Annotated in this window: 51 protein-coding genes and 1 pseudogene (2 of these 52 only partly in view); 23 read left to right on the forward strand and 29 right to left on the reverse strand. The window is 60.4% G+C overall.

All coding sequences use genetic code 11. The features are described from left to right. Window positions 1-462 carry the 3' portion of a helix-turn-helix domain-containing protein gene (locus J3P93_RS11960; RefSeq protein WP_434597610.1) on the forward strand. The gene continues 408 nt to the left of window position 1, outside the view, so 462 of the gene's 870 nt are visible here — the last part of the coding sequence; the start codon falls outside the window, past its left edge; its stop codon occupies window positions 460-462. Between the two features lie 170 nt (window positions 463-632). After that, window positions 633-1,367, forward strand: a complete 735-nt coding sequence (locus tag J3P93_RS11965) for an SDR family oxidoreductase (protein WP_434597612.1) — start codon at window positions 633-635, stop codon at window positions 1,365-1,367. A 101-nt stretch (window positions 1,368-1,468) separates the two neighbouring features. On the opposite strand, the gene J3P93_RS11970 is transcribed toward J3P93_RS11965, so the two are convergent. The 4 genes from J3P93_RS11970 to J3P93_RS11985 form a co-directional block, all read right to left on the reverse strand. Continuing rightward, window positions 1,469-2,821, reverse strand: a complete 1,353-nt coding sequence (locus J3P93_RS11970; protein WP_434597614.1) for a c-type cytochrome — start codon at window positions 2,819-2,821, stop codon at window positions 1,469-1,471. Between the two features lie 17 nt (window positions 2,822-2,838). Further along, window positions 2,839-5,094: a molybdopterin cofactor-binding domain-containing protein gene (locus J3P93_RS11975; RefSeq protein WP_434597616.1), complete on the reverse strand. Its 2,256-nt coding sequence runs from the start codon at window positions 5,092-5,094 to the stop codon at window positions 2,839-2,841. Next, on the reverse strand, window positions 5,094-5,549 hold the full coding sequence (locus J3P93_RS11980) for a (2Fe-2S)-binding protein (protein WP_093101126.1): 456 nt from the start codon (window positions 5,547-5,549) through the stop codon (window positions 5,094-5,096). Before J3P93_RS11980 ends, J3P93_RS11975 begins: the two co-directional genes overlap by 1 nt. 302 nt (window positions 5,550-5,851) lie before the next feature. Then, window positions 5,852-6,511, reverse strand: coding sequence for a glutathione S-transferase (locus J3P93_RS11985; RefSeq protein WP_434598348.1), 660 nt, complete (start codon window positions 6,509-6,511; stop codon window positions 5,852-5,854). 183 nt (window positions 6,512-6,694) lie between these two features. On the opposite strand from J3P93_RS11985, the gene J3P93_RS11990 reads away from it, so the two are divergent. After that, window positions 6,695-7,267: a TetR/AcrR family transcriptional regulator gene (locus J3P93_RS11990; RefSeq protein WP_434597618.1), complete on the forward strand. Its 573-nt coding sequence runs from the start codon at window positions 6,695-6,697 to the stop codon at window positions 7,265-7,267. Between the two features lie 55 nt (window positions 7,268-7,322). On the opposite strand, the gene J3P93_RS11995 is transcribed toward J3P93_RS11990, so the two are convergent. Beyond that, window positions 7,323-8,192, reverse strand: coding sequence for an NmrA/HSCARG family protein (locus J3P93_RS11995; protein ID WP_434597620.1), 870 nt, complete (start codon window positions 8,190-8,192; stop codon window positions 7,323-7,325). A 107-nt stretch (window positions 8,193-8,299) separates the two neighbouring features. Here J3P93_RS11995 and J3P93_RS12000 point away from each other — a divergent pair, with 107 nt between their 5' ends. Beyond that, window positions 8,300-9,175, forward strand: a complete 876-nt coding sequence (locus J3P93_RS12000) for a LysR family transcriptional regulator (RefSeq protein WP_434597622.1) — start codon at window positions 8,300-8,302, stop codon at window positions 9,173-9,175. A gap of 331 nt (window positions 9,176-9,506) precedes the next feature. Then, window positions 9,507-10,865: a DUF4041 domain-containing protein gene (locus J3P93_RS12005; protein WP_434597624.1), complete on the forward strand. Its 1,359-nt coding sequence runs from the start codon at window positions 9,507-9,509 to the stop codon at window positions 10,863-10,865. A 155-nt stretch (window positions 10,866-11,020) separates the two neighbouring features. On the opposite strand, the gene J3P93_RS12010 is transcribed toward J3P93_RS12005, so the two are convergent. The 5 genes from J3P93_RS12010 to J3P93_RS12030 all read right to left on the reverse strand — a co-directional run bounded on the left by J3P93_RS12010 (window position 11,021) and on the right by J3P93_RS12030 (window position 18,189). Continuing rightward, window positions 11,021-11,860 (reverse strand): hypothetical protein, encoded by an 840-nt coding sequence (locus J3P93_RS12010; RefSeq protein WP_434597625.1) that lies wholly within the window; start codon window positions 11,858-11,860, stop codon window positions 11,021-11,023. After that, window positions 11,857-13,167, reverse strand: a complete 1,311-nt coding sequence (locus J3P93_RS12015) for an AAA family ATPase (protein ID WP_434597627.1) — start codon at window positions 13,165-13,167, stop codon at window positions 11,857-11,859. The genes J3P93_RS12010 and J3P93_RS12015 overlap by 4 nt, the downstream gene beginning before the upstream one ends. Window positions 13,168-13,442: 275 nt before the next feature. Beyond that, complete coding sequence (locus J3P93_RS12020) at window positions 13,443-13,805, reverse strand: DUF6124 family protein (RefSeq protein ID WP_434597629.1); 363 nt, start codon at window positions 13,803-13,805, stop codon at window positions 13,443-13,445. A gap of 371 nt (window positions 13,806-14,176) precedes the next feature. After that, window positions 14,177-15,298 carry an SMP-30/gluconolactonase/LRE family protein gene (locus tag J3P93_RS12025; protein ID WP_434597631.1) on the reverse strand — a complete coding sequence of 374 codons (1,122 nt, stop codon included), beginning with the start codon at window positions 15,296-15,298 and terminating at the stop codon, window positions 14,177-14,179. 179 nt (window positions 15,299-15,477) lie between these two features. Further along, on the reverse strand, window positions 15,478-18,189 hold the full coding sequence (locus J3P93_RS12030; RefSeq protein ID WP_434597633.1) for an AAA domain-containing protein: 2,712 nt from the start codon (window positions 18,187-18,189) through the stop codon (window positions 15,478-15,480). Window positions 18,190-18,530: 341 nt separating this feature from the next. Here J3P93_RS12030 and J3P93_RS12035 point away from each other — a divergent pair, with 341 nt between their 5' ends. The 4 genes and pseudogenes from J3P93_RS12035 to J3P93_RS12050 all read left to right on the forward strand — a co-directional run bounded on the left by J3P93_RS12035 (window position 18,531) and on the right by J3P93_RS12050 (window position 22,301). Beyond that, complete coding sequence (locus tag J3P93_RS12035; RefSeq protein ID WP_434597635.1) at window positions 18,531-18,971, forward strand: MerR family transcriptional regulator; 441 nt, start codon at window positions 18,531-18,533, stop codon at window positions 18,969-18,971. A 56-nt stretch (window positions 18,972-19,027) separates the two neighbouring features. Continuing rightward, window positions 19,028-20,260, forward strand: coding sequence for an NADH:flavin oxidoreductase/NADH oxidase family protein (locus J3P93_RS12040; RefSeq protein ID WP_434597637.1), 1,233 nt, complete (start codon window positions 19,028-19,030; stop codon window positions 20,258-20,260). A gap of 130 nt (window positions 20,261-20,390) precedes the next feature. Next, a complete protein-coding gene (locus tag J3P93_RS12045; protein ID WP_434597639.1) occupies window positions 20,391-21,398 on the forward strand; it encodes an NAD(P)-dependent oxidoreductase in 1,008 nt (335 codons plus the stop codon). 97 nt (window positions 21,399-21,495) lie between these two features. Next, window positions 21,496-22,301 (forward strand): annotated as a pseudogene (locus J3P93_RS12050) (transporter). Between the two features lie 99 nt (window positions 22,302-22,400). Here J3P93_RS12050 and J3P93_RS12055 read toward each other — a convergent pair. Then, window positions 22,401-23,567 (reverse strand): MFS transporter, encoded by a 1,167-nt coding sequence (locus J3P93_RS12055; RefSeq protein WP_434597641.1) that lies wholly within the window; start codon window positions 23,565-23,567, stop codon window positions 22,401-22,403. Between the two features lie 95 nt (window positions 23,568-23,662). Here J3P93_RS12055 and J3P93_RS12060 point away from each other — a divergent pair, with 95 nt between their 5' ends. Then, a complete protein-coding gene (locus J3P93_RS12060; RefSeq protein ID WP_434597643.1) occupies window positions 23,663-24,556 on the forward strand; it encodes a LysR family transcriptional regulator in 894 nt (297 codons plus the stop codon). A gap of 32 nt (window positions 24,557-24,588) precedes the next feature. On the opposite strand, the gene J3P93_RS12065 is transcribed toward J3P93_RS12060, so the two are convergent. Then, window positions 24,589-24,819 (reverse strand): hypothetical protein, encoded by a 231-nt coding sequence (locus J3P93_RS12065; protein ID WP_434597645.1) that lies wholly within the window; start codon window positions 24,817-24,819, stop codon window positions 24,589-24,591. Window positions 24,820-25,026: 207 nt separating this feature from the next. Here J3P93_RS12065 and J3P93_RS12070 point away from each other — a divergent pair, with 207 nt between their 5' ends. Then, the gene (locus J3P93_RS12070) at window positions 25,027-25,254 is read left to right on the forward strand and encodes a PLD nuclease N-terminal domain-containing protein (protein ID WP_090283861.1); all 228 of its coding nucleotides are present in this window, start codon (window positions 25,027-25,029) and stop codon (window positions 25,252-25,254) included. A 59-nt stretch (window positions 25,255-25,313) separates the two neighbouring features. On the opposite strand, the gene J3P93_RS12075 is transcribed toward J3P93_RS12070, so the two are convergent. Both J3P93_RS12075 and J3P93_RS12080 read right to left on the reverse strand, forming a co-directional pair. Continuing rightward, the gene (locus J3P93_RS12075; RefSeq protein WP_434597647.1) at window positions 25,314-25,556 is read right to left on the reverse strand and encodes a hypothetical protein; all 243 of its coding nucleotides are present in this window, start codon (window positions 25,554-25,556) and stop codon (window positions 25,314-25,316) included. Continuing rightward, complete coding sequence (locus J3P93_RS12080) at window positions 25,553-25,807, reverse strand: DUF6555 family protein (protein ID WP_394502883.1); 255 nt, start codon at window positions 25,805-25,807, stop codon at window positions 25,553-25,555. Before J3P93_RS12080 ends, J3P93_RS12075 begins: the two co-directional genes overlap by 4 nt. A gap of 377 nt (window positions 25,808-26,184) precedes the next feature. Here J3P93_RS12080 and J3P93_RS12085 point away from each other — a divergent pair, with 377 nt between their 5' ends. The 4 genes from J3P93_RS12085 to J3P93_RS12100 all read left to right on the forward strand — a co-directional run bounded on the left by J3P93_RS12085 (window position 26,185) and on the right by J3P93_RS12100 (window position 30,083). Beyond that, a complete protein-coding gene (locus J3P93_RS12085) occupies window positions 26,185-27,360 on the forward strand; it encodes a zinc-dependent alcohol dehydrogenase (RefSeq protein WP_434597650.1) in 1,176 nt (391 codons plus the stop codon). Between the two features lie 35 nt (window positions 27,361-27,395). After that, window positions 27,396-27,548, forward strand: a complete 153-nt coding sequence (locus tag J3P93_RS12090; RefSeq protein WP_434597652.1) for a hypothetical protein — start codon at window positions 27,396-27,398, stop codon at window positions 27,546-27,548. Between the two features lie 202 nt (window positions 27,549-27,750). Continuing rightward, window positions 27,751-29,124 carry an iron-containing redox enzyme family protein gene (locus tag J3P93_RS12095; protein WP_434597654.1) on the forward strand — a complete coding sequence of 458 codons (1,374 nt, stop codon included), beginning with the start codon at window positions 27,751-27,753 and terminating at the stop codon, window positions 29,122-29,124. Window positions 29,125-29,138: 14 nt separating this feature from the next. Then, window positions 29,139-30,083, forward strand: a complete 945-nt coding sequence (locus J3P93_RS12100) for a methyltransferase (protein WP_434597656.1) — start codon at window positions 29,139-29,141, stop codon at window positions 30,081-30,083. A gap of 35 nt (window positions 30,084-30,118) precedes the next feature. Here J3P93_RS12100 and J3P93_RS12105 read toward each other — a convergent pair whose 3' ends face one another. The 9 genes from J3P93_RS12105 to tspO form a co-directional block, all read right to left on the reverse strand. After that, window positions 30,119-31,444, reverse strand: a complete 1,326-nt coding sequence (locus J3P93_RS12105) for an SDR family oxidoreductase (RefSeq protein ID WP_434597658.1) — start codon at window positions 31,442-31,444, stop codon at window positions 30,119-30,121. Between the two features lie 88 nt (window positions 31,445-31,532). Beyond that, complete coding sequence (locus J3P93_RS12110; protein ID WP_434597660.1) at window positions 31,533-31,922, reverse strand: DUF1850 domain-containing protein; 390 nt, start codon at window positions 31,920-31,922, stop codon at window positions 31,533-31,535. Further along, a complete protein-coding gene (locus tag J3P93_RS12115) occupies window positions 31,919-33,946 on the reverse strand; it encodes a TRAP transporter permease (RefSeq protein ID WP_434597662.1) in 2,028 nt (675 codons plus the stop codon). Before J3P93_RS12115 ends, J3P93_RS12110 begins: the two co-directional genes overlap by 4 nt. Before the next feature lie 71 nt (window positions 33,947-34,017). Beyond that, window positions 34,018-34,968 carry a TAXI family TRAP transporter solute-binding subunit gene (locus tag J3P93_RS12120; RefSeq protein WP_434597664.1) on the reverse strand — a complete coding sequence of 317 codons (951 nt, stop codon included), beginning with the start codon at window positions 34,966-34,968 and terminating at the stop codon, window positions 34,018-34,020. A 69-nt stretch (window positions 34,969-35,037) separates the two neighbouring features. Beyond that, window positions 35,038-36,321 (reverse strand): C4-dicarboxylate TRAP transporter large permease protein DctM, encoded by a 1,284-nt coding sequence (dctM, locus tag J3P93_RS12125; RefSeq protein ID WP_434597666.1) that lies wholly within the window; start codon window positions 36,319-36,321, stop codon window positions 35,038-35,040. Further along, complete coding sequence (locus J3P93_RS12130; protein ID WP_434597668.1) at window positions 36,318-36,950, reverse strand: TRAP transporter small permease; 633 nt, start codon at window positions 36,948-36,950, stop codon at window positions 36,318-36,320. The genes dctM and J3P93_RS12130 overlap by 4 nt, the downstream gene beginning before the upstream one ends. 62 nt (window positions 36,951-37,012) lie before the next feature. After that, window positions 37,013-38,008: a TRAP transporter substrate-binding protein gene (locus J3P93_RS12135; protein WP_434597670.1), complete on the reverse strand. Its 996-nt coding sequence runs from the start codon at window positions 38,006-38,008 to the stop codon at window positions 37,013-37,015. 197 nt (window positions 38,009-38,205) lie between these two features. After that, window positions 38,206-39,162, reverse strand: a complete 957-nt coding sequence (locus J3P93_RS12140; RefSeq protein WP_434597672.1) for an alpha/beta hydrolase — start codon at window positions 39,160-39,162, stop codon at window positions 38,206-38,208. After that, complete coding sequence (tspO, locus tag J3P93_RS12145; RefSeq protein WP_434597674.1) at window positions 39,159-39,602, reverse strand: tryptophan-rich sensory protein TspO; 444 nt, start codon at window positions 39,600-39,602, stop codon at window positions 39,159-39,161. Before tspO ends, J3P93_RS12140 begins: the two co-directional genes overlap by 4 nt. Window positions 39,603-39,757: 155 nt before the next feature. Here tspO and J3P93_RS12150 point away from each other — a divergent pair, with 155 nt between their 5' ends. Together J3P93_RS12150 and J3P93_RS12155 are read left to right on the forward strand one after the other, a co-directional pair. Then, window positions 39,758-39,994, forward strand: coding sequence for a hypothetical protein (locus J3P93_RS12150; RefSeq protein ID WP_434597676.1), 237 nt, complete (start codon window positions 39,758-39,760; stop codon window positions 39,992-39,994). 695 nt (window positions 39,995-40,689) lie between these two features. Further along, window positions 40,690-42,609 (forward strand): tyrosine-protein phosphatase, encoded by a 1,920-nt coding sequence (locus J3P93_RS12155; protein WP_434597678.1) that lies wholly within the window; start codon window positions 40,690-40,692, stop codon window positions 42,607-42,609. A gap of 48 nt (window positions 42,610-42,657) precedes the next feature. On the opposite strand, the gene J3P93_RS12160 is transcribed toward J3P93_RS12155, so the two are convergent. From J3P93_RS12160 to J3P93_RS12170, 3 genes are all read right to left on the reverse strand, one after another. Continuing rightward, window positions 42,658-43,785: a mechanosensitive ion channel family protein gene (locus tag J3P93_RS12160; protein WP_206416281.1), complete on the reverse strand. Its 1,128-nt coding sequence runs from the start codon at window positions 43,783-43,785 to the stop codon at window positions 42,658-42,660. A gap of 188 nt (window positions 43,786-43,973) precedes the next feature. After that, window positions 43,974-44,951, reverse strand: a complete 978-nt coding sequence (locus J3P93_RS12165; protein WP_434597682.1) for an AraC family transcriptional regulator — start codon at window positions 44,949-44,951, stop codon at window positions 43,974-43,976. Window positions 44,952-45,034: 83 nt separating this feature from the next. Continuing rightward, the gene (locus J3P93_RS12170; RefSeq protein ID WP_434598351.1) at window positions 45,035-46,606 is read right to left on the reverse strand and encodes a sensor domain-containing diguanylate cyclase; all 1,572 of its coding nucleotides are present in this window, start codon (window positions 46,604-46,606) and stop codon (window positions 45,035-45,037) included. A gap of 263 nt (window positions 46,607-46,869) precedes the next feature. Here J3P93_RS12170 and J3P93_RS12175 point away from each other — a divergent pair, with 263 nt between their 5' ends. Further along, entirely contained in the window at window positions 46,870-47,304 is a 435-nt protein-coding gene (locus tag J3P93_RS12175; protein WP_434597684.1) for a DNA methylase, read from the forward strand. Window positions 47,305-47,327: 23 nt separating this feature from the next. Here the strand turns inward: J3P93_RS12175 and J3P93_RS12180 are convergent, their stop codons facing one another. Together J3P93_RS12180 and J3P93_RS12185 are read right to left on the reverse strand one after the other, a co-directional pair. Further along, on the reverse strand, window positions 47,328-48,380 hold the full coding sequence (locus J3P93_RS12180) for an alpha/beta hydrolase family protein (RefSeq protein WP_434597686.1): 1,053 nt from the start codon (window positions 48,378-48,380) through the stop codon (window positions 47,328-47,330). A gap of 510 nt (window positions 48,381-48,890) precedes the next feature. Beyond that, complete coding sequence (locus J3P93_RS12185) at window positions 48,891-51,017, reverse strand: TonB-dependent receptor family protein (protein WP_434597688.1); 2,127 nt, start codon at window positions 51,015-51,017, stop codon at window positions 48,891-48,893. A gap of 263 nt (window positions 51,018-51,280) precedes the next feature. On the opposite strand from J3P93_RS12185, the gene J3P93_RS12190 reads away from it, so the two are divergent. From J3P93_RS12190 to cydB, 4 genes are read left to right on the forward strand one after another with little or no spacing between them, the layout of a single operon-like run. Continuing rightward, window positions 51,281-51,496, forward strand: a complete 216-nt coding sequence (locus tag J3P93_RS12190; RefSeq protein WP_434597690.1) for a hypothetical protein — start codon at window positions 51,281-51,283, stop codon at window positions 51,494-51,496. Between the two features lie 22 nt (window positions 51,497-51,518). Beyond that, window positions 51,519-51,908, forward strand: a complete 390-nt coding sequence (locus tag J3P93_RS12195) for a VOC family protein (RefSeq protein WP_434597692.1) — start codon at window positions 51,519-51,521, stop codon at window positions 51,906-51,908. A gap of 8 nt (window positions 51,909-51,916) precedes the next feature. Further along, complete coding sequence (locus J3P93_RS12200; RefSeq protein ID WP_434597694.1) at window positions 51,917-53,293, forward strand: cytochrome ubiquinol oxidase subunit I; 1,377 nt, start codon at window positions 51,917-51,919, stop codon at window positions 53,291-53,293. Window positions 53,294-53,305: 12 nt separating this feature from the next. After that, on the forward strand, window positions 53,306-54,307 hold the full coding sequence (cydB, locus tag J3P93_RS12205; RefSeq protein WP_434597696.1) for a cytochrome d ubiquinol oxidase subunit II: 1,002 nt from the start codon (window positions 53,306-53,308) through the stop codon (window positions 54,305-54,307). 2 nt (window positions 54,308-54,309) lie between these two features. Here the strand turns inward: cydB and J3P93_RS12210 are convergent, their stop codons facing one another. After that, a complete protein-coding gene (locus J3P93_RS12210) occupies window positions 54,310-56,931 on the reverse strand; it encodes a bifunctional diguanylate cyclase/phosphodiesterase (protein ID WP_434597699.1) in 2,622 nt (873 codons plus the stop codon). A 219-nt stretch (window positions 56,932-57,150) separates the two neighbouring features. Between J3P93_RS12210 and J3P93_RS12215 the strand changes: the two genes are divergently transcribed. Continuing rightward, a protein-coding gene (locus J3P93_RS12215) for an OsmC domain/YcaO domain-containing protein (protein WP_434597701.1) crosses the window boundary here: on the forward strand, window positions 57,151-57,289 show its beginning. It continues 2,066 nt past the right edge of the window; only the first 139 of its 2,205 coding nucleotides appear in the window; the start codon lies at window positions 57,151-57,153; the stop codon falls past the right edge of the window.

The raw sequence follows: 57,289 nt of genomic DNA on the forward strand, positions 1-57,289 counted from the left end.
TTTGTCATGCAGCAATTGCGCAGCGAACTGATCGAGCAACGCTCGCCCAGCGCACTGTTCGCCCAGTCGCTGGCCCAGGCGTTGGCCGTGCACCTGCTGCGCAGCTATCCCGCCGAGACTCAGGCGGGGCGTCGGGTCAATGCGTTGCAGGCTTACAAGCTGCGCAAAGTCACCGATGCGATGACCGCGCATCTGGACGACGAATTCAGCCTGGCGAAATTGGCAACGCTCGCCGAGCTCAGCGAATACCACTTCAGCCGCCTGTTCAAACGCGCCACCGGTCTGGCGCCGTCGCAATATTTCATCCGTTTGCGCATGGCCCGCGCGCGGCAATTGCTGCTCGAGTCGCAGCGCAGCGTGATCGACATCGGTCTGGAGGTCGGCTATTCCAGTGCCAGTCACTTTTCGCAGGTGTTTCGTCGTGAGGTGGGCGTCACGCCCAGCGAGTTTCGCGGTGCTTGAAGAGCGCCGATAAACCATCACCGCGCATTCAGACACGAATAGGCAAACCTCACGCAGCTTTCGGCACGCGTCCAGCCAGTCTGTGCGCTTAACCTTTTCGACGTACCCAGCCAACACCCCGCACCCCGCGGCCCGGCTGACTTTCCATGCATTGAGCAGGAGAAACGGATATGTCGAACATCCACAACAAAGTCGTATTGATCACCGGCGCCAGCAGCGGTATCGGCGAAGCGGCCGCGCGACTGATCGCAGCCAAAGGTGCCCACGTAGTACTCGGTGCCCGCCGCACCGAACGCCTGGAAAAACTGGTCGGCGAAATCCGTAGCGACGGCGGCTCGGCCAGCGCCCGCGCACTCGACGTGACCGACATGAACTCGATGCAGGCCTTCGTTGAATTCGCCAAGGCGCAGCACGGCAAGGTCGACGTGATCATCAACAACGCCGGGGTCATGCCGTTGTCGCCACTGGCTGCGCTGAAGGTCGACGAATGGAACCAGATGCTCGACGTCAACGTACGGGGCGTGCTGCACGGCATCGCGGCGGTGCTGCCGGGAATGCAAGCGCAAGGCTTCGGCCAGGTCATCAACATTTCTTCGATTGGCGGCCTCGCGGTGTCACCGACCGCCGCCGTGTATTGCGCCACCAAATTCGCAGTCAGAGCCATCTCTGACGGCCTGCGCCAGGAGACGGACAAGATTCGCGTAACTGTGGTTTGCCCGGGTGTGGTCGAGTCCGAACTGGCGGATTCTATTTCCGATGAGGTCGCGCGTGAGGAAATGCGCGCGTTTCGCAGCGTGGCGCTGGGTGCCGATGCGATTGCGCGAGCGCTGGTTTACGCGATTGATCAGCCTGATGACGTGGATGTCAGTGAAATCGTGGTGCGGCCGGTGGCCAGTCCGCATTGATGGATTGAGACAAGTCGCCGGTTGACGCAAAGCCTGTGACGTTCTCATTGACAGTAAAATGCCGGTCCCACGCGGGACCGGCAACTGCTGTCTCAGCGCTGCTAACGCATCTGCAAAATAATCGGACTGCTGCTCGCCGGATCCGTGTGTTCACGCAATTTGCCGACCGACGCGGCATCGACCGCGCTGGCCTGATTGCCCCAGGTACTGCGCATAAAGGTCAGAACCTCGGCGATCTGCTGGTCCGAGAGCTGCTCGCGGAAGGCCGGCATGCGATAGGCGTCAGGGACGCCCGCCGCGACGACCCGTTGCGAGCCGTTGAGGGTGATGTTGATCGCTGATGCCTGTTCCTTCGCCAGCGCGGAAGTGGCGCCGGCCAGCGGCGGCATCCATTCGGCCTGCCCCTTGCCGTCGACACCGTGGCAAGACGCGCAGCGCGTGACGTACGTATGCGCGCCGGGGCTGTCCAGGCTTGGCGCGGCAGACGCTTGCTGGTATTGCCAGGGCGGACCATCACGTTGCGGGTCGCCGGGCAGCGATTTCAGATAATGGGCGATGGCGCTCAGATCCTCGTCGCTCATGAACTGCGTGGAGTTGTTGAACGCTTCGGTCATCGAGCCGTAAACAACCGCATGGCGGTTGCGCCCCGTTTTGAGAAACTGGACGATTTCCGCCTCGTTCCAGCGGCCCAGTCCGGTGTTGTGATCGTCGCGCAGGCTCGGCGCATACCAGCCGTCGAGCAGTGCACCGGCGAGGTACGGTTGGCCCGATCCATCGAGCGCTTTCTCGTTGAACGCCAAGCCGCGTGGCGTGTGGCAGCTGCCGCAATGCCCGGCGCCCTGGACCAGATAGGCGCCGCGGTTCCACTGTGCATCCTGTGAGGGTTTGCTGGCGTAAGGTTCGGCGTCGACAAACACGCCGTTCCACATCGCAATCGGCCAGCGCAGGTTCAGCGGCCAGGGAATCGAACTCGGCTGGTTGGCCTGCTTGACCGGCGCCAAGCCTTTCATGAAAAACCCGTACAACGCACGCACGTCGTCGTCATTGAGCTTGGCGTACGAGGGATACGGCATCGCCGGGTACAAACGCCGACCGCCCGGCGCCACGCCATGGCGCACCGCACGGTCGAAGTCGGCGAGGCTGTAGCGGCCAATCCCGGTGTCCGCATCCGGGGTGATATTGGTCGCATGGATCACGCCCAGCGGTGTGGCCATTTCCAGGCCACCGGCAAACGGCGCGCCGCCCGGCACGCTGTGGCAAGCCACACAGTCGCTGAGGCGGGCGACGTATTCGCCGCGAGTGACCAGCCCGGGGTCGATGTCGGCCACGCTGAACGGTGGCTTTTCCAGCGGCGAGACAGGCTCGCGGGTGACATACCAGGCCAGCAGACCTGCCGCGATCAGACACGGCACGGCCAGCCAGCCAGCGGTTCTTGCGAATCGGCTGTTGTTCATAAACGCTCCGGCGCTGATCAGGCGAAAGTGTGGCGGCTCATGGGCAGGCTGCGAACTCGCTGCCCGGTCAGTGCGGCCACCGCGTTGGCGACGGCCGGCGCGACCGCGGGCAGTGGCGGTTCACCGATGCCGCCCATTTTTTCCCCGCTTTCAACCACCCGCACATGCACCCTGGCCATGCGCGAAGGCGCCAGGATCGGATACAGGTCGTAATTGCGCGCACGCGGTTTGCCATCGAGCCACACGGCTTCCTCGACCAGCGTCTGCGACAGCCCCAACGCCACGGCGCCGTTGACCTGCGCCTCGACAATCGCCGGGTTGACGATGCTGCCGGGGTCGATCGCCTGCCAGATGTCGTGCACCTTGACCTGGCCGTTTTCGATCGACACCTCGGCAATCACGGCCGTCTCGGTGCCGAACGGCGACGCCATCGCCACACCGCGCGCACGCCGACTGCCATCTCCGGCAGTAAACGGTCCACGCTTCCAGCCGCCCGACAGCTCGGCCACCGCTTGCAATAGGGTGGTCAGCCGAACATTGTCACGCAGCAGATGCAGGCGCAGATCGAATGGGTCCTTACCGCCCTTGTCGGCCAGTTCGTCGAGGAACGATTCGTAGAAAAAGTCGTTCAGCGAATTGCCCACCGAGCGCCAGTAACCGAGCATGGCCGGGCCTTTGACGTAGATCTGCGCGATGCGCTTGTTGGCGATCGCATAGGACTTGCCGGACAAGCCTTCCAGCGCCGTCGGGTCGAGCTTTTCGCCTTGCTTGCCGGCGATGGCTTCGGTGGGGCCTTCGGTGGCGCTGATCGCTTCGATTGCCAACGGCCAGCCGTCGTTGTCCAGCGCCGCGCGAAAGTTGACCGCTGCCACCGGGCGCAGCACGTCACGCAGGAATTCCTCTTCGCGGCTCCAGATCAATTTGACTGGTCGCCCGACTGCCTTAGCCAGCTCAATGGCTTGCGGGTACGGACTGGCCGAGTCGTAGAGAAAATGCCGACCGAAAAAACCGCCCAGCAGCGGCGAGTGCAGGGTGATTTGCCCAAGCTCGAGACCGGTGCGTTTGGCGATGTCGGCGCGATACAGATCCGGTGCCTGATTCGGCAGCCAGACGTCCAGCGAACCATCGGCATTGAAACGCGCCAGCGCCGACGGCGGTTCGAGTTGCGCGTGATTGAGGTACTGGTTGTGATACGTCGCATCGACGCGGGTTTTTGCGTTGGCCAGACTGGCAGTTACGTCACCCTCGTTTTCATCGTCGCGGGCCGGGCCTTTTTCCGCCGCCAGACGCTTGAAATACGCATCGCTGGAAAAATCCGCCGGCATCACCCGGACCGGGCTGTCGGCGCCCGGTTCCTGCCAGTCGACCTGAATCGCCTCGACCGCGCGTTTGGCGTGCCACCAACGCTCGGCGAGCACCGCCACAGCGCCGGGCAGACGGTGCACCGAATGCACGCCTTTCATCGCCTTGACCTGCTCTTCGTTGCGCAGGCTGCCCACGGTCATGCCCAGACGCGGCGCATGCTGAACGGCGGCGTGGAGCATGTCGTCGACCGTCAGATCGATGCAGTAGAGCGCCTTGCCAGTGGACTTGTCGTAAGCGTCGATGCGTTTGACCGGCTTGCCGATCCAGCGGAACTGGCTCGGATCGCGCAGCTTGACACTAGCCGGGTCGGGCACTGGCAGGTCCATTGCGCGTTCGGCCAACTCACCGTAGGTCAGCGAGCGGCCGGATGCGGCGTGCAGCACTTTGCCCGGTTCGGTGCTGAGTTCGCTCACCGGCACGCCGAGCCGTTCGGCGCCCGCTTGCAAGAGCATGGCGCGGGCGAGGGCGCCGAGGCGGCGCATCACCGGATAGCTCATGCGCACCGACATGCTGCCGCCGGTAATGCGCATGCCGTTGTCCATCACCACATACGCCTCGCCGGGCGGTGCGGCTTCGACCAGGAACGTCGCCGGATCGGCGTCGAGTTCTTCGCCGACAATCTGCGCCATCGCTGTGAAAGTGCCTTGGCCACCTTCCATGAACGGGCACATCAGGCGCACGCGGTTGTCCGGGCGGATCTCCAGAAACGCCGGCACTTGCGTACCGCGTTCGCTGGTCGTGGCTGCTGCTGCGGCGGCAAATGCGCGGGGCGCGCCGATTGGCAGACCGAAGCCCAGCACCAGCGCACCGACGGCGGTACCGGTGAGAAAGCGGCGGCGGGAAAGGTTGATCGGCGTCGTCAGGTCAGGCAACGAGGATTGTGCAGTGGTTTCGCTGGAAACATTCATCAGGCGTCCCTCTTGCCAGCCAGCTCATGCACCGCGGCATGAATGGCGTTGTAAGTGCCGCAGCGGCACAGATTGACCATCGCCGCCTCAATCTGCGCATCGCTCGGCGTGGGGTTGTGCTTGAGCAGCGCGGTCGCGGCCATGACCTGCCCGGACTGGCAATAACCGCATTGCGCCACTTGCAGCTCGACCCAGGTCGCGACCACACGCTTGCCCACCTCGTCGGATTCGATGGCTTCAATGGTGGTGATATCGCGGCCAACCACACCGGCCACCGGCGTGACGCACGAACGCACCACATTGCCATCCACCAGCACCGAGCAGGCGCCGCACTGGGCCAGGCCGCAGCCATATTTGGTGCCGGTCATGCCGAGGTCATCGCGCAATACCCAGAGCAAGGGCGTGTCGGCGTCGGCATCGACCTGAACGGTCTTCTGGTTGATTCGTAGTTCCATGGGTTCACCCGCCTGATCATCGGTTGACGTGCATTTTTATAAGCATGGGCCGCAGCGCCAGTAAGCGTGTTTGTCACTGAGGTTGGCGCGCTGTGAAGTCCGCGTCGCATACGCGTGGGCGCGGTTGCGGTTGTTATCGGACTGTATGGCGTCGCGCGCGCGTTGGGTATAAACGGCAGTGCAAGTCCAGAGGATCAGGCAAGCATTCAAGAGGATTGCGCTAGAGCGTAGGCCATCCGCTCGCAGAATGTGGCGGGAGGAGTGAGCGCTGCCGCCCCTGAAGCGGGGCGGCAACTGTGGGTTTATCGGCGTTGTGCGTCTCCTTGCTCAACCATCGCCCGCCATTGCTGCACGCTTGGCCGCGCCTGCATCCGCACATGCCAGGCCTTCAACGCCACACATTCATCTGGCACCGGCAAATCGACCAGCGCCGCGAAAATCATCCCGCCCAGCACGGCAATGTCGGCCATGGAAAAGTCCTCGCCGGCGACATAAGGCTGATCGCGCAGAACGTTATCGAAGTAGTGCATGCCGCGCACGGCCTTGTCGCGCATGCGCAGGCCCCACTCGGCGTTCTGATACAGCTCGACCTTTGGGCCGAGGCCCGGCGTGGCGTGGTGGAAGTACACGCTGACCGCGTCGAGAAATTCGATCTCGGCGCGTTTGGTCATCATGTGGATCAGGCCTTTTTCTACCGGCGTGCGGCCGGTGAGTATCGGGTTGTTATCGAGGCTGTCGAGGTATTGAGTGATCGCCGTGCACTCGGCAATCAGCGTGCCGTCCTGCAGCTCGAGCAACGGCAGCGTGCCCGAGTAGTTCAGGCGCAGGAACTCAGGTTGCTTGTGCTCGCCGGTCCACAGGTTGACCGACACAAAATCGATGCGCGACAGCAGCGATTTTTCTGCCAGCGCAATGCGCACACGGGCCGGGTAAGGGCCGTTGTACCAGTCGTAAATTTTCATCATCGGCAGCGAAGCAGGGTCGATCACAGCATTGGAATCAGTCATTTCGGGTTATCTGCCTGTCAGTTGGTAGGCGAAGATTGCGACCAGTTTTGCAGCGTGTCAACCCCTACCTGCCAATTGGCAGGTGAACATTCTGCGCGTACACTCCACGCCATGATTTAACGCTTTGAGGATCTGGAAATGAGTGTCAACGCGCGTGAAGCGATTCTGGAGGCGGCAAAAACCGCCGCGCAGCTGCATGGCTACAGCGGCATCAATTTCCGCAGCATCGGCGAAGTGGTGGGCATCAAGAACGCCAGTATTTACTACCACTTCCCGAGCAAGGCCGATCTGGGCGCAGCCGTCGCCGAGCGCTATTGGCAGGATGCCGTTCAGGTGCTCGAAGGCATTCGCCAGGCCAATCCCGACGCGCAACGCTGCCTGACGCTGTATCCGTCGATCTTCCGCACCTCGCTGGAAAGCGGTAACCGGCTATGCCTGGCGAGCTTCATGGCCGCCGAATATCAAGACCTGCCAGATGAGGTCAAGGCGCAGGTCAAGCGATTTGCCGAGGCCAATATCGAGTGGCTGACCGAGGTGTTGGTCAGCGCTGGTGAGGCAGACGAAGAACGCTGTAAGGCGCGTGCCCGGGCGATTTACGCGGCGGTGGCCGGTGCGCAATTGATCGCGCGCAGTCGGGGGGATATTGGGTTGTTTGACGAGTTGATTGGCAGTTATGTGGAGGCGGGGTTGATTGCTCTTTTGACCGAGTGAACAGACGCTTCACGTCGGGGCAAGGCTGGTGCCAAACCTGCCCCGTCGTGAATGGTTAAGCCCCGGCAACCGTCTCCCGCACGAAATCTTCATACGTGCGCAACGGGCGGCCGATGATCGACTCCAGTCGGCGTTCAGCGCCTTCGCTCGCCCGCATGCCGAATGCCTGAATCCCCGACATCATCAAGCGCATGTCATACGCCAGCCACGCGGGGCCGTAGGTAGCCAGTTGCGCTTCGAACGCGGCCACATCGTCGCCGCCGTAAGTGATCTGGCGACCCAGCGCCGAACTCCACACCTGCGCTACCGATTCGCCGGTGAGCGGGCGTGGCCCGACCAATTCCAGCGTTATACGCTCCAGCGCCGCGGGTGCCTGATCGCGGCGCAGCAACTCGGCGACGGCGACGTCGGCGATGTCCCGGGCGTCGATCATCGCGACGCCAGCCGAACCGATGGGCATCGGGTAGAGGGCGTAGTTCTCGATGGTTTGCCGCACCATCAGATCGTTCTGCATGAAGTAGGCCGGGCGCAGGATCGTCGCCGACAGGTCGAGGCTTTCGATCATCCGTTCAACGGCCCATTTGCCGGTGAAATGCGGCACGTTGGTGAAGCGGTCGGCATGAATCACCGAGAGATAAACGATGCGCTCGATCCCCGCTTCCCGAGCGAGGTTCAGCGTGACCAGCGCTTGCGTGACCTCATCGGGTGTCACCGCATTCAGCAGAAACAGGGTACGCACCGGTGCCAATGCAGCGCGCATCGACGACACGTCGGTGAGGTCGGCAACTACTTCCGTCACGCCCGCGGGGAACTCGCGCTTGCCCGTCTGGCGCACGAGGGCGTGCACATCGGCGCCGGCCTCAACAAGGCCAGTGGTAACCAATGAACCAATGGTGCCCGTGGCACCGATAACCAGAATGCTCATGTTCAATCTCCTGCGTTAAGAATCTGTCGATGACCAGAAGATAAGGTGTTGCGTCGATAAAGCGCAGATACCAATATGCGAACACTTCGTTTCAAAAGTGGAACACCATGAACCTCAACGCCCTGATCGATTTCATGCTCATTGCCACCAACGAAGGACTCGGCAAGGCGAGCCGGGCGAGCGGCACGTCCAAGGCGACCTTGTCGCGACGCATCGCCGACCTTGAGGAACAGCTCGGCGTCAGGCTCATCGAGCGCAGCGCCCGCGGCCTCAAACTCACCGAGGCCGGCGCACTGCTGATGGGCCGGGCCGAAGGCCCGCTGAGCGAGCTAAGCGAAGCCCTGTCCGCAGTCCGCGAAGGCGTCGCGACACCGCGCGGACGCCTGCGCATCGCCGCCCCCGTGCTGTTCTCGCAACTGGCGATGGGCCGCCTCAGCGCCGAGTTCTGCGCGCTCTATCCAGAGGTGGAAATCGAAGTCATCGCGGACGATCGCCAAGTCGATCTCATCGAAGAACGCTTCGACATCGCCATCCGCGTCAACCCCAAACCCGACAGCAGCCTGGTCGGCCGCTGTTTCGTCAAAGACCGCCTGGTGGTCGTCGCCGCGCCCGATCTGGCGAAACCGGTGCCCGGCACCATCAGCACCGTGCCAGCCGTTGTCACGACGACTTTCCAGCCGACACGCTGGCGCCTCGATGATGGCGTGCTGGAGTTGGAGCCGGTTGTGAAAATGCGCTTTTCCTCGTTATTGATGGTTCGCGATGCGGCCATTGCCGGCGCAGGCGTGGCGCTGATTCCGCAGTCGATTGCCGGGGCGCAACTGGCGCGGGGGGAGTTGGTGCAGTGGGGCGTGGTAACGGGGGTAGAGCCAGAGTTGTGGGTGCTGCACACGTCGAGGCGATTGGCGGCGCCGAAGGTGAGGGCGTTTGTGGATTTTTTGTGTGGGCGGTATGTGGATGGGGCGTTGGTTTTGAAGGGGTAGGGGGGACGCACGCGATTTGGAAAAGTCCTGATCCAACAGGTCCCCTCATTTCGGTGTATTCGATAATTGGAGTCGGTTGGTCTAAGTTGGGAGTCGACCCGGTAACTCGCATTGTTGCAATGCGCATTTCCTAATGGAGGGTTGTCGGCCCCGTACATCAACGATTTGCACGAATCACTGTTTCGGCCCATTCTAGCCAGGGATGGCCAAATAATGGCTAGTCACAAGGAAAGAAGTCCCAACCTTGCTAGGCTTCACGCTTTGCGCTGCAAAGCTGCCTTCGCTGGTTTGGAACTGAACGGCCATTTGGCTCATCACGAGGAAGGAACCCATGTCCTTTAGCGACTATTGGAAAGGCCCCGCCCACCGGCAACGCGCGGATGATTTAGAAGCTCAACTTGCGGATCTCCAAACGCAGTACGCGCAGCTTCAAGCGCTCTCTACGAAGATAGGCGCTATGGACGTCTTGGAGGTCCAGAAACTAATCGAGCAAGAGAAAGAGAAGCTTGCTATCGCCCGGCAAGAAATTCAGCGCGCTGAGTGGGAGGTGGCTGCGCTAGCGCAACGCTCCTCTGATTTGCAAGGGCAAATACTCGTGTGGGAGGAAACGTTACTGCTAGAAAGCTTTGCGCTCTATAAACCCAAGTTCAAACTAACTACCAGCCATGAATACAAATCCCGACTGGAAAGTGTCCGTGAGCGCCAGAAAGCGATGATCAAGGGCGGCGATGCAGCGACCGGAAACATGGACTGGACGGTCAATGACAGCAAGGCTCAAGGTCGGAAGCTCGTTAACGACATGATCAAACTGGTGATTCGTTCCTTCAACAACGAAGCCGATGTCTGTGTGGACAACGTCAAATTTGACAACGTCGAACTGGGCGAGAAACGTATTCTCAAATCTTTCGAAACCTGTAACCGGCTTGGCAAAATCATGAGTGTAGAGATATCGCGCACCTATCTGAGCCTAAAGCTTGATGAGCTGTACCTTGCCCAAGAATTTCAGATCAAGAAGCAAGAGGAAAAGGAAGAAGCGAAGCGCGCCCGAGAAGAGTTGCGGGAACAACAAAAGCTTGAGCAAGAGATTCGCGCGGCGCGGGAGAAGATCGCCAAAGAGCGCAAACACTTTACGACAGCCGTGCGTGATCTCCAGGCCCGCTTGGCAAAAGTAGAATCTGAGGACGAGCGTGCTGCCTTGCTGACGAAGCTAGCAGAAGTTGAAGCGGGCCGAGCCGAGCTAGAGAGCGAAGAAAAGCTGATTGACTATCGCGAACAAAATGCCAAGGCCGGCTATGTGTACGTGATCTCCAACCTAGGGGCGTTCGGGGAAGGAATTTACAAGATTGGTATGACGCGCCGCTTGGAGCCCATGGATCGGGTCGACGAACTGGGTGATGCGTCGGTACCGTTTTGGTTCGATGTGCATGCGATGGTCTTCTCGAATAACGCTCCCGCATTGGAAGCAAAACTGCACGAGCACTTTGCCGTAGGTCGCCTCAACAAGGTTAACGGGCGCAAGGAGTTCTTCCGCGCGGACATTGCTGAGATTGAGTCGGTTATTCGAGAAAACTACGATGCTGTTGTCGAGGTTACCCACGAAGCGCCGGCGGAACAGTATCGCGAAAGCCTGCGCATGGTATTGCCAAAACCTACAATCCAGCAATCGGAACGACTTGCGGCACAGAGCTGAAATTCTGATGCGGGAATGGGGGGCGGGTATCTTAGAAAACAGGCCCGTCCCCTTCGATTCTTTTTATTTTTTGATCCCGATTTCTGCCGCTAGCGAGAGGTTTAGAAAATAGTTGCGGCTTAACACCATAGTTCCCGATAATTTCGAGCCACTCTTTAAATCTGCCGCTTTCGCTTCATCGCCAATAGATCGACATAGCTAAACGTTAAGTGTTGCTTCACGAAACATCGCGCTACAGCTGCAAAAGGCTCTTTGCTGCGGCATTCGTCCATCAAGGCACTCAATGCGTTGTTCTGGGCAAGAACGTTTGCCTGCTTCAAAGCACTTAGGTATTCACGGTACCGTTTGTTTAATTTTGCACCTTTGATTGCTCGCTGTATCTCTAATGATCGGCGATCAAGACCGCATACGTCGATCGTAGCGGCTCCTTGAGGTGTCAGCCCTCGAATTTGTCCCGTTATGGCATCGAATTGAAAGTGACGCTCTGGGTCTACCACGAAGGGGTTAATAAGCAATGCTCTTTCAGCAGACAGCTTTTCGCCACGTCCCGACCTTTTCGCTGCAACTGGAAACTGGTTTCTCTTCCAACTGGAATTGCAGCGGTTGCAGCTCAGTAAGTAGTTGCTCCACTTATATGCCAGCCACCAATAGCCTTCGGTTGCAGGTCCATCATTGCTCCTGCCTGGTGGTTGCCCTCCGTAATCGTCACGGCTTTTCGCGGGACTGAGAGATTGGCAATACGCTTTGGGACGAAAATGCTCTACATCCCCTGGATTGCCGGAAACAATGTGAGTTTCGCAATACGCACATTTTCCGTTGTACTGCGGCCGGATGAAGTGGTGCTTATGCTTGCCCCAATGATTTGGGAAGTCTTCTTCTCGGAATACTGGCACGGCGGTGCTCTTCGCTTGCGTAAGAAGAGCCTTGGCAGGGGCTTCACTCGCTTTCGCCAAGTTTTCCGGTACTTTTGGATGCCGTCCTTTCAAACCAATCATTTCGCTTTCCTCAAGGTTTCCAGACGCTTCCGCGCAGCTTGTTGAATTAGCTTTTTTTCTTGCGCCGGAGTCATTGAGTCGATCTGTGAGCGCTGTCGCATGTCCAGATCTGCTTGCGCTTTATTGTCAAGTTGAGAAGGGAGGAAGGATTTAATGCGTTGACGAACCTTTGGCTCCAATTCCTGCAGCAGTTTCTGATTACCTTGTTGGAAGGCATTGCGATAACGTGTCAGAAGGTTTTCGCTAGTGCTATCCAACGTAGAAGCAAGTCCAAACCACTCGCCAAGAAGAAGCTCATTGGCACCGCGACCGTCTGGCGACGGCAAGGGGTCAGGGATAAGTTCTGCAACTGCGTTGTGCAACCGAGTCGCAAATAGCTCACCGGGTCGTGTATTGACGATCGCCAGTGGTGAATGTGTAGTGGTGATGAATTGAATATTAGGCAAAAGGCGTCGCAACGTGGGCACTAGCGTCCTTTGCCATTTTGGATGCAGGTGTTCGTCCATCTCGTCGAGCAGCACGATACCAGCTAACTTTTGCGGAGAGTTCCAGCGTCCTGCTTTGACACAGTTCCCCATTAGATCCAATAACCAACTGCCGGTGCCCCTGTAGCCATCACCCAACGCGTGGAATGGCATTCCACCCCAAGGACCATGAATTACGACCTGCTCGGCTGAGATGTCTAAAGCATGATTCGGATTGAGGCCCCATAATTTCCAGAGATAGTTTTTCATCTCTTTCATAGGGTCATCCGTGCCCTTTTTTCTCTGGGCAGCCATCAGTGCAAAATCCCGAAGTATCGACTCCGGCTCCAAGAGTCCTGCCCTATCATTGAATAACGTCAGCAGAGAATTTCTTAGCGCATATTGACTGTGCATTCGCCCGCCAATGCCTCGATTGGAGCCGTAACCACAGATGAAGATATCGCTCCATTTGAAAGCGGATTCGCTTACATCTTTACTAATCCGGACCCCACCGTGTTCGTCCAGTTTCAGTTCAGTGGTGATGGTGATGTGCTGTTTCGAATCGTTGTCCCGCAAGGTGACTATGATCTTGCTCGAAGCAGTATAGGATCCCCTTTTGTTCATTCGAATAAATTGGCCGGGTAGCAGCGCCAGTAGTTCACTGGAAGTCACCTCATCGCCCAATCCCAGCGCAATAGCTCGCAATATAGTGGTCTTGCCGTGCCCATTGTCGCCTATCAATATGGTCCATTGTCGGTGCTTTTTTCCCGCATCGAACGACAACGAAAAGTTTTTGAAACCCCGGATGTTGCTGAACTGAAGATGAGAAAGATATAGGGCCACGAAAGCTCCTTATGGCGGCGCAGGGGGAATCGTCACTGACGACATGTCGTGTAGTTTAGTTGACTACCTGTGCAGATGTAATCATCACCTAAGCTCCTCTCGTATCGGCAGATGAAATACAGGCACTCGGCATCGACATTTCCCATTCAATTACCTCTCAGAACCGTGCCTCTTGGCCTCGGTCTTGCGACCGCTTCTGGCCGAAAGCAGACGCATAACTCAATCTGAACCCCTCATGGCAACAGTCCGACCATTGCCACAGAGGGGCTCACTCATCAATCCACCGGCACAACATTATCCAGCGCTTGATTCACCGCCAGCTCCCCCAGCATCACCACCTGCGCAATTCCTTGCAGCGTCTTGCGGGTCGGACCCTCGACTGTGCCGATGACATTAGCCAGCATTACCGAGGCCGAGCCCAATGATTCGGTGGCATTGACCAGCAATTCTTCCGTCGCGGTTTTTGGATTGGTGAGGAACATGGTGCTGGGTTGATAGGTCGTCGCCATGATCCGGTCGGCGGGCTTGAGGTAGTGGTCGAGGGCGCGTTCGGCGGCTTCGTGGAATTTCTTTGAGTCGGGTGATTGGTAGGGCGAGACTGAATCGGTCTCTGGCGGGTTGGGTGTGACCTTGAACATGAAAGACACTCCTGGGAAAAGATTAGGGAGCCATCACGATTCGCTACCAAACGAAAGGTGGCGGCCATGCACAGGTTGGTAGACCGGCCCAGGAGCCCGGCGCGTCCGAGGACGCCCTACGCATGACCACCATGAAGCGAAGATCAAAAAGACGATCTTTGCGAGAGGTGCGCAATGCGCCTGGGGGATGCCGGGCTACCAAACCCGATCACTGTTTTCAGTGACGAGCAAACGATAGAACCCGCGTCCCAGACGCACAAGCCGGCGGATTCTGGCGTAGTCGTAGGCAATGGCGCAAGCCGTTGTAGCCTTGCGCCAGTAACGCGGCGTGTCGCTTAAACAGCGGCGGAAATTATCTAAACGTAGCGTTTTCACACCCCAAACGTAGCCCCGCGCGTATTCACAAAAAGCGAATAAATCGAGTGGCTGCTGGCCATGAACAACCGATTGCCTTCGCGCCCGCCGAAGCACAGGTTCGGGCAGCGCTCGGGTAGCGAGATATGCCCGATGGCCTTGCCCTGCGGATTGAACACGCGCACGCCGTCGAGTTTTTCCAGGTCGGCTTTCGGGTCGCCATTGCCGCCCCAGCCACACCACAGGTTGCCGGCTTCGTCGCACTTGATGCCGTCAATGGCGGCGTAGTCCAGGCCTTCGATGTGCTTGCGGCGTTCGCCCAGGGTGCCGTCGTCCTTCACCGCTATCGCCCAGATCAGGCGATTGGGTTTGGCGCGGCCTTCGACGACGTACAGGGTTTTTTCATCCGGGGAAAAGCACAGGCCGTTGGGCCCGCTGAGATCGTCGATCACCCGGGTGACCTTTTTGCTCTCGCCGTAGATGCGGTACACGGCGTGCGGTTGGGTCGGGGTGATTTTGTGGCCTTCGTAGTTGTTGCCGGTCTGGAAGGGCGGGTCGGTGAACCAGATCGATCCGTCACGTTTGCAGACGACGTCGTTAGGCGAGTTGAAGGGCTTGCCGTCGAAGCTGTCGGCCAGCACGGTGATCGTGCCATTGGCTTCGGTGCGGGTGATGCGCCGGCCTTCGCTGGTGGTGGTCGAGCCTTCGCAGACGATCAGCCGCCCCTGGCGATCACGGCACATGCCGTTGGAGAAGTTCGAGTGGTCGCGGTACACGCTGAAGGTGTCGGTGATTTCGTCCCAGCGCATGATGCGGTTGTTGGGGATGTCGCTGACCAGCAAATAGCGACCATCACCGACCCAGACCGGCCCTTCGGCCCAGCGCATGCCGGTGGCAAGTTTCTCGACGCTGGCGTTGAAAATCCGTAGATCGAGGAAGCTGTCGTCGAGGATGTGAATCAGCGGGTCAGGGTAGCGTTGACTCAACGGTTCGGCGGCATCGGCGAGTCGGCTCAGGGCGCTGCTGCCGACGGCGGCGAGCGTGGCGGAAACCGCCAGGGACTTTTTCAGGAAGCTGCGGCGGGTGTTGCCCAGCGCTGGGTCAAGGCTATCAGGCTGGGCGGACAGGGATGAGTCCATGTAGCGATCTCCGTGGTTTTATTGTTTTTCGGGAGATGCATTAATACCTTCTGGTAGGACATCGTACAAGTTGTCCGTTGCCCGGGCGGCACGCGTGGTTGCGTTCGAAGCATGTGATTTGCATTTCAAAAGTCCGTTTTGCCAAGGATGTATCAGGGCTCACACCTGTGCCCAAGTGTTTACGCGCCATTCGCAGGACTGGCCCACTGCCCGACAAAATCGGCAACCTTGCGCGCAATGTCACTCTCAACCGTCCGCAGCCGCAGAACAGGGATGCCACTTTTGGCCAGGATCTCGTTTTTCATGGCGTCCCGGGCTGCCTGCACCGGGTGATCATGGTAGCCACCGTCGACCTCGATCACGCCTACCGGCTGCTTGCCCACTTTGAAATAAATCACGAAATCGCAACTGGCGCGCCTCATGAACGCTCGCTGGGCTTGCGTCCAGTCGAGGTTGACCGGCGATGCAAGCTTTTCCAGCCGGATTTGCGTGTGGTATTTCAGTGCCCGACACGCCGGGGCTGACAGCGCTTCGCGCAGTAACTGTGCGACGATCTGCTCGGACTTGTAACGTGAATCTTCAGACCGCAAGCGGGCGTTGAGGCGTGCCAGCGATTGGTCATATTCGCGGTACAGCAGGTCAAACGCCGACACCACTGGCGCGCGGATGATTTGCTCGTCTCGCGCGTAATAGCTGATGTAGCGGATCAACGCGGCAATGTGGCCATTATTGTCAGTGAACACCTCGTCACCCGTCACCAGGGTGAAGCGATTTTTAGCCCGTGAAACGGCCACATTGATCATGCGTGGGTCGTCGACGAAATCCAGGCGTCTACGCGCCTGGTTGTAGCGTTTTTTGTCGAGCACAGTGGAGAAGACGATCTCGTCGCATTCGCGACCCTGAAACTTGTGCACGGTGTCCTTGACGAAGTCCGTCGGCAAATGTGTGTCGGACAGGTTGACCTGCGCGCGGAACGGGGCGATGTAACCGCGACCTTCGCCGTCTATGCCCACCGCGTGCTCCTGGTCCTCAAGCACCTTCAGCAGCGAGTCCAGTTCCCGCAGGTTGGTGTTCTGCCTGGCGTGGTTGCCCTTGGCGGTCACCACCAGGCGCAGGGGGGCTTCGCCCTTGTCCTCGGTCATCGGCACCAGTGCATTGTCATAGAATTGCTGGTTGCAGAACTGGATGATTCGCGGATGGCAGCGGTAATGTTCTTTCAGCAAAGTTCTGGGCAGCGCGTCCTGGAACACCGCAATGCAGGATTCCAGCAGGCTGTATCGCTCGCAATCGTAGCCCGCTGCGGGCGCCTCAAGCCCCAGAACCACCGGGATATGCGGCAACTGGCGGTTGTCTCCGACGACTATCAGGTTCTTCGCGCAGCCCAGTGGCAGGATGCCCGGAACGATGTCCTGCAACGAGGCTTCGTCGATGATCACGTAGTCGAGCACTGCTCCCGGCGCGATTGAGTTGACGATGGAGTGCGTCCCGCTGCCAAGGATAGGGAAGCGCTGCACGAAGGCATCGAAATGCTTGCAGTAGGTTTTGACATCGAAGCTGTCAGACGGCGGTACCTGAAGTTGCAGTTGTTGCTTCAGATGATGCATGGACGCTGTTGTCAGTTCTTTCAGCAGGGTGGTGAAATCTGCCCGTGCCAACGATTCACGGCACGCCCGCAGTTGCGCTTCCTTGTCCCGAAGCGATTCGTCGTAGTAGTGCATTTGCAGTGCATGAAAAACGGCCATGCGCGTCTCGCCCTCGGCGAATGGCCTGGTGCGCAGGATCCTGAATTTAAACAGCAGCTCGATGCGATCCTTGAGGTGAATGCGTTGCTCGCCGAGGTAAGCCAGGTAGGCCATGAGGTCGGCAATCTTGCGTGGCGTCAGGCCGTACTTGTTGAGCGAGCCTGTGACCTTCACATCGCTTTCTGCCTGCCACTGCTGCAAGTAACGGCGCTCGATGAGCAGTTCGTCCAGCTCGATCTGCAGTTGTGCCGCCCTGTTGTGATCATGCAAATGCTGCTTCAAGCGAGTCAGCAACGTCTGAATCTCATCCAGGGACGGTGCCGGTTCGGTCGCGCTTGATGGCCACGCAGGCAGATCGGCGAAGAAAGCCTTGCGTTTGTCTTGGTTGCCAAGCTTGGCGACCAAGTGGCCCAGGCCGTATTTCTCCAGCTTTTCGTAGACGTTTTCCACAGCAGCATTGTTGTTGGACAGCACGGCTACCGTCTGCCCACGTAACACGATATTGGCCAGGATATTGAGGATCGTCTGGGTCTTGCCGGTCCCTGGGGGACCTTCGATCACGCTGATTTGCGCGCTGAACGCGTGCTCGACCGCCTGAAGTTGACTCTCGTTGAGCCCGAACGGATAGATGAGCCCCTGACCTGGCGCTAGCGTGCCGATGCGCCCCGAACAATAGGCTTGCAAGGCAGTGCCAGCGATGGACGGCAGTGATTCGAGCTGGCGCAGCACATTGCCAGCAATGTCACGATCCGTCTTCGACTGCGCCTGATCCTGTCGGGCATTCGCCACGGTGGTGAAGTAGCGAAATACCGGCGAGTCCTTCATTGAGGTCAGGGCGGCAAAGCTGATGCCATTCATCTTGAAGACATACGGCTTTTTCCCGCCCAGGTAGTGCACAACCGCGTATCGCTCGCCGTAAATCGTAGCTTTGGCGATGGGCTTGAGAAACCTGCTACCGGCCTTGTGCAGCATCACATTGGTCAACTCCCGAGTGGGAGAGACCTGGCAATCGCTGAGTGGGTGGCTGGATTTTTCCTTCGAGGGGGAACGACAGGTCAGTTCCAGCGCCTGGCATTGGTCGCTCCAGCGAATCGCCCAGTCGCTGATCGAGGCGGTCTTGTCCTCACCCTTTACCTGAATCGAAGCCATCTTCCATATCCCTATGTGCATGACATTCGGCGTCCGCGCCGAATACGACTTTTTGCGTAAAGGCGCATATTGCCATCATTGCAGGCTGGGTCGATAGTCGATTCGTGCGCTGGGTCGACCGCTGTTCGTTAACAACGGCTTCGAATAAAACCGACCAGATCCCGTCGTAAACCGGGTTATTTCGACATCGTCAGTTCCAGCCTTGTACTCGGTCGCCAATCTCCGACAAGTACATTGGTTTACCCAGCAGAGCGACGTTTGCAGCCGTGTTGCCTGGCCGCTTGATTACTTGAGGTTTAGCATCATCTTCAAAGTCAGGAGTTATTACGGGAAAAAATGGCATGAGAATCGGCGAACTGGCGAAAATCAGCGGCTTGGCACCGTCACGCATCCGCTTCTACGAGGCCAGCGGTCTGATCAGATCGGTGGCGCGCAAAGCCAATGGCTATCGCGATTACGCCCCCGATACCGAGTGGGTGCTGGAGATCATCACTGGCGCGCAGGCTGCCGGATTTTCCCTCGACGAAATTCGCCAATTGATGCCGATGAACGCCAATGGCTGGCAGCATGATCAGTTGCTCAGCGGCCTCAAGCAAAAGGTCGCGGAAATCGAAGTTCTGCAACAACGGCTGGCCCGCAACAAGCAGCAACTGTTGCAGGTGATCAAGGGCATCGAAGGCAAACCCGAGGGCATGGCCTGTGCGGACAATGCGCAGCTGCTGATCAATCGTCTGCGCGAGGAGGGCGTGGCGGGTGCTTCTGGTCCTGCAAAAAACCGTTGACCTTCAAGTCGACTTCAATCTTATGGTGGCTTCCTCTCCACTTGAGGACTTGCCCCATGAACGTGTTCGATACGCTGCTCCTGCCCAACGGTTCGACCATCAAGAACCGCATTGCCAAAGCCGCCATGGAAGAAAACATGGCGGACGCCGACCAGGCGCCTTCGGTCGAACTGATGCGTTTGTATCAGGCGTGGGCCGACGGGGGTGCCGGGCTGATCATCACCGGCAACGTCATGGTCGACGGGCGCGCCATGACCGGGCCCGGTGGCGTGGTGTTGCAGGATGATCAGCAACTGGAAAAATTCAGGCGCTGGGCGCACATCGGTCGATCCGGCGGCGCGCAGTTCTGGTTGCAGATCAATCATCCGGGGCGTCAGATGCAGTCCAGCCTAGGGCAAAAAACCTGGGCGCCGTCATCGGTGCCGCTGGATCTGGGCAAGCTGTCCAAGCGTTTCGCTACGCCTCACGCGATGACCCAAAGCGTGATCGAAGAGGTTATTCAGCGCTTCGCCAACACGGCGCGCCTTGGCGAGCAGGCCGGGTTCACCGGCGTGCAAATCCACGCCGCCCATGGCTATCTGTTGAGCCAGTTTTTGTCGCCGCTGACCAATCAGCGGACGGACGAGTGGGGCGGTTCGCTGGAGAATCGTGCACGGCTGCTGATGGCAATCGTCAAGGCTGTGAGGAGCGTGGTTTCGGCGGAATTCGCGGTTGCGGTCAAACTCAACTCCGCCGATTTTCAACGTGGCGGCTTCACCGCCGAGGATGCGAAAAAGGTGGTTGTACTGCTCAACGACTCAGGTGTGGATCTGGTGGAGCTGTCCGGTGGCAGTTACGAAGCGCCGGCCATGCAAGGCGTGGTACGCGATGGCCGGACCCTGGCCCGCGAGGCTTACTTCGTCGAGTTTGCCCGGGACATCCAGACCGTCGCGAACATGCCAGTGATGGTCACCGGTGGCATCCGTCGCCGTGCAGTGGCCGAAAGCGTTGTGCAGAGCGGCGTCGACATGGTCGGTATCGGCACGGCGTTGGCCATCGATCCGCAGCTGCCGCGTGACTGGCTGCAAGGCAAGGACAACGCTCCCCAACTGCCGCCAATCACCTGGAAAAACAAAGCCATCGCCGCCCTGGCGAACATGGCGGTGGTGAAGTTTCAGCTGCGCAAACTCAGCCAGGCGAAAAAGCCTGATCCGAACGTGTCACCTTTGTGTGCGCTGATTTTGCAGCAGATCGGCCTGGCCTTTCGCACCCGGCAATATCGGCGCTGGGTGGAAAAACGTTCGATGTAAGTCTCGCCGGTCGAACGAACGCGCGGCCATGCGTCGGTTCGCCTCGCAACAAACCCAACGCATTGGAACCCTCATGCCCGGGCGCGCACCAACGCTAGGTTGCGACCCATAAAAACGCGGAGGGATTCCAATGTCAGTGCATCCAATTCTGTTCATGGGCGGTTCCGGCGCCATCGGTCACCGCTCGGCCAAAGCCTTGCTCGCGGCCCATCCCGACGTGCCGTTGCTGATCGGCGGACGTGACTTGACCAAGGCACAGCAAGCCGCCGAAGAAATGGGCGGGGCCGAGGGTGTGGTCATTGACCCGGCTGCGGAAGATCTCGGATTGGGCGATCGCCCGGTCAGCGCCGTGGCGGTTTTCTACATGGATCACACGCTGGCGGGGCTGCGGTTTGCGCAGAAGCGCCAGGTGCCGCACCTGAGCATTTCCTCGGGGGTATTCGAAATGGCGCCGCAAATTGCCGGCTACATTCACACCCCGAATGCTGCACCGATCGTGCTGGGTTACGAGTGGATGGTCGGCGCAACGACGGTGGCAACGCTGCACCTCGCGAAGGCGTTTGCGCGGGTGCGCGATATTCGCATCAACGCGTTGGTCGACGAGCAGGACGGCGGCGGGCCGACCGTGGCCGCTGACTTCGAACACCTGAACAGAATGCTCCCCGCCGCGCTGACCCGACGCGAGGGGGCGTATGTCTGGCGTGAGGGCGAGGAGGCGAACGTCAGCTTCCGCGCGCTGGACGGTACGTCGATGCAGGCCAGCGGCTTTTCGTCGATCGACGTCGCAGGTCTCGCCGCCGCCACCGATGCGGCGAATGTGCAGTTCAATCTCGCCAGCGGCGTCAGTTCTTCGCGGCGTGCGGGGCGGCCGATGTCGACCGAGATTCTCATCGAAATGGCCGGCGAAGGGCCCGACGGGCAAGCGTTGCACACCCGGCATGCGCTCGTTCATCCGGCAGGCGCCGCCGCGCTGACCGGGCTGAGTATCGCCATGCTGCTGGAGCGCCTGATCGGGCTCGACGGCTCACCGCCCACTGCGCCAGGTCTGTACTTTCCTTATCAGCTGCTGGATGCCGCAGAGTACCTGCGGCGTTTGGGTGAAGAGGGCGGTGAGTTGCTTGAGTTGAGCCAGAACTAAGGCGGATTCTGCGAGCCTGCGGTTGTCCGAAACCCTGGACAGCCCTTTTGAGATTCCTGACTAAACTTTCATTCCATCAAGCGTAACGGGAGTTCTCATGAAGAGAGCCATAGGTGCTGCGTCTTTGCTTGCGATAGGGATGGTGCCGGGTGCTCAGGCTGAAGACTCGGCGGAGCTGGCCAAAAAGGCGCTCAACCCGGTCGCGGCCATGTACAGCCTGCCGGTGCAGTACAACTGGGACCAGAAGATGGGGCCAACCGGTGATGGCATGCGCAGCACCACCAACATTCAGCCGGTGCTGCCGTTTACCCTCAACGATGACTGGAACCTGATCTCCCGCACGATCCTGCCGGTCATCGATCAGCACGGCCTTGCACCGAACGGCGCGGCGGACAAATCCGGCGTTGGCGATATCACCCAGAGCTTTTTCTTTTCGCCCAGACAACCCACCGAAAGTGGCTGGATACTCGGCGCCGGCCCGGCGATTCTGATCCCTACCGGCAGTGATGAGCTGTTAAGCAGCGAGCAATGGGGAGTCGGCCCGACCGCCGTCGCCCTGAAACAGGAAAACGGCTGGACCCACGGCATCCTCGCCAATCACATCTGGGGGCTGGAGGGCAGCCCGCCGGACGATAAGGACAAGGTCAACCAGACCTTCCTGCAACCGTTCCTTTCCTACACTACCAGCACCTTGACCACTTGGGGGTGAACACCGAATCGACGTACAACTGGCAATCGCGCGAGTGGTCCGTACCGGTCAACCTCACGGTGACGCAACTGCTGAAAATCGGCGGGCAACCGCTGACGGTGCAAGCGGGGCCGCGCTACTGGCTCGACAGCCCGGATGACGGGCCGCAAGGGTGGGGGGTTCGGTTTGCGGTGACGTTGTTGTTTCCGCGCTGAAATTGAGGTGCTGCTCAGGCCGTCATCGCCAGCAGGCTGGCTCCCACAGGGGGTTCGTATTGATCACGAGTCCGATGCGGTAGCCAGTCTGCTGCTTTCTCACGCCACCGCAGCCGCAGCTGCTCTGGCGCGCCAGACAAACCCCAACACCATCAACAACCCCAGCCCTGCCATTGCCGCGCCAGCCAGGGAAATCGCCGGATAGCCCAGCCCTGCGTTGATCACCGCGCCGCCCAGCGCCGCACCGATCGCGTTGCCGAAGTTGAAGGCGCCGATGTTGACTGCCGAGGCGAGGTTGGGGGCGTCTTTGGCGGCTTCCATCACGCGCATTTGCAGCGGTGGCACCAGAGCGAAGCTGGCGATGCCCCAGATCAGGATGGCGACGGCGGCCGGCAGCGGCCAGCGCATCAGCACGGTGAACGCCAGCAGGACCACAATCAGCGCGCTCAGCGAAACGATCAGGGTGCGATCGATCGAGCGGTCCGCAGCCTTGCCGCCCCACATGTTGCCCAAGGTCAGACCGACACCGAACAGCACCAGCATCGCGGTGATGTAAGCGGTGGAGGCGTGGGTTTCGCTGCTGAGGATCGGCGCGATGTAAGTGAACACGGTGAACATGGCGCTCGAACCGACCACGGTCAGGGCCAGCGCGCCGAGCACCGGGCCGCGGCCCAACACGCGAATCTCCGCCAGTGCTCCGGCGCCTTTTGGTGCCGGCAGGTTGGGCAGGGCGAACCACAGCGCGGCCATGGTGATCACGCCGAGGCCGGTAATGCCCCAGAACGCGGTGCGCCAGCCGAACATCTCACCGAACCACGCCGCCAGCGGCACACCGCCGATGGTTGCCAGGGTCAGGCCCATGAACATTGCCGCCACGGCGCCCGCACGTTTCTGCGGAGCGACGACGCTGGCCGCGACGACCGAGCCGACACCGAAGAACGCGCCGTGGTTGAGTGACGTCACCACCCGCGCGGCCATCAGGCTGTAGTAGTCGGTGGCCAGCGCCGACATCAGATTGCCAAGGGTGAAAATCGCCATGAGCCCGATCAGCAAATAGCGTCGCGGGATTCTGCCGGTGGTCAGGGTCATCAGTGGCGCGCCAAGCAGAACGCCCAGCGCATAAGCACTGACGAGCAGCCCGGCGGCCGGAATGGAAACGCCGAGATCGGCCGCGATGCCGGGCAACATGCCCATGGGCGCGAACTCGGTGACGCCGATGCCAAAGGCACCAATGGCGAGTGCAACAAGCGGTGGATTGATACGCATGGAAAATCTCCTCATCTATGCCGCCAATGCTACGATGCGAGCGTTTGCGGCGGTAGACCGCGATTTTGGCAATCACCTTTGCGCAGGAATCACAAATGGACGTCGGTGGTCGATCAGGTGAAATGGACGTGTTCGTCACAGTGGCTCGCGAGGGCAGCTTGTCGGCTGCCGCGCGCGCATTGGGGCTGACGCCCTCGGCGGTCAGCCGGATCATCGCGCGCACCGAGCAGCGTCTGGGCACGCGCCTGCTGTTGCGCACCACTCGGGCGCTCACGTTTACCGCCGAAGGCGAGGCATTTCTGCGGGGCGCCCGGCGTATTCTGGCCGACATGGCCGAGGTCGAAGACGCCATCGCCGATCAAGGCGTGCCGCGCGGCCGCTTGCGGGTCAGCGCCGCCCTCGTTCATGGGCGGCTGGCGATCGTGCCGTTGGTTGCCGCCTTCAGCGCGCGCTACCCGAACATCGTGGTCGACCTCACCCTGGGCGATGAAGTCGTCGACATTCTCGGTGGCCAGGCCGACGTCGCCGTGCGCTTCGGGCATTTGCCGGACAGCCCGTTGACCGCGCGCAGACTCGGCGTCACCGGTCAGGTGGTGGTGGCTTCGCCCGACTATCTTGAGCGCCACGGTACCCCGCAGGAACCGGAAGACTTGCTGCGGCACAACTGCCTGCGCTTCAATTTTCGCCGCGCCGAACCCAACTGGCCGTTCATTCGCGACGGCCAGGTGTTTTCCTTGAAGGTCAGCGGCAGCATCGAATGCAACAGCGGCGAAGCGCTGGCGCAACTCGCGCGGGGCGGCGCCGGCATCGCGCGGATCGGCGAGTTCAGCGTGAAAGAGGATCTGCAGCGTGGCGAGTTGATTTCACTCTTGGAAGACTGGAATCCGGGCGATGACGAGCCGATCCATGCGGTGTTCGTCGGCGGTCCCACGATGCCGGCGCGGGTGCGTTTGTTTGTCGACTTTCTGCTGGAGCATCACCGGATGTGAGCACTGGCGGCGTCAAGGCCCGGATGCGCGATTCAAGCCCATATCGCAGTTTCTGTATTGATCTCGGCGACCAGCGTGGCGTTGAACTGCCGCTGCCGATGCAAGTCATCGCGCATCATGGCGAAGTTGAATCTTTTTGCGCCCAACTCTTTCAGTACCAGGCCGGAAACCCGGTAAATGCCGCAGTCGGAACAGTCGACGAGCTGGCCGCCATGGGGCTCGTCGGTCTTCTGTGCTTCTAGTCCGCATAGGTAGCATTTCATGGCTGTTCTCCCGGTTTTGTGATGTTCAGGAGATCGTCCGGCCAGGACAGAAGTTTCATCAGCAAGCCCCAGACCGGGAATGGATTCGGATCTGCTGCACGGGCCGATTCACCTTGGCAGATCACGGCTATCCACCTTATGCAGGATTTTTTGAACGCTGATTTGATCGCACAGCCCAATGCATACCAGTCATTGGAGGAGTGCGCCATGAACGAGGCAACGAGTTACTTTTCGATAGCGGTCGCCGTGATCATTCTGCTGGTCGACCTGTGGGCGATTGTCAGTGTGTTTCGCAGCGAGAAAAGCGTCGGCACCAAAGCGGCATGGGCCATCGGCCTGATCGTGTTCCCGGTGTTGGGCCTGATCGTCTGGGGCATCGCCGGCCCGCGCGGCGTCAAGGAAGGGCCGTCATCGCCGGAACACAGCAAGGGCTGAGCGGCACACCTGCAACACCCGTCGAATGGCGGGTGTTGTTGTTTCAGCGCTTTCAACGGTCAGCTTCGCGAGCGTCTGCGCAGCTGCATGAAGGCCTGATACGCCTCGGTGCGCTTGGCGTCCGCCACAGCCTTGGCCTGATTGAAATGCTCCCACATCGCCGCGTTGCGACTGCTCTCGTCGAACAGTCGGTAGGCGATTTCCTCGAGGCGGTCCGCTTCGTAGAACAAGGCGTTGATCCGCGCCGGTTCGTCGTCCTCACTCTCACTTAAAAAGCCAGCCGATGACGTCGTTGAAGTCATGATGAAGCCTCCGTCCACACCAAAGCGGTAGTCTCGCGCCATTTCACCTCAGTGATGCCAAACCGTTCTGCCTGCGGTTTTGAAATGGCTTTCAGCGGCGGTTTTCCCGGTTTGGGGATCGGCGCAATACCCGCATCACAACTCGCCCAATGCCACGCATCCGCGTTGCTCATGTTTTTAGCGCGGATGACAAATGACCGGGGCTGACCGTGAAGCAAGTATTCAATGGTGAAAATATCCGTACGACTCATGAGTTCCTCCTTAGGCTCATAGCCAAAGGAGTTGGCGGGCGTGGAAAAAATTCCAACGAGTTTACCGGTGGTCGGTAACAGAAGATCAAGAGCCCCTCATCGGAACGCCGCCCGCCTAGCCCTCTCCCGGAGGGAGAGGGGACTGATCGCGGGGGATGCGAGAGCTACGCCGATGTGCAATACCGAGTCGAATGCAAATTTTGAAACCAACCAAATCGGCTCCCTCTCCAGGGGGAGAGGGCTGGGGTGAGGGGCGGCTCCAACACAAATCCCACGCGGAAAACCCGACCACTAATCAGCCAATCCAAAAAGCTGATGAAACCTTGCCGCCCAACCGCACCTCAACCCATAAACCCACCACCCAACGGGAGAAGACAATGAAAGCCATCGTCTTTCACGGTATCGGCGACATACGCCTGGACGACGTTCCGGACCCGACAATCCAGGACTCCACCGACGCCATCGTCAGACTCACCGCCTCAGCCATCTGCGGCACCGACCTGCATTTCATCCGCGGCAGCGCCCCGGACATGCAACCCGGGACCATCCTCGGCCACGAAGGTGTGGGCATCGTCGAAGCGCTGGGCAGTGACGTGCGCAACCTCAAGGTCGGCGATCGCGTACTGATCCCGTCGACCATCGCCTGCGGCAACTGCGCCTACTGCCGCGCCGGTTATTTCGCCCAGTGCGACGTCGCCAACCCCAACGGCAAAACCGCCGGCACCTCGTTTTTCGGCGGGCCAAAAACCACCGGCCCATTCCACGGCCTGCAAGCCGAAAAGGCGCGTATCCCGTTCGCCAACATCGGCCTGATCAAACTCCCCGATGAGATCAGCGACGACCAGGCCATCGCCATGTCGGATATCTGGCCCACCGCCTGGTTTGGCGCGGAGATGGCCGAGATCAAGGACGGCGATACTGTCGCCGTGTTCGGTTGCGGCCCGGTCGGCCTGTTCGCCATCGTCAGCGCCAAACTGATGGGCGCAGGCCGTGTGTTCGCCATCGATGGCCTCGAAGATCGGCTGACACGCGCACAGGCATTGGGCGCCGAGTGCATCAATTTCGAACAGGAAGACCCGCTCGAAACCATCGCCCGCCTGACCGGCGAGATTGGCGTGGATCGCGCCATCGATGCGGTCGGCATTGACGCCAATCACGCCCACCACGGCGCCCACGAACCGGCGCAATGGCAGCCGGGCGATGAGCCTTCGCAAGCCCTGCAATGGGCGGTGCAGGTGGTGGCCAAGGCCGGCACGGTGTCGATCATCGGCGTGTACCCGGCCGGGTTCGACAGCTTCCCGATCGGCGCGGCGATGAACAAGAACCTGCGCCTGAACATGGGCAACTGTCACCACCGCAAGTACATCCCCAAGCTGATCGAAATGACCTTGGCCGGCCGTGTCGATCCGGCGAAAGTCATCACTCAGGACGAACCGCTGACCGATGCGATATCGGCGTTCAAGGCGTTCGATAAACATCAGCGTGGCTGGATCAAGGTCAAGCTTGAGCCCGGTGCCGGCAGCGCCAGCGCCGTTAAACCGGCGACGGCGTAATCAACCTGTTCCCCAACCCCCGTCAGGAGACACCTATGAAAACCCTCTGCGTATGCCTCAGTTTCTGCTCGATGCTGCTGCTGCAAGGCTGCTTTGAAGGCTCGAACGATGCGCCCAACAAGGAAGGCGACAAGAGCAAGGCTTCGTTGCAGATACAGCAAGGCGAGTCGGCCGAAGAGAAAAAGTAATCGCGTTTTTGCTCACGCGTTTCGCCGCGAAAAAATCAGGAATTGCCTGGGCAGTTTGTGCTGCCCAGGCATTTTCCGCGAGCGAATGACGGCAGTATTGGGGGATGTACCGTTGGCTCCGTCGCTGCGCTGAAAAAAGGAATTATTTTAACCGGTGGCGACTCTCTCGTTTATGAGCATGCATTTGATGAGGGGAGCTGCCATGACGCTGATCGACATCCCGATCAAGAAGTCTTCACACAGGGCCGTGTCGCATCCGGTCTCTTACCACGATCTTTATGATCGGCTGTTGGCGGAAGATTCTGCGGTTGACCGGATTGCCTACGATCTGCTTCGTCAACAACTGAAGCTGGCCGCCGAGCTGCCTCTGGATCTGCCGTCGGAGCCTGAGGCACTGACGCAATGGTCCGAGGCGCACTGTGCCGATGTCGCGGCGCAATACGCAGAATACCTGTCGGCGCGCCAGCAAGGTGCGGACCGGCGCTATTTCCGCAGCAAGTCCCACGCGCTGTATTTCCTTCAGCATGTGGCACCGACCAAAGAAGTCGACGGCGCCTGGCTGGCGGGCATTCCTGCGCACTGGCAGGACCAGCGTTTCGACTACCTGCTCGATACCTATCTCGAGGAACTGGGCGACGGCCTCCCACGGCAGAACCATGTGGTGATCTACCGCAAGTTGCTGGCCGAACACGATTGCGCTGATCTGCAAGGCCTGGCCGATGAATACTTTCTGCAAGGCGCCTTGCAACTGGCGCTGGGACGTTTCGGCGACGAGTTTCTGCCGGAAGTCATTGGCTACAACCTTGGTTATGAACAACCGCCGCTACACTTGTTGATCAGCTCGTACGAACTGGCCGAGCTGGGCATCGACCCGCAGTATTTCCGTCTGCACGTGACCATCGATAACGCCAGCACCGGCCATGCGCGTAAGGCCGTGCAGGCGCTGTTGCGGTTGATCCCGGCGGGCCCGGAGCGCGAAGATTTTTACCGGCGCATGACGATTGGCTATCGCCTCAACGATCTGGGCAAAGGCTCGACGGCGGTCATTCAGGAGTTCGATTTGCAGCGTGCCGTGGTGACGATGCTCGAACGCAAAGCAATCTTCGGCCAGCACATGCACTCCGACTATTGCCGGATCGAAGACCGCACCATCAACCAGTGGCTGGCCGCACCGGGGCAGATGGCCGATTTCCTCGCGGCGCTGGAGCGCAAAAGCTGGATCAAACGTGGCCAGCCGGTTGAGCAAAGTCGTTTTTGGCGCCTGATCGAGGGCAGCGAAGCGGTGATGTTCGGGGTGTTCAACGGTTACGAAAAACAATTGCTCAGCGACTGGATCACCGGTGACTGCCCGGACAATGCTCACCGGCCTTACGTTGCGCGCCGAGGCGCGGCAGCCGATGAGCAAATCGAGATCGCCGATGCCGAGCAGCGCACGCTGGAGAAAAGCCTGGAAAATCTGCCGCCTGTCGAACAGATGCGCAAGCTGCAACCCTGGCTGCAACCGCAGCGGCACTGGCGTCCGGCCGGGCTGTTTGCGACCCGACGTTTTATTCAATTGCGTGACCGTTTGCGTTGACCACAGGAGGCTGCATGTCGCTACAGGAAACTTCGGATCGAACGCTATTCGAATTGGGTAAACGCTTGCAGGACAGCGGTTATCGATTCATCACCCCGACACCGCTGACCCACGAACGGGTCTGTCAACGTTTCGCCAGCCCGCTGGCCAAGGATTTGCGCGATGTATTCGGCTGGTCGATGCCGTTTGCCAGCGAGCTGTTTTCCGCCGATGAACTGGGGAAGCTCGAGCAGGCGGGCATCATCGAGCAGCAAGGTTCACTGTGGCGCAGCAACGTGCGGTGGTCGACGCTCAATGACCGCTTGTTTGTTCATTCGGCTTTTCCCACCACCGCCAACGATGCGGTGTTTTTCGGCCCCGACACCTATCGCTTCGCCCGCGCCATCCAGGCGCAGCTACAGCAACGCTTCGCGCCGATCAAACGCGCGGTGGACATTGGCTGTGGCAGCGGGGCAGGCGCTGTAATCATGGCCCGGGCGCGGCGCGAGGCTGAGGTGCTGGCCGTCGATATCAACCCGCAAGCGTTGCGCATGACGGCGGTCAACGCAGAACTGGCCGGGGCTGACAACGTCTCGGCGTACCACAGTGATCTTTTGGCCAGCGTCGAAGGCGAGTTCGACCTGATCATCGCCAACCCGCCGTACATGAACGATCAGCATCAGCGCGCCTATCGCCATGGTGGCGGGGCGTTGGGCGAGGGGCTGTCGGTGCGCATCGTGCGCGAGGCATTGCCGCGCCTGGCGCTCGGCGGGACGTTGCTGGTCTACACCGGCGTGGCGATTCAGGTTGGGCAAGATCCGTTTCTTGAAGCGATCAAACCGCTGGTGGCCGGCGGCAGGTACGCATGGACTTATGAAGAGCTTGACCCGGACGTGTTCGGTGAAGAACTGGTCAAACCCGAATACGCCCTCGCCGAGCGCATCGCCGTGGTGGCGTTGACGGTGACCCGCGAGCAGTGACGCTGATGGGCGCCACCGCTCGGGGTCTACAGGGGCTAGCGGTGGCGTCCACGGGAACGATTGATCGCCAGCAGGCAACCGCCGACCAGCACCGCCGCACCCGCCACCAATAGCGGTGAAGGTCGCGTCGGCTGACGCCAGCCGCCTTCGACGCGCCGCTCGCCGCTGGGTGGCGTGAACAGATTCCCCGACGAAGTCTCGATGGCCGGGCTGCGCTGGATGCCCCGGCGGGTCAACCAGCCCGACAATTGCGAAAATCCCGGCAGCAGAAAGTGCGCCACGCGGGCCAGCGTTGCCGCACTGCCGACAGTCACCTGTGGTTTTGGCTTGAGGGCGCAACTGACCATCGCGCTTGCCACTCGCTGCGGATCATAAACCGGTGGTGGCGGCTTCAGCGCATGGCCGGTGTAGTTGGCGCCATCGCGAAAACCCGGTGTATCGATGACCGCCGGATAGATGTTGCATACGTGAATATTCGGCTGGCCGACCAGTTCGCCGCGCAGGGCTTCGGTGAGACCGATCAAGCCATATTTGCTCGCCGAATACGCCGCCGCATAGGGCTGCGCGACCCAACTGCCGAGCGACAGCGTGTTGATCAGAATCCCCTGTTGTTGCCGTTTGAAATACGGCCACACCACATACGCGCCGCGCAGATAACCGAGCAGGTCGGTCTGCAGAACCTGTTCATGCACCTTCAACGGCGTCTGCTCGAAATCGCCCACCGCGCCAACCCCGGCATTGTTGATCCAGACATCGATGCGGCCATTGCCGAAATCCGCCGCCTGCTCCGCCAGTTGTTGCATCTGTTCGTTGGAGGTGACATCGGTGCGCACCGCCAACGCTTGTGCACCCCGCGCCGCGCACTCATCGACCACCTCGGCCAGCGCCTCGCCGTCGCGCGCGGCCAGTACCAATCGCGCATGCTCGTCGGCAAACGCATGCGCGGTCGCCCGGCCGATGCCGCTGGAGGCGCCGGTGATGACCACCAGTTTGCCCGCCAGACGAGGGCTTGCCATCGATTGCCTGGGCGCGAGCGGTTCAGGCGACGGGGGAGGTGTGGATGGCGTGACGGTTTCAGTTTCGTAGGGCATCTGCTCGACCGCCAGGCGCAAGCCGTCGGCCATCACCAGCGTCAGCGCCTCGATCCGGCCGACGACCCGGTCGGGGTAGATCGGCTCGCCGTTGGGATCGAGCATGTCATAGACAAACGTCTGGCCCTCGAGCCAACCGACCGCCGTCTGCAGTTCGGGGCCGAGGTAATACCTGCCATCAAGGAAAAAGCCAGGAAACTGCGGCGCGCGCTCGACGCTGTCAATGCGATAGCGCTCACCCGGCCTCATACCGGTTTCAGGGGCGATCATAGGGAATTCCTCCTCCGTTGGTTCTGCGATAGAGAACGGCGGGGAACGCAGGGTTCCATGCAAAAGAGGAGCGGGCGCTGAATGACGATTATCCGGCGGTCTCGCAGCTCCACAGCTCAATGAATGGTTGCGCGCTGGTCGGGGCGCCGACCCATCGACTCATCGATTGGCAGTCGCCCTCGAAGCACAACTGATAATCGCCCGCCTCGGGTGCGCGCCCCAGTTTCAGTGGTTGTTGGGGCGGCAAACGGCGCTGGAAGTGCCAACTGCCGTTGTCCAGTCGTGCGTTATCGGGGATGTCCATTCCGGCACCATTGCCGCGTACCCGCGCTTCGTGCAGCACCAGGCCTTCGGTGCTGACGCGGTAATCCTCTTCCCAGCGAATCTTCTCGATGCTGTGATTCCACGCCAGGGTGAAATGGCTCACCGGCAGTTGTGCCCAGAGGCTGCCGGCCAGCCCCAGGCACAAGCCGATCATGTCGCCGCCAGCCCGGCGCGGCGGGATCGCCAGACGTGTTGGAACAGCACCAGAAGGCCGAGGGCGAAGCCGATCTCATCGGTCAGCGGCAGCGCGACGATCAGCAGAGCCCCCGCAGCGAAACTGAGCAGACGCTCCCAGACCGCCATTTTGCGTTGCAGGAAACCCGTAGACGCGACGCCCCACAGGCCGACCGCCAGCACGGTTTTCAGCAGCATGTAGGCGCTCATCCACAGATTGTCGCCTTGCAACATCAGCGCCGGGTTGTAGACCGCCATGAACGGGATGATGAAACCGGCCAGCGCAATGCGCACCGCCCACAGGCTGATTTTGAAGCCGCTTTCCTTGGCGATCGGCGCGGCGGCAAAGCAGGCGAGGGCCACCGGTGGGGTGAGGTCGGCGAGGATGCCGAAATAAAACACGAACATGTGCGAGACGATCAGCGGCACGCCCAGTTCCAGCAGCGCCGGCGCGGCAATCGAACTGGTGATGATGTAGTTGGGAATGGTCGGAATACCCATGCCCAGGACCAGGCAGGTGATCATTGTCAGGATCAGCGACAGCAGCAGGTTGTCGCGGCCGATGGCCAGAATGTAGCCGGCAAACGTCGACGCGACGCCGGTGAGCGAAACGATGCCGATGATCACCCCGACCAGCGCGCAGGCGATGCCCACCGGCACCGCGTGGCGTGCGCCTTCGACCAATGCGTGCAGGCAGATCAGCAGGGTCTCGCGACCGCCCTTGATCAATGCGCAGACCAGCACCAGCAGCGCCACGACGGCGAAAATCACCGCGATTCCCAGCTGAAAAAAGCCTGTGCACAGCACGCCCAGCGCAATCCAGAACGCACAGCGCAGACCGAAGCTGTGCACCCGGAAAATGATCGCCGAACCGAGGATCACGATCGCCGTCAATGCCAGGCCGACCATGCCGGAAAACAGCGGTGTACGCCCAGAGAACAACAGGTAGACCAGTACCAGCAGAGGAATCAGCAGATACCAACGCTCCTTGACCGCGCCGAGTGCGCTGGGGCACTGGTCTTTGGGCAAGCCCTGCAAGTTGGAGCGCTTGGCTTCCAGATGGACCATCCAGAACACCGAACCGAAATACAGGATGGCCGGGATCAACGCGGCCTTGGCGATTTCCACGAACGGCACATTGATGGTTTCCGCCATGATGAACGCCACCGCGCCCATCACCGGCGGCATGATCTGGCTGCCCATGCTGGAAGTGGCTTCGACGCCGCCGGCGAACGCGGCCCGATAGCCGAAGCGTTTCATCAGCGGAATGGTGAATTGCCCGGTGGTCACCACGTTGGCAATCCCCGAGCCGGTGATGGTCCCCATCAACGCCGACGAGGCCACGGCGACCTTGGCCGGCCCGCCCAGCTTGTGGCCGAACAGGCCCATGGCGAAATCGGTGAACAGCTTGATCATCCCGGCCTGTTCGAGGAACGCGCCAAACAGGATGAACAGGAAAATGTAGGTGGCCGACACGTAGGTCGGCGTGCCGTACAACCCTTCGGTGCCGAACGACAATTGATTGATGATCTGGTCGACGCCGTAGCCGCGGTGGGCCAGTTCGCCGGGCAGGTATTCGCCGAACAGGCCATAGGCGAGGAACAAGCCGCAGATGATCGGCAGCGCAATGCCCATCACCCGCCGCGCGGCTTCGAAGACCAGCGCTATCAGCACCACACCGACGAGCATGTCGGTTGGCGTCAGGTCGCCGGAACGCTGAATCAGATCCGCTTCGAACACCCACTGATACAGGGCAGCGCCGATGGCGGCCAGGCTGAGCAACCAGGCCAGTGGTTGCCAGGGTCGGCTCTGGCCGTAAGCCGGGTAGCTGAGAAACACCACCCACAACAGGAAGCCGACGTGCACCGCGCGCAGCACCTGACTGGAGATCGGCGCGAAGGCTGCGGTGATGATCTGGAATATCGAAAACAGCAGCGCTACGTAAAATAGCGCTTTTGGCCAGTCCCGCGGGTTCGCGGAAATGCCGTGATGCTCATCGCTCATTGGCGGTTGCCTCATGACTACGCTGGAAGAAGCCAGTGGCGACGCTCGAATCGCCACTGGCCGTGGGGCGGTTACAACGCGCCTTTTTCCTGGTAGTAGCGCTCGGCACCGGGGTGCAGATTGATCGGCAGGTTTTTCGCCGCCGTCTCCAGCTTGATGTCCTTGGCGGCCGAATGAGAATTGCCCAGGCGCGGCAGGTTCTCGAACAGCAGTCGGGTCATTTGGTAAACGACCTCGTCGGGCAGGTCGGCGCGGGTCACCAGGATGTTGGTGATTGCCACGGTCGGCACGGCTTCGGCCTGACCGTCATAGGTGTTGGCCGGAATCATCGCGCTCTGATACGCCGGGTTGCCGATTTTGCTGACCACATCAGGCGGGATGGCGATGTAGTTCAGCGGCATCACCGAAGACAGGTCGCGAATCGCCGCCATGCCCAAGCCGGAGGATTGCAGTGTGGCGTCCAGTTGGCGGTTCTTGATCAGCTCCACCGATTCGGCGAAGGGCAGGTATTGCACCTTGCCCATGTCTTCATAGGTCAGGCCGGCCGCTTTGAAAATGGCCCGGGCGTTGAGTTCGGTCCCGGACTTGGGGGCGCCGACCGAGATGGTCTTGCCCTTTAGATCGGCCAGAGACTTGATCCCCGATTCCTGGCTGGCGACGATCTGAATGTAATTGGGGTAGGCACCGCCGAGGGCGCGCAGTTTGGTAAGGGGCGCTTTGAAACCGGCGTCTTCCACGCCGTTTTTTGCGTCCGCCACCGAATCGCCCAAGGCCAGTGCCAACTCGCCACGACCGGCCTGCAACAGATTGAGGTTTTCCACCGAAGCTTTGGTGGCCTGCACCGAGGTCTTCGAACCGGGAATGCCGTCGCTGTAGATCTGCGACAAGCCGACGCCGATGGGGTAATACACCCCGCTGGTGCCTCCGGTCAGGATATTGATGAACACTGGCGCGGCCTGCGCCGCGCTGCTCAATGCCAGGGTGGCGGCGGCCCACAGGGCAAAGCGTGTTTTGACTCGCATGGGAAAGCTCTCCGTCTTGTTATGGTTGTCAGCAGAGTGTTTTAGCGCAGCACGGCACGGGTGCGGGCATCAATTCATCCCCAGCCAAGCCGGCAATACCAGCGAAATCCATGGCACATAGGTAATCAGCACAAGGAACGCCAGCAGGATCGTCAGCCACGGCATCGCCGCACGGATGGTGGCGGGCAAGGACATGCCGGTCACCGCCGAAGTGACAAACAGGTTCAGCCCCACCGGCGGCGTGATCAGACCGATCTCCAGGTTGACCACCATGATGATGCCCAGGTGAATCGGGTCGATGCCCAGTTTCATCGCGATGGGGAACAGAATCGGCGCCAGAATCAGGATGATCGCCGACGGCTCCATGAACGCGCCGGCAATCAGCAACACGATGTTGACCACCAAAAGGAACGTGACCGGAGTCAGGCCGGCGTCGATCACCCAGGCGGTGATCTGCTGCGGCAGTTGTTCGGTGGTCAGCACATGGGCGAAAAGCATGGCGTTGGCGATGATGAACATCAGCATGATGCTCAGCTTGGCCGACTCGAGCAGGACTTTCGGCGTCTCGCGAAACGTCAGGTCCTTGTAGACGAACAGCGCGATGAACGCCGAGTAGACCGCTGCCACGGCCGCCGCCTCGGTGGGCGTGAACATCCCGGAATAGATACCACCGAGGATGATCACCATCAGCAACAGGCCCCAGATGGCATGGCGTGCGGTGGCGAGAAATTCACGCAGCGTGGCGCGGGGCAGGGCGGGGAGGTTTTTCTTCACCGCGACAATGTAGATCGCCACCATCAACGCCGTGCCCAACAGCAGGCCCGGTATCACCCCGGCCATGAACAGCTTGCCGACCGAGGTTTCGGTGGCGGCGGCATACACCACCATCACGATCGACGGCGGAATCAGAATACCCAGGGTCCCGGCGTTGCAGATGATCCCGGCGCCGAAGGCCTGCGGATAACCGGAACGGACCATGCCGGCGATGGCGATCGAACCCACCGCTGCCACGGTCGCCGGGCTGGAACCGGAGAGGGCGGCAAACAGCATGCACGCCAGCACCGCCGCGATGGCCAGGCCGCCGCGAATGTGCCCGACACAGGCATTGGCGAAGTCGATCAGGCGACGGGCAACCCCGCCGGTGGTCATGAACGCGCCGGCGAGGAGGAAAAACGGAATCGCCAGCAGCGTGTAATGCTCCGAGGTCTCGAACAGCTTGATCGCCAGCGAACGCACGGAATCGGGACTGAAAAAAATGATCGTCAGCGACCCGGCCAGACCGAGGGAAATGGCGATGGGCACGCCAATGAACATCAAAGCGAAAAGCGCGACGAACAGGAAGGCGATGGTCATGGCTTGTCACCCTCGTGCTCGGCGAGTTTCAGCGCGTCGGCGGCTTCATCGGCCAGACCCAGTCCGGTCTGGCGGTTGCGCAGTATGCGTACGAGGATTTCGGCAAAACGGATGAAAATCAGCGCGAAACCCAAGGGCACGATCAGCCCGATATGCCATTGCATGATGCCGAAGTGGCCGAGGTCTTCGGCACCGATGCCGGCGTTCATCAAGGTCGCGATCCATTCAAGGCTGGCAATGCACAGCACCCCGGCATAGGCCAGGCAGCACAGGCAGGCGAGGATGCCGATGTATTTCTGCACCGAGCGACGGGCGAGTTTGACCAGCGCATCAACGCCGATGTGCCCGGCCGTACGCACGCCATAGGCCAGCCCGAAAAAGATCAGCCAGCCAAACAGGGCCTTGGTCAGGGCGGTGCTCCAGGTCATCGCCTGAGCCATGCCCATGATGCCGTCGCCGATGGCGAACAGCGGTGAACTTGCCGCGGGCCACTGATCGGCGAGCCAGTAAAACAGGCTGTAGAAGTTGTTGAGGATCACGTAAACGAACGTGACCAGCGTCATCGCAGCCAGGAGGAAGACGATAAAGCCCTCCTCGAAGTGTTCCCAGATTCGCCGAAGCGCTTTCATGGCGGGCATCTCACGTCGAGTCAAGACTGGCAGGCGCGGCCCCGGCAGCACCTGCCATGCGATTACTGAGCCTTGTTGACGGCTTCGGCAGCGGAGATCAGGTCAGGGCCGATATCGGCTTCGAACTTCTTCCACACCGGTTTCATCGCTTCGCGCCACTGCTCGCGTTCTTCAGGCGTGAGGGTAATGATTTCCGTGGTTTTGGCCGCGAGGATGCGCTGCTTGTCACTCTCGTTGAGTTGCTGGGCTTCCTTGTTCACATGGGCGGTGACTTCGACGACGATCTTGTCGAGTTCGCTGCGCACGTCAGGTGGCAAACCGTTCCAGAATTTGGTGTTGGTGATCAGCATGTAATCCAGCACACCGTGGTTGGATTCGGTGATGAATTTCTGTACCTCGTGCATTTTCTGGCTGTAGATGTTCGAGTAGGGGTTTTCCGCACCGTTGACCACGCCGGTCTGCAAGCCCTGGTACACCTCGGCGAAGCTCATCTTGCGCGGGTTGGCGCGCACGGCCTTGAACTGTTCTTCGAGCACGGCAGAAGCCTGCACGCGAAATTTCAGGCCACGGGCGTCGGCAGGCACCCGCAGCGCCTTGTTGGCCGAGAGTTGCTTCATCCCGTTGTGCCAATAGGCCAGGCCGGTGATGTTCTTGCTTTCCATCGACTTGAGCAGCCCCTGACCCTCCGGGCTCAACTGGAAGCGGTCGACGGCGTTGATGTCGTTGAACAGGAAGGGCAGGTCGAACAGTTGCAGGCTTTTGGTGTATTGCTCGAACTTGGCCAATGAAGGCGCAATCATTTGCACATCACCCAGTAGCAGCGCTTCCATTTCCTTGCCGTCGCCAAACAGCGAGGAGTTGGGATAGACGTCGACCTTGACCTTGCCCGGCAGGCGTTCCTCCACCAGTTTCTTGAACAGCAAGGCGCCCTGGCCCTTGGGCGTCTGGTCGGCGACCACGTGGGAAAACTTGATGATCACCGGGTCGGCTGCCATGGCCGGGCCCATTGTGCCTAACGCCAGTGCGCAGGCCAGCGCGGTATACAGGGATCTGAGCATCTACGGATTTCCTCTTGTTTTTGTTTTCGGATGGCTCGATGCGTTGCGCGCATTCGGGTGCCGGAACAAAAGCAAGTCTAGGCAGAAAATCAGCGCTTGGCGGGTGAACACCGGCAAATTCAGGAAAACGGGTATTGCAGGCTGTTTCAAAGGGCATAAGTGATGCCCGAGTACCAACCTTCAGTGAAATCGCGCCATCACGCCTTGTCGCCCTCGACACGCGTCGAAATCCACTGCCGACTGTAAGCCAGTACGCCCTGAGCGATGGCCGTCGGAAAATGAATGAAGCCGTGGGGCGACGCCGGCAGCACATGCAGCTCAACCGGCGCCGAGGGCTGCCAGCGCTCGGCGATCATCAGCGTATCGTCAAGCAGCGGATCGAGTTCACCGGCAAACAGCAGTGCCGGGGGCAGGTCGCTGAAATCGCCATACAGCGGCGACAGTGGGGGGTGACGGCGTTGTGCGTCGCTCAGGTCGGGGGTCAGCAGGCGCAACGCCTCGACCATGCCGGGGCCGTCCAGCACCAGTGTCTCGGCTGGCGCGTTGCGTACGCTCGGTGTACCGGTCAGGTCGTAGACGCCGTAATACAGCAGTGCACCGTGAATGCGCCGAAGCAATTCGGGCGATGCTTTCAATGCGAGCAACGTTGCGACGGCCAGATGGGCGCCGGCCGATTCGCCGACCACCACCACGGGCAATCCGGCGAACTCGGCGTCATTGAGCAACCCGCGAGTAGCGCGCAGGCAGTCATCGAGCAAATCTTCGACTGGGGTAGAAACGGCCAACCGGTAATCGACCGAGACCACCGCCACCTGGCAGTCGTTGACGATGGCGATGTTGAAGTTGTCGTTCATCTGCGCGTTGCCGATGACCCAGCCGCCGCCGTGGAAATCCACAACCACGCCGCGCGGCTGGCCTTTGGGCCGGATGATCCGCACGGGCACGGTGTCGAGAGTTTTTCGCTCGGCGGTCAGGCCATGCTCGCGCAGCTTTTTCGCACCGCCGACCTGACTGACGCGCAGCAGCGCCTGGATCAGGCGCGGCGTCAGACGGTTGCGGATCTTGAAGCGCGGCAGCCAGGCGAGCTTGCGATTGAACGCGCGCACTTGCGCCAGTTCGCGCTCACCTTGCGGCCAAGGCGCAGGGGCGGTCATGTGCGGTTCTTCAGCAGGATGGAGAAGTTCAGTGCCGCGGCGACACACAGCCAGGCCAGATACGGGAACAGGATCAGCCCGGTGATGACATCCAGCTGCAACGCCAGTACGACCATCGCCGCGACGACCAGCCACAGCAGCGTGAGGATGACCATCGCCGCCAACACCTGATGTGCGCCGAAGAACACCGGCGTCCACAGCGTATTCAAGGCAATTTGCGCGGCCCACAGGGCGAGTACGGTCTGGCTGCCGGGGATCAGGCTCAAGCGGTAACCGGCCCAGGCCAGCAGCAGATAAATGATCGTCCAGGCTACCGGAAACGCCCAGTTGGGCGGGGTGAAGCCGGGTTTGTTCAGGCCTTCGTACCACGCGCCGGGTTTGAACATCACGCCGGTGGTGGCCGCTGCTGCGCAGGCCAAGAGGAAGATGAAGAAGGTCATTGCCAGTCCTTAGCTGTGATCAGCTTTTCGGGAAGTGTATGCAAGGGACGTCCGGCGCCGCGGAAAGTTTGCCCGGCAAGCGATGCGGTTGAACCAATAAGCTGACCGGTCGGTCAGGGTATGCAGTTGTTTTGACTTTCTTCGAGGATGAGACGATGGCTGTTTTTGTTTTGGAGTATCGCTTTAATGGTGAGCCACGGCGTTATGAGCTTGAGTTGAAGCAGGGGCAGTTGGCTGAGCATGAGGCGGCGATGCATTTGTTGCAGCTGCATTTGGGGGATGCGGAGAACAGTTTGCTCATGCCGTCGGCGGATTCGACGCCGGAGCAGGTGATCGAGCAGGCTGAGCGGGTAGGGGTGACGGATATTCGGGTGGGTGATCGAGAGGGTTGATCTTCGCGCTGGGTACATATCCATTGCTTCGGGTGCTGCGGCTGGCGGTTTCGCCCTTACGGCGAGGCACTTTTTCCAGACGCCGAAAAAGTACCCAAAAAGGCTTGCTCCTGCGTTCGGCCCTCGCAGGCTCGGGTCCCTTCGCTGCGGGATCGATCCGGGCGCAGCGGCTACGGTTTGCTGCGCTGCACCTCCTTCCGCTGTGTCTGGCTGCGCCAGACGGTCGCTGCGCTCCCACGCCCGGATCAATCCCTCCACTCAGCCTTCCGATGCCGCCGGTGGATCAAGATCAAGAGCACTCGAGCTAACGCTCATTGTTGAGTGGTTAGAAGCGGGTGGTTGGCTTTGGACCTGTGGTGTGGCTGCCCCTCACCCCAGCCCTCTCCCGAGGGAGAGGGGGCCGATCTGCTTTGGCTTTGAAAATCGCGTACGACGCGGTATCCCAGGTCGGCGTATCTCTCACATCCACCGCGATCAGTCCCCTCTCCCTCCGGGAGAGGGCTAGGGTGAGGGGCTTTTGATTTTTTTGGATTGATTTCAAACCATCAACTCACAAAACAACCCAAAAAACAGACCATTCACGCACCCCACGGCCCATTCGCGCAGGCTTTTCCCATCCACTCGAAACTGTCATATTCCGTCCCACTCGCATCGCCATAGTGAAAAGCCCAACGCTTGTTCAATGAGGCTGCACTGTGTTCCAACGTCTTCTGTGTTCGCTGTCCGTTCTGAGCCTGTCCATTGCTGCCGCTCACGCTGCCGAGTCTGTTGCGCTCGACACGCCGCGTCTGCAAGGCATCGACAATTTTCGTGATGTCGCCGGTACCACCAGCGCTTACTCCACCGCCCATGACGGCACGATGCGTGGCGGGGTGTTCTATCGTTCCAATGCGCTGACGCCGTCGGCGGCGGATCTGGCGACGCTCAACGGGCTGGGTATCGGGGCGATTTATGATCTGCGTACGCCCAGCGAAATCGCCGCCACGCCTGACACGATGATCGCGGGCGCGACCTGGCAGAACATCGATATCATCGGCAGCACCACCTCCGGTGCCGATATCACCAACATTTCGTTCAAAAGCGCCGCGGACGCCATCGCGATGATGGAGCAGACCAACCGCGCGTTCGTCAGCGACGCGGGCATGCGCAGTCAGTTCGGTCAGTTGTTCAATGCCCTCGCCAGTGTCGATGCGGCGCAGCTGTTTCACTGCACCGCGGGCAAGGACCGCACCGGCTGGACGGCGGCGGTGTTGCAGAGCATCGCCGGGGTCGATGAGGCGACCATCATGGCCAATTATCTGGCGACCAACGACTACACCGCCGCGCGGGTCGCGGCAACCCTGAAAGCCTTGCCGCCGAGCATGGCCGCGGTCTACGAGCCGTTGCTGGGTGTGCAGGCCAGTTATTTGCAGGCCGGTCTCGATCAGGTCGCCGCCGAGTACGGCAGCATGGACAATTACCTCAAGCAGGGGCTCGGTCTGTCCCAGGAAACCATCTATGTGTTGCGCGGCAAGCTGGTCGAATACAACAGTCTGCCGGGGCAGGCCGGGCTGATCGGTAACGCTGCGGCGGGTGCCGAATTGTTGCGGCAGTTGCAGAACACCGACTTGTCCGGGACGTACAGCGCTTACAACTACTATCTGCAATCGGCGATCGATGCCGGCACCCTCGGTGGGGTTGAGAGTGAGGTCGGTGGTCAGGTGCATGCCGACGCGGCGAGCTATCTGCTGCGCCAGAACGCACTGATTGAGCAAGCCGCGGCACCCTTCGCCAGCGGCAGTGACCTCAAGGTCGGGCAGTACCGCCTCTGGAGCACGGCGCTGGCTAGCTACCTCGGCACCGATGGCTCGGCCCATGCCGACAGCAGCAACGAGCACAGTCAGGGCCTGATGGTCGGTATCACCCAACGCTTCAGCGAACAATTCAGTGCGCGCGGCGGGTTCGGCTACAGCAACGGCAGCGTCGGCGGGGCGGGCGGGGAGGCGGATACCGACTTGACCTTCCTCAATGTCGGCGCGCGCTACGGTTTCAGCAGCCTGGAGCGCGGCCTGTTCGTTGACGCGAATGCCAGCGCCGGTTACGTCGATTACACCAGCAAACGCGAACTCGGCGGTGGCCTCGGCACGGCGAAAGGCGACAGCCATGGCAACCTCACCGGTGCGACGTTGGCGCTGGGTTATCGCGCTCCGGTCAACGGCATGACCTTCGAACCGAGCCTCGGTTTGCGCATCAGTCACCTCGACCTCAACGGCTTCCAGGAGAAGGGCAGCGAACTGGCGCTGGACGTCGACGACAACAGCGCCACCCGCCGCAGCGCGGTTGCCAACCTTAACGTCGCTTTCGCACCATTGGCAGTGGATGCCTGGCAACTGGTGCCGGGCCTTCAGGTTGGCTACGAACGCACTTTGGGCGATAACCAGGTCGACAGCCAGGGTCACTTGCTCGGCCTCGACGTCGAGCAGCGCGCGGCTTTCGACAATCGCGATCAGTTCAGCGGCGGCGTCAACCTGACGGCCAGTCTCGGCGCCCTGAGCCTGGGCGCTGAGGTCGGAGCCAGCGGCGGCGGTGACAGCCACGGCTTCAACGGCGGACTCAAGGCCAGCTACGCGTTCTGAACGAATAGCCGGCCGCCAGTGTAGCTGGCGGCCGGTTGTGCAAAGCGCTCAGGCATGTTCAGTTCGCGAAACATGCTGCGCTCTTGGCGGTAACGCAGCGGCCTCGGGCAATGACGCGATGTGTACGGTCCGCGACGGGAAGGCGAACGCGGCGTCAACATCGGCAACCGCTTCCATGATCTGCAGATTGATCCGCTGCTGCACATCCATGTACACGTTGTAGCTGGCATCCAGGACGATATACACCGTCTCGAATTCCAGTGCGCTCTCGCCAAAACTGCGGAAATGGCAGCGATCGAAGCGTGCCTGTTTTTCATGCTTGATGATCGCTTCGACGCGGCGGGTGATCTCTTTGATCTGCTCGGTCGAGCATTCATAGGTCAGACGAAACTCGAAGACGATCCGCCGTTCCTGCAGCCGCTTGTAGTTCTGAATGGTGCTGCCGATCATGTCGGCGTTGGCCATGACGATCTGTTCGCCGCCCAGACTGCGTATGCGTGTGGTTTTCAAACCGACGTGTTCGACCGTACCGGCCAGCGTGCCGACAACGATGAAATCGCCCACTTCAAACGGCTTGTCGACGGCAATCGACAGCGAGGCGAACACGTCGCCGAGAATGTTCTGTACCGCCAGCGCCACGGCGATACCGCCGACGCCGAGACTGGCTACGAACGCGGTGATGTTGACCCCAAGGTTCGACAGCATCGCCAGCAGAATCACCGCCCACAACAGCACTTTCACGCCCCACAGGCTCAGCGTCGCCAGAGCACTGCCTTGATACGTGCCGGTGGTGCTGTGCCGGGAGAAGTAGCGATGCAGCGCCAGCGCCAACGCACGGTTGACCCACAGGCCGACCTGCAACGCCGCCACCACAAACCACAGGCTGCTGACTCGGCTGAGCCAGCGCTCGGGCAAATCGAGCAAACCGATCCCGATCAGAATCGACGCCAGCAGCAACAGCGTGGTGCTGGTCGCCGACAGCACTTCGCTGGCCATGTAGCTCAAGTGTCCATTACCGGCCGCCGCCCGCGCCTGCACCTTGCGAAACACGAAGCGGATGGCCGTTCGCGCGAGGAAATAGCTCAGCAACGTTGCGCACAGCGCCAGAATCCAGTTTCCCAGTGAGATGCCTAATACCGCGTGATGGATGAAAAATCCTGTGAAGTCCTCAGTCATGCGAAACCCCCTATCAAAGCCTGCGACGACGCATGCGCAGCGGCCGTCGCAGCCAGGTAGACGCCAGTCGATGCGTTGTGGCGATCGAGTGGCCTGTCAGGGGTTAGTCGTTCTGAGCAGGTGGCTGTTCCATCAAATTACGCGGGCGGCGAAAGACGTGCATTTGAACAACCGGCAAGACGCGCGCCTCAAAGCCTCGACTTCAGTTGCGCCGGGCTCACTCCGAACGCGCTCTGAAAGTACTGAGAAAACCGCCCGACATTGCTGAAACCCAAGCGCAACGCCACCTCCGTGACCGACGCCGAATGCCGCTGCGCCAACGCTTCATAAGCACGCTGCAAACGCACCTGACGCTGATACGCCACAATCGACATCCCGACGAAGCGGCGAAAACCTTCCTGCAATGCGCGCTGGCTGACATGGCTCATGCGCGCCAGCTCCACGCCGCTGACCGGTCGCTCTGGATGTGCCTGAATAAACTCCACCGCCAACTTTACGTGCCGCGGCGCCACCAGCGGGGCCGGCCGCCGCAACGCCTCGGAAAAGTTATGCGGCCACGCCTCCAGCACCGCATCGATCAGCATTTCGCGCAGGCGCGAGGGCATCAAGGTGCCGCTGTTGAGCAGGGTGTCGAACTCGGTTCCCGTCGCCAGATCGATCAGCGCCTTGAGGCCCTGAAAGGCTGGCGACTGCAAATCCACGCTGGGCTGAAACACGATCTTCTGCACGATCGGTTTATCCAGTAGCGCCGATAAACGCTCGGTGAGCTGATGACGATTGATCGACATGCCGTGATGGGCATGATCGTCGATGAAATGCATCGAACGGATGTCCGCCTTGTCGATTGCCAGACCGATATGGCTTGCGCCGATGGATTCGCTGGCGTGATTGAACAGGATCTTGCCGGCGGTCGGGATGACGAACGTGATCTCGTCCTGTGGGTCGGGAAAGGCCACGCTGAAGTCGCCGCGATAATGCATGCGGCGAAAACTCACGCCTTCGTGTCGACCGTAGACGCCGCTGATGACGATGTTCGCGGGAATCGGCGGGGAGTCGGCGTAGCGGTTACCGAAAAATCGCGAGAAGAGGGCGCCGAAGTCATCTGAGTGGAGGTTTTCGGAGCGCAGGATGATGGGCTGGCGAAGTGTGGAGTCATTCCATTGCATTTGAAATTGCGCGCCTTGAGCAAGTGATACGTGCCGCAGAGGCTAGCAAATGGCAGTGACCGGATTGTGACGAGCGATGGCGATCACGCTCGCTGCGTGGCACTGCAGTAGCGGTCTCTGCCTTGCTGCTTGGCTGCGTAGAGCATCTTGTCGGCGGAGTTGATCAGCGTAGCGGCGCCAAGGTCATGCACGGCTGGCTTGGCCACCGCGATGCCTGCGCTGGCAGTGACGTGGCCGAGAGGGTGTGCGGTGTGTTCTATGCCCAGCGCTCGAAGGGTCTCGATGATGTGCCGGGCGACCCGTTCTGCCCCATGGAGGTCGGTGTTTGGCAGCAGCACCGCAAACTCTTCACCGCCATACCGGACGGCAAGATCCCCGGGGCGTTTCAGCGCCTGAGAGATCGTCCTTGCGACAGTGGCCAGACATTCGTCACCGGCGGCGTGCCCGTAGGTATCGTTGTAGCGTTTGAAGTAATCGACGTCGATCATGATCAATGCCAGTGACGAGTTCTGCCGCTTGGCCAAGCGAAGCTCGTCGTCCAGCGCAGTGTCCAGTCGACGCCGATTGGCCAGGCCGGTGAGGCTGTCGGTCAAGGCCATATCGCGCATGGCCTGATGGGCAAGCCGCAACTCTTTTTCAATGGCCATGCGCTGGCGAAGCTGATTCAGGACAATCAGACCGAACACCGTAAACGCGCAGATCACCGAGGACAGCACAAATCCGGTCTTGTACAGATCCCAGCGCCAGGGCGCGATGATCGATTCACGGGACAGCCCGGTTTCGACCACCAAGGGGTATGTGGTCAGCGCCCGATAACCATACAGGCGCTCGGTGCCGTCCACGACGGCTTTGACTTCTGCGATGCCGTCGCTGGAGACGGGCAGGTAACGGGTGAAAATTTCACTGCTCGCCAGGCTCTGGCCGATAACGGATTTGATAAACGGTCGACGTACCAGGATTGTTCCATCGCGCAGTGCCAGAACCAATGCGCCTCGGTCGTCGATTTTGAAATCACCGTAATAATCCACGAAATAGCTGACTTTGATGGTCCCAAGGAGAACCCCTGCAAAGGAACCATCAGGGTTGTTCAAGCGACGCGAGATAGGAATGATGAGATCGTCGGTGGATTTGCTTTTCACCACTTTGCCGATACGCACATTACGATCGGTGTGTGAGCGGTGATATTGGAAGTAATCGCGGTCGGCGTTGTTAGCCGGTTCAGGAATGACTTCCTTGTCGGTGACGATCCATTGCCCGTCCGGGCCATAAATGAACAGGCCGTGCAATTGCGGCATCAATCTGGCTTGCTGTACCAACAATTTGTGAATGCGATTCACATTGATGTTTTGCAGTCCGTCACCTTCTACGCGCTCGCCCAGCGCAGCAGTCAGTACATCCACCTGTCGAATGGCATCCTCTGCATGCTGCGCCGTCGCCCTGGCGAGGTTGGTGACAGAGTTGCGTGCTGAATTAAACGCTGAGTGATAGTCGCGCCAGGTCCGCCATCCCTCCACGCCGAGAAACGCCAGAATCACCGTCAGCATGAACGCTACTGTGAGGCGGAAGGCGGCGACAGCGCTGACAGCTTTGATCGGCGCAGCGTCTTCGGTGTCTTGCGCCTTCATATCAGGCCGTTTTCGACCGGGGATCTGCATATTCATGTGCTGCGAGGCTCATAAGGATTCCGTGATACTTCATTTAATCTCCTCCTCAAGCTGACCACGCTGGCTCGCTTGAGATTCAATTTAACGGCCGAGGCCGACATCGTTGAATACAGCGGGACTCGCGACAGGTTCGACGCGTGGTGTTTTTTCGAACCTTCACTTGCTTGCGCCTATCGGAACTGACAAGGCGCGGCTGAAAACCAGCTATTACCCGGTAGCCATGCCGGGCCGAGTGTCTTCATTGAGACCAGACCGTGAGTAAAAACATCAGCGCAAGCGATTTGCAGATCGACCTTCAAGGAGCCAACGAAGCGGGGCTGTTCAAATGGCTGGTTGCCAGTTTCCTGATGGGCAAAAGAATCCAGGGCGCGATTGCCGCGCAGGCGTACCAGATCATCGTCGTGCAGCATCAGAGCGATACCCCGCAAAAACTCGCACAGTGCAGCCGCCGCCAGTTGGTCGGACTACTCGGGCAAGCCCGGTACGTGCGTTACGACGAGAGCACGGCTGCGCGTTTGCTTGCATTGGCCAACAAACTCAACAGCGAATACGCCGGCAAGGTTGGCAACATCGTGGCCGCAAGTGCTGATCGCAAGGCGTTTGAAAAGCGCCTTTGCGAGTTCGATGGAATCGGGCCAAAGACCGTTGAGATTTTTATGCGGGAAGCGGCGGCCGTGCTGTTTTTGTGATCAGGTAACTTTCCACCCAGCACTTAACGTTCTTCCTTGGTGTTCGCCGCTTGCGTCAAAAAATCGGAAATAAGCAAGGTCACCTGCTGCTGAATCTCTGCCCTTGGACGGGCATTGTCGCCATCGCTGCAAATGATCCCGTCCCCCGGCGCGTCTTCCTCCAGCAGTTCCACCGCCCCCGGCTTGCAGGTTGGCAGAAAGCTGAAATGACTGGCGTCGCCGATCTCGACATATTGGCTGGTCGCTTTGGGCAAGCGTTTGGCGAGGTTGGCGGACTCCAGTTCTGTCGGTAAATCCAGCGAAGGGGCGCCGGCTGCGATGACCAGCGTCGGCACCGGCAGAGCTGCAAGACTCTCGTCGGTCATGCCGCGCGATAGTCCCAGGTCCAGTGTCACGACAGCACTGACGCGTGGATCGCGCAGATCGCTCGCCAATGCTGTTTCGAGTGGCGCAGTGCTTGCGGGGTTCATGGTCTGGTAGACCTTGCAACTGGACAGCTGCGGATGGGCTTCACAGTCCCGAGCGAACAGTTGTGGGTCAAAGCGTGCACCGGCGATTTCCAGCGCAGTCCAGCCGCCAAGCGAATGCCCAACGACGGCGATTTGGCGCTCGGTGGTCAAACCGTATTTGTCCGGTTGTGCCAAGACTGCATCAATGGCCCGGCCGAGATCAACGGGCCGCTGCCACAACTCTGCCGCCGCTTGCTCACCGCGATCATGAGTCGTGCTGCCAGGATGGTTGATGGCTGCGACGATGTAGCCCTGATGGGCCAGCGCGCTCGCCAGCCAGATCTGGTTGCTCCAGTTGCCGCGATAGCCGTGAGACAGCACCACCAAGGGATGTTCGCCCGCGACGGGAGGCGCGTTGCGAACGGCGTCGGCGCCGGCAAACACGACATCGTCGGCAATCAGCTCTGGCGCGTCTGTTGTCGGGCTCGGGTACCACACGACCATCTCCAGCGGGCGCTGGTGGTGTGGGTCGGGCAAGTGGATGGACTGGAAGCCGATCTGCTTGACGTCAGCCAAAGCACTGGTTGAAACGCCAATCAAAAGCAGGACGCACAGAGCTTTTTTCAATGTTGTTATCTTCCCTGATGAGTAAGGTGAAGCGGATCTCGTTGCCTGTACGTTTCACAATCCCCCGAAACCGCTAAACCAGGGGAACACAATGCCAGCCTTGTGTCCCTGGTATTTTGCTTGGTCTCTCAGCTGCCTGCGGCAACGCCATCCACTGACCATCGCAGGGACGATTAGCAAGGCGAGCATCCACGGCAGCACAGGGGATGTTCCCACAGTCAGGGCCGTCAGCATGCCAGCAAGCGCCAGGCAAATAATTGCCACGTTATAGCTGAGATGCCGACGCTTGATCGACGCAAAGCTGTCCCAGTCATAAATCAGCCAGTCGTGGGAGAAACCTCCACAGTCGGGGCACTTGTGGGTTGGAGGAATACTGTTCGCAATATAGCCACATTCGGGACATCGACATTTCATCGGACGATCCATCATCAGAGGCGGGTGAAATCACAGTCAGCTTTACGAGACTGATTCTGAGCAACCCGCAGCGCTTGCTTCCAAGGGGGCAAGCGGTCAGAGCAAGCTCCACGAAACCCCGACATACACCCCCATCCCTTCACCCGGCGTCGACCGCGCCGCATCCAGCCCCTTGTCGTCATACCCCGGTGTGACTGTGGCCGCGTAATGCTTGTTGGTCAGGTTGCGCATATCGACCCAGCCCTGCCAGTCACCCTTCGGTGCGTTGTAGCCCAGCGTTGCGCCGAACAGGGCGTACGGGTCAGCGTAGTAGCTGTTGGCATAATCCACGGCCGTTTTCGATACCAGTTGGGTGTTAACGGCGGCAAAGAAACCTTGCGGCCAGTCATAGCGCAACTCGCCCTGGTAATAGTGCATCGGCAAGCCCGGCAGACGGTTGTCACCAAAACGCTGCTCATCACGATAGTGGAAGTCGCTGAAAGTGTAGGCCTGACGCAGGCTCAATTGACGGCCATCCGCCGCCGACCAGAGTTTGCTGTTCAGGCTGGCTTCGACGCCTTGATGCACGGTCGGGCTGGCGTTGAGTTCGTACGGGGTCACCGCCGTGGCGTCAGGCAGTACCGAAAGCAGTTCGTGGCGCACTTGTGCGTAATACCAGGCCAGGCTCCATTCGCCGAAAGCGCTGTCGCCACGGCCACCGAGTTCCAGCGTGGTCGCGGTCTGATTTTGCAGGGTTGTCGGGTCTTTTTGCGTGCCGGTGGCCGCGCCGTTACCAGCCGGGAAGCGCACGTTAGAGCTGTAGATCAACGACCACGGGTGCGGCGCTTCGACCGAGCGGCTGAGGTTGCCGAACACTTGGACATCCGGGGTGATCTGGTAGCGCAGGCCGATCCGCGGTGCGTAGTCCCAATCATTGAGGCTGGTTTTGCCGCCGCCTTGCGGGTAGGTCACGGCACTTTCGCGGCGGGTATAGATAGCGGCGAGGCCGGTGGTCAGCCACAGGTCGTCGGCAATTTCCAGGTCGTTGCCGACATGCAAGACGGTGTCCGAACCCTGATAGGTGAAGTTGCGCATGCGTGTACCCGGCGCGTAACGGGCCGTGTTGCCGCTCGGGACCCGGACGAATTCGCTGGCGCCGTCGTTGGGCAGATGCTTGGTCACGCGCAGGCCGACAGTGCTGCGGCTTTCCATGCCGAACAGGGTGTCGCGGCGCTTGTAGTCGAAGGTGCCGCTGACGTCGGTGTAGGCGACCTTCAAGCGGTTCGGGCCTTCGCGCAGATCCATCGGGTAGTCGTGATAGACGAGGCCGGTCTGAATGCTCGAATCATCGTCGATGTAGAAGGTGGTCTTGTTGCCGATGAAGGTGCTGCCCGGTTGCTTGCGACTATCGTCCCGCGCCACGTAGGACGGGTTGGCGGCCCGCGGGTGATGCTCGATGGAGTGCTTGGTCACGCGGCCGGCGAGGTCGTTGTCGGTTTCGCGGTAGCGGATATAGAAGCGCGTTTCCAGATTCGGGTTGAAGCGATAACCGAAGTTGGCGATCACGCCTCTGCTTTCGCTGGCGGTGTGATCCTGATAGCCGTCGGCATTGGCATCGGTCAGCGACACGTAGTAATCGAAGTCGCCGAGCACTTGCCCGGAACTGACCTGACGTTGCTGATAGCCGTGGCTGCCGGTCGCATAACGCACTTGCAGCTTCGGCGCGGTGTAGCCGGTGTGGCTGACGTAATCGACGGCCCCACCCAGTGCCAGCGCGCCACGATCGAAACCGTTGGCGCCGCGCAGCACTTCAACGTGATCGACCCACAACGGCTCGAGCAATTCATACGGCGTGCCGCCGGGGCCGGTCAGCGGCAAGCCATCGAGCATCGTATACAGCCCCGACGCATGCGCCCCCGGCGCGCGGTTGATGCCTGAACCTCGCACGGAAATCTTCACGCCTTCGTTGCCCGCCGACTGCGCATAGACGCCCGGTTGGTAGGCCAGCACATCCTGATTGCTTGCCACGCGGCCCTGCAACGGCTGGCGCATGTCGACCACATTGGTGCCCCCCGGCACTTGTTCGAGACGGGTCTCGGCTTCTTCGACGCTGGCGTCTGCACCGCTGCGCTCATCCGCCGAAATCAGCACTTGCCCCAGTTCCAGACCTTGGGTCTCGGCCAGCGCCGGGCAGGCAAGGGCCAGGCCGAGCAGGGCGGCGGGCAGGGATTTGGGCGACGGCATCGAAAAACTCCAGCGAACAGGGATGAACAGTGAACAGTGCGACGCAGGAAACCAGCGGGGAAACACATGGCGCGCAGGCTTTTTTCCCGGTCATGGTCCACAACCGGACGGGGAATAAGTTCGCGGATCGGCACTGCACGGTCAATAAACAAATACCGCAACGCCGTTGAGCCATTTCAAACAGACCGTCCATCCGTCGACTGCCCTGAACCTGCGCCGGGCCGATTCTTTCTACCGGGTGAGTCTTTCAGGAGATACCCCCCATGTTCGATCAACAAAAACAGGCATCACTGGCGGCTTGGCGCGAACTGGCGGCGCAAACACAGGACGATCCGGACCCCGAACACCGCTACGACGAACTGCTCAAGGCTGCCGATGCGATGGAGGAACAAGGCCTGATCACCCCTGCAGAATGGCGGCAACTGGTGCGCGAGGCCGGCAACCTGTTCACCCATAACGAAGAACAAACCCACGGTTGAATGGCCAGCGGAGGAACATCCCATGCTCAGTTATCTGTTTATCGGCGCCAATGACGTGGAGCGTTCGGCGGCCTTTTATCACGCGATCCTCACGCCGCTGGGCTATCAGCATGATCGCGAAGAACACGATTGCTTTTACCTTCCCGACGCCGCCGACAAGTCCAATGGACCCGGCAGCGTGCACATCGCCAAACCTTTCAACGGTGAGCCCGCAACCGCGGGTAACGGCATGATGCCGGCGTTTCGTGCCGAATCACGGCAGCAGGTCGACCAGATTCACAAGGCCGGGCTGGAGCATGGCGGCAGCGACGAAGGCGCGCCGGGCACCCGCGAGGCTTACACGCCGGACTTTTATGTGGCGTACCTGCGCGATCCCGAGGGCAACAAGCTTGCGCTGTTCTTCAGCGGCTGAATGCCCGCATGGAGTCCGTTGAATCCGCCCTGATGGCGGCCCGCGCCCAGTTCGCAATCACCATCGGCTTCCACATCGTGCTGGCGGCGTTGAGCATCGGTCTGGCCAACTTTCTGATGGTGCTGGAAGCGTTGTGGTTGAAAACCGGGCGCACGGTTTACCTGGATGTCTATCGCTATTGGTTGAAAGTGTTCGCACTCAATGTCGCGGTGGGCACGGCGTCGGGGTTGATTCTGGAATATCAGTTCGGGCTGAACTGGTCGCGGTTGGCGGTGCAGGCCGGCGACGTCATCGGTCCACTGATGTTCTTTGAAGTGCTGGCGGCGTTTTTCATCGAAGCGGGCTTCCTCGGCATCATGCTGTTCGGCCTGAAGAAGGTCGGCCCGAAACTGCATTTTTTCGCCACCTGTGCAGTGGCGCTGGGCTCATTGATCAGTGCGTTCTGGATTCTCTCCGCCAACTCCTGGATGCAAACGCCGGCAGGTTATTCGATTGCCGCGGACGGCCGGTTCATCGCCGAAGATTGGTGGGCGATCATTTTCAACCCGTCGTTTCCGTATCGTCTGGCGCATATGATCCTCGCCGTGTTCATTGGCAGTGCGACGTTCATTGCCGGCGTCAGCGCCTGGCAATTGCGCAAGGCCGCGCACAATCCCCGCGCCCGCGTGCAGTTTTCCATGGCGTTGTGGCTGATTGTGCTGTTGATGCCGCTGCAGATCGTGGTCGGCGATCTGCATGGCCGGCACAGCTTGCAGGTCCAGCCGCAGAAGGTCGCCGCGATCGAGGGTTCGTGGACCCGACCACCCGCAGGCGCCGGTGAACCGTTGCGCCTGCTGGCCTGGCCGGACATGAACGAGCGACGCAACCTGTGGGAATTGTCGATTCCACGCGCGGGCTCGCTATATTTGCATCACGACTTACACAGCAGCATCGCCGCGCTGGATGAATTCCCGCCGCAAGACATCCCGCCGGTGGCGCCGGTGTTTTATGCCTTTCGCCTGATGGTCGGGTTGGGCCTGTTGATGCTGGCGCAGGGCGTGATCAGCCTGATCCTGCGCCGCCGTCGACGTTTGTACAGCACGCGCTGGTGGCTGAACGGCTGCGTGTGGCTGGCCCCGGCGGGATTTCTGGCGATGCTCAGCGGCTGGGTCGTCACCGAGGTTGGCCGACAACCGTTCACGGTGTACGGGCTGATGCGCACGGCGGACAGCCTGTCGTCGGTCTCGCGGGCGCAAGTGCTCGGTTCGACGTGGTTGATCCTGCTGTTCTATCTATTGATTTTCGCCATCGGCCTGTGGGTGTTACTGCGCTTGCTGCGTAAGCCGCCGCAAGCTGATGAGCCGGGACCGCAACCGACCCTGGCCGACGAAACCGGGCATTCTTGAGGACGCCGCTGCATGGACACTGACTGGCTAACCCTGCTGTGCGCCGCCGCGCTGGCATTCTCAGTGATGAATTACGTGATTCTCGACGGCACCGATCTGGGCGTCGGCATGCTCATGGGCGTGACCGCTTGCAGCCGCGAGCGCCGGGCCATGGCGGTGACGATTTTGCCGGTGTGGGACGCCAACGAGACATGGCTGGTGCTCGGCGGCGGCGGGCTGCTGGCGCTGTTTCCGCTGGCTTATGCGATTTTGCTACCGGCCCTGTATGTGCCGTTTATTGTGATGTTTCTGGCGTTGATCGCGCGCGCGGTGGCGCTGGAGTTTCGTGACCATGCGTCCAATGAACGAAGCAAAAGGGCGATTGACAGGGTGTTGATGGTTGCATCGTTGCTGACCGGGTTCGTCCAGGGGATGGTGCTCGGTACGCTGGTTCAGGGCGTCGCGCATCGCGATGGCCAATACAGCGGCGATGGCCGTGAGTGGCTCAGTGCTTTTGCACTGTTTTGCGGTGTGGTGCTGGTGCTCGGCTTTCTATGGCTGGGCGCCTGCTGGCTTTATTGGCGGACGATGGATCAATTGCAGCAGCGCTCGGCGCGCCAGGCCCGGGTCCTGGCATTGATCGTTGTGCTGTTGTTGCTGGCACTGGTTGTTTGGACTGCCACGCTATATCCGCAATACGCGCAACGCTTGACGGATATTCGGCTGTGGTTGCCGGCGGCGTTGCTCCTTGGTATTTCACTGCTGGTCTTTGTCAGGGGTTTTCGCAGCCGCCTGGATTTCCTGCCGTTGTTCGCCGCGCTGGGTGTCTTCGTGCTGGCCTTCGCCGTGATGCTGGTCGCGCTGTTTCCCTACATCATCCCGCCGGACCTGACCTTGAGCGCCGCGGCGTCCAGCCCGAACAGTCAAACATTCATGCTGATTGGTTTTGCCGTGCTGGTACCGCTGACGCTGGCCTACAACACCTTCGGCTTCAAGGTTTTCAGTGGCAAGGTGCGGGTGGCGGGGCAGGGTTGACCTCAGGTCACCCGGCCCTTTCTGCCAGTCGTGCCGCTTATTGGCGACAGGCGTGAGGCCCGCAACAACTCGGCAAACGCGGCTTTGTCGATCGGCCGACTCATGAAGTAGCCCTGCACTTCGTTGCACTGATCGACACCGAGAATATCCAGCTGTTCTTCGGTCTCGACACCTTCGGCGGTCACGGTCAGCCCCATGGCTTTACCCAGCCCGATGATCGCCTGCACCACCGCGCGATCGTTGGCGCCACTGCTGATCGAGGCGATGAAGCGCTTGTCGATCTTGATGCCATCGAAGGGATAAGCGCGCAGGTAGCCGAGCGAGGAATAACCGGTGCCGAAATCGTCCATGTTCAGGCGCACGCCGAGTTGCTTCAGAGCGTTCATGGTCGCGAGTGCGCCGTCGGTGTCGTTGAGCATGACGTTTTCGGTGATCTCCAGCTCCAGGCGGCTGGCCGGGAAGCGCGTGGCGACCAGTACCTCGCGTACATCCTCAACCACATCGCTGACCGCAAATTGCGCCGGCGACAGATTCACCGACAACAGCACATCCTCGGGCCACGCCAGCGCGGTTTCGCAGGCTTCGCGCAACACCCAACGCCCGAGCGGCACGATCAGATCGGTCTGTTCGGCCAGCGGGATGAACACGTCCGGGCCGAGCAGCCCCTTGGTTGGATGCTGCCAGCGCACCAGCGCTTCGACCGAGACGATCTGCTTGCCATCGACCTTGTAGCGCGGCTGGTAATGCAGGATGAATTCGTTGTGCTTGAGCGCGTGGCGCATGTCGTCTTCCATCTGCCGACGCGTCTGGATCTGATCGCTCATGTGCGCTTCGAAATAGCACCAGGTGTTCTTGCCGTCGGATTTCGCTTGATACAAGGCAATGTCGGCATAACGAATCAGATCACTCGGCACGTAGCCATGGCGCCGACTCAGCGCGATACCGATACTGGCGCCGATGTGCAGCGGATGTTCCTCGAACACGATCGGCTGGTGCAGGCTGCCGATCAGGCGCGTGCAGAACTTGTCGATCTCGTGATGACTGTCCATGCCGTTGAGCGCGACGATGAACTCATCGCCGCCCAGACGCGCGACGAGGTCATGTTCGCGGGTGCATTCGCGCAGGCGTGCGGCGACTTCCTGCAATACCGCGTCGCCGGCCGGATGCCCGAGTGAATCGTTGATCGGTTTGAAGTTGTCGAGGTCGATCATCAGCAACGTCAGCGGCAGCGCGTGTTCCTTGAGCAACAGGGCTTCATCCAGATAACGTGCGAGCTTGTTGCGGTTGGGCAGGCCGGTCAGGGCATCGTGCATCGACAAGTGCTGGATCTGCGCATGGGCGGCCACTTCGTCGGTGATGTCGCTGGCGGTGCCGCGATAGCCGACGACATCGTGCTGATGGACGATTGGCCGCGCCGACAGTCGACAGTGGCGCGGCTGGCCGGAGTGGTCGCGGTAGGTACAGCGCAAATCGCCGCTGCTGGTTTCTTCGCTGAGCTTGCGCAGCCACAGGTCCAGCGGTGTGGTGTCGCACGACAGCAGTTCGCCGACAGGCTGACCCAGCCACAGGGTTTGCGGGTAACCGGTGACTTCACTGAAGCGTGCCGACAGGTAGGTCAGCAACAGGTCGCGGTCGACTTCCCAGATCCAGTCCGAAGCCGCCTCGGCCACGGCACGAAAACGTTCTTCACTGGCTTCAAGCGCATGGTTGGCACTTTCGAGAGCGAGGTTGGAGGCTTGCATCGCTTCGATGCTGTTATCGACATACTGTGAGGAGCGCAGCGCGTGGCGGAAAAAATACGCAGTCAGCAGCATCAGCACCACCAGCGTCGCGCCAAGTGGCGGGATCAACGACCACAACAATTGCTGGCCGGGCCGCTGCAGATCGGCAACCAGGCTGTAACCGGTGCTGTCGAGCGCCACCCTCGGCTGATGGCTTTCAATGGTGTCATCCGGGGCCAGCGTCAGGTTGGTCAGGCCGTATCCACTGCCGATCTTGCGCAGCTTGGTCGGGGTCAGTTTGTCAACGAACACCAGCACTGAGGTATTTCTCAGTTCGTCGAGCGGGCGCTCATCGTTGGGGATGATCGGTGCTGCGGTGATCAGCGCCGGCCAGCCCTCGAACAGCGAATAAGTGGCCACCGGTTTGGTCAGATCCGGCTGGCTCAGCGCTTGCTCCAGCAAGCCTGCGGCTGGCACCTGCAATACCTCGGAAATGTCGGTCTCGACCATTTGCCCGCGAATCACCGAGTATTTGGTGCGATTGCGATCAATCACGAAAACGCCGTCATAGCCGTCGCTGGTGAACATGGTTTTGCCCATGTTCTGCTCGGCGTAGGCCCAGTCCGTATCCACCGGCCCGCTCAAATGTTCATACGCGGTGGTCCAGTAGGCGTAGCTGGTGATGTAGTTTTTGGTGGCGGTGATACGGTTTTCCAATGCTCGCGCCGAGTAGAACTGGTTCTGTTCGACGTCTTTTTCATCAAGCTGATTAGCGATGCCGAGGAGGGCGCTGGCCGCGGCGATGACGCCAGCAATGAACAGCGCGCCGACCGCAATGGCCAGGCGGCGGGTAACCGCACGTTGCGGACTCGGCAGAGGTTGCGCAGAAGCAGAAACGGCCATGTGCTCGTCCTTGATCCGGTGTCTTCTGAATCTAGAACAACGGCGCGGGCACATTGTTCAGATTGTTGTCATGGATGACGACGCGTTGCTTCGAAGTGTAGCGAATTTGCCGAAATTGCCAGTGTCGCCGGCGGGCGGCGAATCCCGAAAGCACAAGACATCGGGCGCAAAAGCCGGATAATGGCGGCCATTCGTTTAGCCGTATTCTGGTAATCCCGCATGGAAATCAAGGTCAACTTTCTCGACAACCTTCGACTTGAAGCCAAGTTCGACGACTTCACGGTGATCGCCGATCAGCCCATCCGCTACAAGGGTGATGGCTCGGCACCGGGGCCGTTCGACTACTTTCTGGCGTCGT

It is taken from the genome of Pseudomonas sp. R3-57, assembly GCF_051132065.1.
Classification (GTDB): Bacteria; Pseudomonadota; Gammaproteobacteria; order Pseudomonadales; family Pseudomonadaceae; genus Aquipseudomonas.

Coding starts and splice junctions, on each gene's coding strand:
- J3P93_RS11985 (WP_434598348.1), bottom strand. CDS start 6,511: ATGAAAATTTACGACTGGTACAACGGCCCTTACCCGGCCCGTGTGCGC.
- J3P93_RS12065 (WP_434597645.1), bottom strand. CDS start 24,819: ATGAAATGCTACCTATGCGGACTAGAAGCACAGAAGACCGACGAGCCC.
- J3P93_RS12080 (WP_394502883.1), bottom strand. CDS start 25,807: ATGAGTCGTACGGATATTTTCACCATTGAATACTTGCTTCACGGTCAG.
- J3P93_RS12035 (WP_434597635.1), top strand. CDS start 18,531: ATGAGAATCGGCGAACTGGCGAAAATCAGCGGCTTGGCACCGTCACGC.
- J3P93_RS12040 (WP_434597637.1), top strand. CDS start 19,028: ATGAACGTGTTCGATACGCTGCTCCTGCCCAACGGTTCGACCATCAAG.
- J3P93_RS12100 (WP_434597656.1), top strand. CDS start 29,139: ATGTCGCTACAGGAAACTTCGGATCGAACGCTATTCGAATTGGGTAAA.
- J3P93_RS12090 (WP_434597652.1), top strand. CDS start 27,396: ATGAAAACCCTCTGCGTATGCCTCAGTTTCTGCTCGATGCTGCTGCTG.
- J3P93_RS12030 (WP_434597633.1), bottom strand. CDS start 18,189: ATGGCTTCGATTCAGGTAAAGGGTGAGGACAAGACCGCCTCGATCAGC.
- J3P93_RS12005 (WP_434597624.1), top strand. CDS start 9,507: ATGTCCTTTAGCGACTATTGGAAAGGCCCCGCCCACCGGCAACGCGCG.
- J3P93_RS11970 (WP_434597614.1), bottom strand. CDS start 2,821: ATGAACAACAGCCGATTCGCAAGAACCGCTGGCTGGCTGGCCGTGCCG.
- J3P93_RS12115 (WP_434597662.1), bottom strand. CDS start 33,946: ATGAGCGATGAGCATCACGGCATTTCCGCGAACCCGCGGGACTGGCCA.
- J3P93_RS12190 (WP_434597690.1), top strand. CDS start 51,281: ATGTTCGATCAACAAAAACAGGCATCACTGGCGGCTTGGCGCGAACTG.
- J3P93_RS12110 (WP_434597660.1), bottom strand. CDS start 31,922: ATGATCGGCTTGTGCCTGGGGCTGGCCGGCAGCCTCTGGGCACAACTG.
- J3P93_RS12075 (WP_434597647.1), bottom strand. CDS start 25,556: ATGACTTCAACGACGTCATCGGCTGGCTTTTTAAGTGAGAGTGAGGAC.
- J3P93_RS12020 (WP_434597629.1), bottom strand. CDS start 13,805: ATGTTCAAGGTCACACCCAACCCGCCAGAGACCGATTCAGTCTCGCCC.
- J3P93_RS12210 (WP_434597699.1), bottom strand. CDS start 56,931: ATGGCCGTTTCTGCTTCTGCGCAACCTCTGCCGAGTCCGCAACGTGCG.
- J3P93_RS11965 (WP_434597612.1), top strand. CDS start 633: ATGTCGAACATCCACAACAAAGTCGTATTGATCACCGGCGCCAGCAGC.
- J3P93_RS12085 (WP_434597650.1), top strand. CDS start 26,185: ATGAAAGCCATCGTCTTTCACGGTATCGGCGACATACGCCTGGACGAC.
- J3P93_RS12105 (WP_434597658.1), bottom strand. CDS start 31,444: ATGATCGCCCCTGAAACCGGTATGAGGCCGGGTGAGCGCTATCGCATT.
- J3P93_RS12130 (WP_434597668.1), bottom strand. CDS start 36,950: ATGAAAGCGCTTCGGCGAATCTGGGAACACTTCGAGGAGGGCTTTATC.
- J3P93_RS12060 (WP_434597643.1), top strand. CDS start 23,663: ATGGACGTCGGTGGTCGATCAGGTGAAATGGACGTGTTCGTCACAGTG.
- J3P93_RS11995 (WP_434597620.1), bottom strand. CDS start 8,192: ATGAGCATTCTGGTTATCGGTGCCACGGGCACCATTGGTTCATTGGTT.
- J3P93_RS12055 (WP_434597641.1), bottom strand. CDS start 23,567: ATGCGTATCAATCCACCGCTTGTTGCACTCGCCATTGGTGCCTTTGGC.
- cydB (WP_434597696.1), top strand. CDS start 53,306: ATGGACACTGACTGGCTAACCCTGCTGTGCGCCGCCGCGCTGGCATTC.
- J3P93_RS12045 (WP_434597639.1), top strand. CDS start 20,391: ATGTCAGTGCATCCAATTCTGTTCATGGGCGGTTCCGGCGCCATCGGT.
- J3P93_RS12120 (WP_434597664.1), bottom strand. CDS start 34,968: ATGCGAGTCAAAACACGCTTTGCCCTGTGGGCCGCCGCCACCCTGGCA.
- J3P93_RS12135 (WP_434597670.1), bottom strand. CDS start 38,008: ATGCTCAGATCCCTGTATACCGCGCTGGCCTGCGCACTGGCGTTAGGC.
- J3P93_RS12070 (WP_090283861.1), top strand. CDS start 25,027: ATGAACGAGGCAACGAGTTACTTTTCGATAGCGGTCGCCGTGATCATT.
- J3P93_RS12165 (WP_434597682.1), bottom strand. CDS start 44,951: ATGCAATGGAATGACTCCACACTTCGCCAGCCCATCATCCTGCGCTCC.
- J3P93_RS11980 (WP_093101126.1), bottom strand. CDS start 5,549: ATGGAACTACGAATCAACCAGAAGACCGTTCAGGTCGATGCCGACGCC.
- dctM (WP_434597666.1), bottom strand. CDS start 36,321: ATGACCATCGCCTTCCTGTTCGTCGCGCTTTTCGCTTTGATGTTCATT.
- J3P93_RS12010 (WP_434597625.1), bottom strand. CDS start 11,860: ATGATTGGTTTGAAAGGACGGCATCCAAAAGTACCGGAAAACTTGGCG.
- J3P93_RS12185 (WP_434597688.1), bottom strand. CDS start 51,017: ATGCCGTCGCCCAAATCCCTGCCCGCCGCCCTGCTCGGCCTGGCCCTT.
- tspO (WP_434597674.1), bottom strand. CDS start 39,602: ATGACCTTCTTCATCTTCCTCTTGGCCTGCGCAGCAGCGGCCACCACC.
- J3P93_RS11975 (WP_434597616.1), bottom strand. CDS start 5,094: ATGAATGTTTCCAGCGAAACCACTGCACAATCCTCGTTGCCTGACCTG.
- J3P93_RS12000 (WP_434597622.1), top strand. CDS start 8,300: ATGAACCTCAACGCCCTGATCGATTTCATGCTCATTGCCACCAACGAA.
- J3P93_RS12170 (WP_434598351.1), bottom strand. CDS start 46,606: ATGCAGATCCCCGGTCGAAAACGGCCTGATATGAAGGCGCAAGACACC.
- J3P93_RS11990 (WP_434597618.1), top strand. CDS start 6,695: ATGAGTGTCAACGCGCGTGAAGCGATTCTGGAGGCGGCAAAAACCGCC.
- J3P93_RS12200 (WP_434597694.1), top strand. CDS start 51,917: ATGGAGTCCGTTGAATCCGCCCTGATGGCGGCCCGCGCCCAGTTCGCA.
- J3P93_RS12095 (WP_434597654.1), top strand. CDS start 27,751: ATGACGCTGATCGACATCCCGATCAAGAAGTCTTCACACAGGGCCGTG.
- J3P93_RS12150 (WP_434597676.1), top strand. CDS start 39,758: ATGGCTGTTTTTGTTTTGGAGTATCGCTTTAATGGTGAGCCACGGCGT.
- J3P93_RS12160 (WP_206416281.1), bottom strand. CDS start 43,785: ATGACTGAGGACTTCACAGGATTTTTCATCCATCACGCGGTATTAGGC.
- J3P93_RS12140 (WP_434597672.1), bottom strand. CDS start 39,162: ATGACCGCCCCTGCGCCTTGGCCGCAAGGTGAGCGCGAACTGGCGCAA.
- J3P93_RS12195 (WP_434597692.1), top strand. CDS start 51,519: ATGCTCAGTTATCTGTTTATCGGCGCCAATGACGTGGAGCGTTCGGCG.
- J3P93_RS12025 (WP_434597631.1), bottom strand. CDS start 15,298: ATGGACTCATCCCTGTCCGCCCAGCCTGATAGCCTTGACCCAGCGCTG.